Raw genomic sequence first — 57,073 nt, 5'->3', positions numbered from 1 at the left:
TGTGCTGATGTCCGTCAGCTCGGTTCTTATTCATTTAAGCATATTGGTTTAATTTTTCAAGTCGGTTTTTCATGGTCATATTGCAGCCATTTTTCAATGACAACTATCCTGAGTTTTGGCCTAATCAATTGGCATACAAATTAACTCCGAGGTTCTGTTATGGCTAAAGCACCGGTACAAACCGTAAAACAAGCTAAAAAGAGTGGGGCTCAGGATAACCGAACCCCTAACTCTCGTGTCGAATATTCCAATCCTGAAGCTGTCGTGAAATTTACTCTTCACACCCAGGAAGGTATTCGGGTACAGTCCCGTAATTTTAACATTATCTCCCAGGCTCTCTTCAATCTGACCAATAACAGCCGAGCCCTTGAACGGCTTGGCACTAAATACAGTGGTGCGATTGAACGTACACTGAAGGCGGTTAACGAAGTAATCGACATGCCTGAGAAAGAACTGGAAAATAACATTGCTATTCTGAACCGTGCGGTAAAAGAAGAAGAAGAACGCAGCAGCCTCAATGAAGTCGGGTATACCCATCCAAAAGAACATGAGGTTCGCATCAGAACGCCGCAAGCGCTGCGGGTTATCCGCATTATTCAGAACTTTGATAAATTGCACCAGATCATCGATACCCTCTGGTTAAATAACTGTTTTAATCAGGATGAGGTCGAGGAGTTTAAGTCTCGTCTTCATAATCTCATTCGTGATCTGGCAGCATCACTCAAACGTCACGCGCAGGCATCTGCTGATGAGCTTAATCAGGCCAATGGCCGGGCCGCTGAAAAAGAATTGGCTGGAAGCACTGAGACAGAACCTACCCAGGTAGACCAGGAAACAAAGGTGTTGCAGGATGCCAGTAATGAAGCGAATGATGATCAGAATGAGGCCATTAAACGGCAGGCTTAATTCAACGAAAAACAGAAATTAAAAACCCTGCATTGCAGGGTTTTTTTATTACATTGTGCGGCAACAATCTACCCACTGGAAAATCATGTAGGTGCTGTCCTGGCCTTTACCGGTTGGATAACGGAAAGGCCCACCTTGCCATTGGTATGGGGACTCACCGACCTCATGACTGTTTTTTGTCTCCGGGGTAGGGTAGAACATATTCAATTTGTACTGTTGCTTTGGCAACGTTGGGTAAATCTTGGAGCGACAAACAGTATCGTTTCCCATCGAACGGTAGGCCAGTCCACGACGATGTTCTGCGGCCAGCATACGGATCCCGACCAGGCTGGTTGTTCTGGGGGCATCCATACTCCGTACCGATCCAGTTAAAGGATACTGCCCACCCCAGGAACCGGCACACCACCAAAGTGAGTCTATTGGCTGTTTACCTGCAAATTGTGCCGCTGCTTCACCGGCGCAAGCCTGCATTGCTATCACGTTAGCCACAGCTGCTGATTCCGGGTTCTGGAAGAATGCCAGCATCGTATTATTCCAGGTCGGGTCAATCTCCGTGAAATTAATGATATCAAAATCGCTGTATGGGTCGGCATTACATTGACCGGGTAGATACATATCCAACATTCTTAATAACGGCATAGCATACATATGTGCGTTGTAGAAACTTATTGAGAAACGCTCCCGCTGTTCCTCGGCTGCTCCATCGGTCTGCGGGCCAAACTGCAAATCATTACCAAGGTCGAGTGTTACCCCTCCTAGGGATGACATGCACCCGGGTGTTCTCGTTAACTCGATGAGCTTTCTCGGTTCCCACATCGCGGTCAATACACCCGGGTGATAGACGTTCAATCCATCCTTACAGGCACATACTGTCCCTGATGCTGCATTGTCAGGTGCAGTACCTGTCATCGACAGATTAATACCGGCAAGCTTTATCGGGAAAATACAGTTCCAGCAAACATCCGTAATGAGTTTCGCTGATAAGACTTGGTTATCATGACAGACCTTGTTCTGTACGGGTGATGAAACGTCAGCCGCAAAAACCGGCATAGTAAAAGCCAGACATGCGAGCACCAGGGTCTTGGGTGATTTCAGAACTGAGAGAATTTTTTTCATTTCAGCTCCTCAAAATCTTTGCGTGAATATTCATCATTAATGAATCGCTTACTGTCGGCTGTCACAACGCTGGGCACGTTTATCAAACCATAATGTTCGGCCATGCCTGGCTGAATCATGTATAGCCTTGCGAAGTCACCGTATTCTTTCTTGGTGTCACGGAAGGTCTGCCAGCCATCACCATACACGTTTGTCGTGACCAGTATTGGCGTGAGGGAGGCTGGTGTATGTTCAAACTGATACCTGGCGAACTGGCGTTGCCATTCTTCACGTGCATCGAAAAAGATTAGCTTGATGGTAAATGGCATCACAGTTAGCGGGTTAAATCGCCCCCGTTTTGCAACGATATCGCCGTTAGGTGAAGTAATGTTTTGAGGGATAATGACCGTCGGATCGATGGTTCTGGTAGCTCGCTTTGTCGCTTCCGGGAATTCCTGGAAAACCTGGCGGGGCCAGTAGTTATCAATGGCCTTTTTCTTCATGCCATCAAAATCGAGTTTAGCGACACTCTCCTGTAGTTCATCAATAAGGTTCTTCTCTACGACCCCAACAGCGGGCCCGGCCACACCAAGGTCGCCGGTCTTGTCTTTCAGGTACGCGATGTCATAGATGCCTGTCACCCTGGCCACCAGCTCACCATCTTTTTCATGGATAATGGTCGGTACAGAACTAACGTTGTAGTTTTTGAATACAGTTGGATCGAGGTTTACGGCCAGAGAAGACTTGGAGTCGAAGGAAAGTTTCTGCCAGTGGGTAAGTTCATCAAGCAGGTTCTTTTTATCTTTTGCCCCCTGGACAACCAGAGCGATATCCGTGCGTCCATCGTATAACTTGAGAATGTCGGTGATTTCAGCATCGCTGAGAGACGCGGAGACGAGAATATAAATAAAATCACCGGCTGGCTTATTTTGTTTCTCGTTAGTCATATCAGACTTTGCTAACGCTCCTCTTACCGCATCATCGACTAGTTCATCTGTATTTTTATACTCGGGCATTTCACCCATCATTTTTCGATTATCTTTAACCGTGTCAGTAGCGCGGTCGGCAGTGGCATTTTGATTATCACGAGCCGCTTTTATGAGACTGTCAATATCTTTCATTTCAGTTGCAGATAATTGACGCTTAGCTTTTTGAATGTCAGTGACTGAGTAGTTATTAGCCGGTCTTGTCGGAATATTATCTAAGTTGGATACCGGTCTTGACGGCAGATCACTTAAATAGATACCAGTGTTTTCGGCCCAGACTGGAGTGAAAACAACAGCGGTTACAAATGCCAATATCGAAAGTCGAAAAGGTGTTTTTTTTACCATAATGGATACGCTCGGCCTATAATTTGTGACTCGTCTAATGATCCCCAGTACCTGGAATCAAAACTGTATCTGGTGCGCCCCATCATCCACAGGCGACCATTCGGTACGACACCACTACGCGTTAGCTCCTGTTCGGTATGGCCAGATTCTGCTGCTAATGCCAGTCCCTCACCGACCATAGAGCCGTTAATTGCAGTCTCTTCGGGATCAACGGAGACTGTGTCTCCCGCAATGCCATCAACAATTTTCAGCCCTTTGCCATATGGTTGCATTAGCTCAGAATGAAAGGCGTAAATTTTCCCTTTGACGATTGATTTGTCCATTTTATCGACGAGATATATTCGGTACGGAGGAAGACATTGGTTATTTTGTGGATCGATACCAATCTCATACCGGTTAAGCACGTATAGCGTCAGCGGTGCGGTTAAGAAAATAACAACGATGCTGAAAACAATATGTTGCCTCCAGCTTCGCTTTTTACGAAATATTAAGCTCCATACTGATTTGGGTGTATTCATTCGCCCACCGCTATTGCTGAGTGTTGATGGTCTGGGGGATCTTGAGCCCCGTAGGGTAGCTATAAAGGGCTGAGGCATTGAGCACAAGATACCCCGCCTCTGACAGTTTCTCAGCGCGGGCTAATACCAGCCTTGACTGGGCTTCACCTAACGGTTGACCTTTATCGTCCATAAAGTTGATGACTGCAACATAGTCATAGGGCGAGGCTGGTGGGAATAACCGCCCAAAAAGGGCGGCTCCGATGAAACCAAAAAGCAGCGCAATTGCAGCGGTTTTAATCATGCGGCTAACCCCCGCTCAACCAGAATTTCGTTGATAGCCTCTTCGGTATTGATCCCCCGGGACTTTCTGTCTTTGATCGCGGCAACGTCTTTCGGGTCAGTCGAATAGAGAAGTAAGCTGAATGGGTCAACCACAAGTCTGCAAATACCCTGGCCCGCTTTAGAAATGACAAAGATTTCTGAGTAGACACCTTTCGTGGAACGAACGGTTTTAAGGAACCGGTAACCAGCCTCGTCCAGCGCCAGACGTTTATTTGCTTCAGCTTCGTTCACTGCGGATTCACTTTGCCCCAGCAAGAGCATAAAGGCTGAGTTATCTGCGATCGATTTCCCGATACTATCTTTGTAAATATCGTTGATAGACTGGGTGATGGTAATTGCAGCTCCGTTATATTTACGGAACCGGCGATAACCTTTCTCGATGAACGCCCCGATATTTCCTGATAACAATGCCCAGGCCTCATCGATAATGACCAGCTTCATCTGGCTACGGTCGCCCATGAACATGTCCTGCTGGATTTGATAAATCAGCTGAAGGAGGACAACCTGTTTAAGGTGTTCTGAACTTTCCAGTCGGGAAAGTTCAAGTACAGTGAACGGATTTTTGAAGTCGATATTGTTCTTACCAACAAAGTACTTCCCGTACTGGCCCGCACTCGTGAACGGATAGAGCTGATGGCCAATACGTTTAATGTCTTTATCTTCATCTTTCAGCAGTGAATCAGCAACCATATCAACGGTGGTCAGCTTCTTGTGTACACGGACAAGATCAGCTACATGTTGTTTAAGTCGAGACTCTTCGAATGAATTCAGACCTTCTTTAGGAGCTGCCATCACCGATAACAATCCGATGATCAGATCTTCTTCACCGCCACTGGAGTCATCATCTTCAGACTCACCGAAATAGTCTTCGATCAGTTCGAAGAAGTTAAGACATGGCCTGGTTTTGGGATTGAAGTCGAGATAATCGCCCTGGTAGGTCTCACAGATATTTTTGTACGAGTCACCTACATCAATACACCAGACTTTAGCCCCGAGGCTTCTGTAGGCGGTGATAATGTAGTTTGTCAGGAATGACTTACCCGACCCCGACTCAGCTGCGATACAGGCGTTATAGTTAGTATCAGAATCAAACAAGTCCAGTGATTGGATCTGGCCAGAGCGCGATGTCAGCATTAAGGCGGGTTTGTCTGTACCTTGCCAATCTGCATAGAGAGGTGAAAGTACCATCGCTTCACTGAGTGCCATTGTTCGATATCGGCCAATGGACTTTTCTGCTGATGCTTCGTTAAACATTGGCAGAGCTGACAGGAAAATTGGCGCAACATAGTAGGTATCTGGGATCATCTTAAACTGATAGGTGTTCAGATAACTTGCAGCTTCCTGAGCAGCGCGTAACACGCCATCTTTTGAGTTAGAGAAGATTGATACCGTAAATTTGGCTTTGCAAATTGGGTCGTTGTTATCAACTTTTTCGCTAAGAAGATCGAAGCCCTCACGCAAGTTTATGAGTGATGGAACCCACTTAATTAATGGGCCACTGGTTTGCTGAACAACCCAGTTACGTTTCGAGGTGAATTTAGTTTTTTCACTTTGCTGATCAAAGAAAATCAGGCTCATTGAGATGATGCAGGATGATTTAATTCCAGTAACACCACTCATCATATCGCCGAGAAAGTATTGCGCTTGCCCGGGAAAGAATCTTTTCGGGAATTTTCGCGCACTCAATGTTTTCACAAACGTTGTCGGTGTAGGTGCTTCTCCACGAAGCTCGGAATCTGTCGGATCACCAAAACCGCAATAGTCTTTCTTAATGAAAAACATGCGATCGTGGTCGACTAACTGTTCTGAAATGTACTTGTCTTCTTGTGGCTGTACCGGCGTCCGGTCTCTCCAGGAGGCGCTTTCACCCTGGTTGCAAATGGAGCTCAGAACATCGATGTAACTTTCACGCGTCAATGCACCGGGACACAAACCAGTGATGCTCAGCGTCGTTTCGAACACATTCCGCAGCTCGTTAACGTGATTGAATTCTTCTTCACGCATTTCATAGTTATATTTGATCGGAATTTTTACTGTAATGAGAAGCACACAATTTCGGACGCGAGTCCCGGTTCGCTTCATCGGCGTTTCGGTGCTTTTCAAAAGGAATTTAGAGCGGTTATAAATTGCGTTACGCAGGATTGCGTCCCGGCAATCCATACGCAATACGTCCATCCGGTTAATTTTCTGTACGATGTTTGGGCTTGCAACCAGGTCAAACTGAACGATAGTTTTGGCGGGGAAGTTGGAAGACAGCAACGTTTGAAGGTTAGTCATCTCCTTGCCGGTTGTCCCGCTTAAGGGACGACAAACAAATCCGAAACCAACATATTTGTTGTCGCACATAAACAAATGATTGGATTCGTCATATGCACGTACAGGACACAAGTCAGAAAAACGCTTCAGGTTTTTGAGTCGCTGAAAAATTAAAGATTCACTCATAATGCCTCCAGGATTCCCAAGAAAGTGTTACTTGTTCTCGATAAAGTTTTTGAGGCCTTGTTTTGGTGAGCCGAGTACGTAGGAGCCGTCATCACGCACAATGAAAGGGATCATGCTGACACCTAGTATCTGAGCCGTAACTTCACGTCGAGCCAGAGCCTGCATATCGCAGTTCTTTACCTGGTCGAATTTCTGAGTGGAATTTCCGCTGATAATTGCGCGGTCTGCGCGGTAGCGGTCGGATGCACAATACAATTCAATATTTCGCTGCTGGCTTGCCGGGCCCAGAGCTCCGAGCGACAGAACGCTAACGGTGAATTCTTTCGGGTCGAGGTCAGCAAGTGCTGAAAGTGGGGCTGCACAGGCTTCACAACCAGGTGCGGTAAATATCATGACCTTTTTAGGCCCATCGCCCCATACGGCTGGGCGCAAGTCCGCGATATTTAGGTTCAGCTCTTTCATCGGAATGATGCTGGCGTTCTTGGTTATTTCGCTCATGGTGGTCAGAGGCTTTTTAGCCCATGTGTCATAGAGCGTTCCCTGTATAACGAAGCGGCCATTAGAAGACAGCAAATTAACTTTCCCATCAATCTCTAGTGCGATGATGCCGTTAGTAGGGACGACAAAACGTTTTACTTCCTGCGAATTCTGAGGAATGTTCTTGAACGCTTTTTCATTGAAAATCGTATCGATATTCCCGGTGTTTGTTTTTACTGTATCGGCGAATACAGAAGCTGATGCAGAAAGTGCCACCAAAAGTGCCGCAGTCGCGACATGTTTGATAAAGTTCATAGTAACCGCTCCAAATGAGAGAGGTTTCATTTTCACATATTGATTTATTTTGCCGCAGGGAAAAGGGCTGCAAACTGTCCCCAAAAAAAGGAAGTGATGAAATGTTAATATCGGTTTTAATTACTCAATTAGTCCAAATAAAAAGCCACAAAAAAGTGGCTTTTTATTTATGCTTTATTATTACTGGAAGCCAACCGCAAATCCTGCACCAGCTCCAACACCACCGGCTGTATCAGCCGACATGCTAAAGCGGACGTTTACTTTTTCATTGATAGCGTAATTCGCTCCTCCCGAAATTGCCCCCTGGTCTCGGTACGCGCCCATCGCCATGCCAAAACCCGACACGTTATTGAGGAAGGGAATTGAAGCGATAGCAATTGCGCTTGCTGAGCCTGCTTTTGCTCTTTTATCATTACGGTCAACCGTCTTTTTAAGGTCAGAGAACTTCTGGTTTGTGTAGCTATTAGCTGAAGCCAAGGTCTGTCGGTCACCATCAATCCGTGACTGGCGCTCAGTATCGACAAGGAAATCAGTCCTTGAGTTGATGACAGATTCACGGGCATCCGTATGACTGTTTGCACTTACAAGAGTTTGAGCATCGCCAGCAACTCGGGATGCGCTTTCAGTTGCAATTAGACTGTCGGTACGAGCGTTGATCGACACTTCACGCTCGTCGGTATAAGTATTAGTATCCGTGGCAGTCTGGCTATTGTCGTTACTGCTACCAGACCCTGTACCACTTCCTGTCCCGCTGCCGTCCGTACCGTTATTGTTATTTCCGCCTGTAGTAGGTGGCGTTGTGTTAGAGCCAGAGCCAATGGATGAAAGGTACGAACTGATGGCACTATCAGTGTACGCCTGAAGTGAACTAACGGAATTCATGAGCTGACCATAGTTCACCGCATCATACCGGCTGGAACCATCAGCAACATTAGTCAGTGTTCTTTGTACCGTAGCTGAACCAAACGATACGGTATCAGCACTATTGGAGAATGAACCGTTCCCAATGGAAATACCTCCATTTGAAGCAGAAGCATAATTACCAATAACAATTGCGTTATCATCGGATACAGTATTGTAGTTGCCAAGCACGATCGATTCGTCGGAATCAATGGTATTAATTGTGCCGATTGTGATGTTGCCAAATTTAAAAACAGCAGAGGGGTCATTAATCGGTGCAGCTGTAATATTGTTTAAGGAACCGATAGTCAAAGCGTAGGAACCACCACTCACCGTATTGAATGTACCCATTATAGAACCAGCGTAATTAGTAGCAGTGTTTCTGGAACCAAGAATTGCTCCCATACCTACCATATCCAGTTCGTTATAAGAGCCTATTACTTGCAATGCACTTCCTGAAACGTTATTGCTATAACCCATAACGGCAAGGTTTTGTCCTAGAACTTTATTGTCACTCCCAACCAGATTCAAATCAAAAAGACCAGTGCCAGTATTATTATTCCCGTAAACATTGAAACTATTGGCGTAGTCATTCCAGAATTGGCTTGGGTCGTAACTAAATGATAAGTCATTATTGCTTCCGGTAATAATATAGTTTGTTAACGAAGTAATTGTGTTGTTATTCCCTGAAACACTTGAGTTGCCGAGTGGTGATTTACAGTTTGATGGGGTTGCACAGGGTGTTAGCCCTGAAATGTTATTGCCATCACCATTTACAGTAACTTCGTCAATTTGGGTGCTATCGATTGAGTTATCTGCCACGGCTACAGCACAATGAAGTGCCAGAACAATAGCAATATATAATGACTTTTGTTTCATGTGCTTACCTTTTCAGTGATGGGTATTAAAAAGACGACCAAGGAATACAGCACATGAAAAAAGTAGTACCGGTATACCGGTACTACTGGACAATTATTTAATGTAACTCCCTTTCTGAGGAGGTTGTGATGTCTCACCCTGGGATTGTGCTGGAGCAGCGGCAACCGGTGCAGACATTGGTCTGATAACAGCAGTTGATGTGGCACTATTTCTTGCACCGACTTCCCAACGACGCGGCTCAATCTCGGTATAGACGTAGCCAGGGACGTTAAGGTCTCCATCTGCGGTCTCATAGGGGTCAACCAGCACCCGCATGACGATAGATTGCGTTCGGATGGGTTGAGGATCAGCAGCAGTAGCAGGCACAGGGACGTATCGACCACCATCGGCAGTATTCCGTCCACCGTTCCCGGCTGTAGTGCGCAGCCGCTTAACCTCCACAGGCTTTCCCGAAAGTTGGTTTTCAGATGCGGTGTCAATCTGCTCCTGGTAATCATCTCCATCGGTCAGGGCATACACATCTCGGACATTCATACATGTGACCGAATTGGGCATTCCCTTGCATCCATATTCATCGTTCTGGCCCAGTAGTGAGCAACCCGACATCGCAAAACCGGCACTAACTAAAAACAATGCCGATACAATTTTCTTCGTCATCATTTCTTGCCCCCAACGGTTTGAGTTTTTGAAGTAACACGTGTGAATTTCAGCATGACCCCTTTTTGCACAATAAAATCAACACTACGGCCTGGATCAATTTCAATTACAGGGAAAAGGTCACCGGCCATTTGCATATAGAAATCGGCAAGACGATTCAATGCGCCACCTACGCCAGAAACTGCTGCGCCCTGGAGTGCGTCAGAGCTCATAACCTGCTGGTAAGGAGTAGCGTCACTACTATCTCCATCGCGTTTAATACTGATTGTCGGAATACTCTGTACGTTAAAGAGCTGAGATGCAGCCTGTAGGAAGCCAGCGGTCAGGGCTCGTGCCAGGTATTGCCCTTGTTTGGTAACCAGTCGACCACGAACACCTGATTTACCATCTTCACCAACAGCGTAGGCTACGAGTGGGGCTTCAAAAACTGCACCGTCATCCCGAATGCACGTTATGACTTCCGATCTGAAATAAGCTCTTTCGGAGGACAAATCACCGAACCCAGCTGCAAGCATTCCGCATTCACGTATATCTGCACGGAAACGGTTTGGGAGAATTGCATCCTTTTTCACCCTGGCCAGCGCCGGATAAGGGTCTTTTCGTGCATCACGAGATGTTGGTGCATCCATCCCCGCAATCAAAACAGTACTTATGATCGACGTTGCAGGAAGGTAGGTCTGGTTCTCGGGGTTATCATCTTCGTCAGCAACGGGTGCGGCTTCAATATCTTCCTGTACAGTGATGATTTCAGGAGTTGCCTGGCTTGGTACTGCTTTGCCATCCTTCCCTTTCTGCTGACGCTGGTTTGCTGCGGGTTCCGGTACGACAGGGGGGGCCGCATCTTCGTATACGCGCTGTAATGTTTTCCCGTTATTGAAACTTCCTGAGTTTCTTGGCGCAACTGAAGGGGCAGATATCTCTTCAGGTTTATACAGAGTAGGGACGTTACGTTGGCCGTTTCCAGCCAGTGGTGTCGCTCCGCGAGACTGTTGTGAGTAAGGCACAGGGTTAGAGACGGTATCAACGCGTTTCTTAATAGCTGCAACCTCAGCGCCTGATTTTTTCTGGTTGTTCTCCAGATTGCTAAGACGCTGAGCTGTCTGATCAGCACCATATTTCTCGGTTAACGTTTTAATCAGTTGACCTTGCTCTTTAATGGTCTTGTCGAGTGCGCGAATTCGCGCCGCAATAGCATTCTGGCTAACTCCATTGGTATCACCATCGGTAAGGACGCTGGCAATCACTTTTTCTTGTGGCGCTCGATTTCGGGGGCCAGCTGAGTCGGGTATAACCAAGAGCAAAAAAAGAACGGCGAAAGTAAATACGCCAGCCCATAAAACCCATTTTTTATGCTTTGCTGAAATTGAGGCCCATTTCTCTTTTAAGGGGATAAGCATGATTTTACTCCGCGAGTTTAGGGCGCATGGAATCGTTAGCTTGTTCGTTTGGCTGGATGTTGCGGATAACGAAGTAAGCTTCAGTTCGCTGGCCAGGCTGGAGAGTGTTGCGACTCCATAGTGCTCTTGCTGCAAGCTGAGGATGGGTGCAGAGTGATTCATCAACCATTACTGTTGATGAACCAGTGTTTTGTGCAACGCCGATGATGACACTGAATTGACTACCCTGAAGATACTGGCCATTTGCAAAGGAGTAGCGAATCTGATCCTGGTCAGTACCCGTGCGGAAATTACAGTTCGGGATACCAACTCCTGAAGAGAGATTTCCCAGAGAGTATCCGGGTGGAATGTCCCCAAGCGCGATGGTTCGCATTATGTTGCGAATCGTCTCGATGTAATTATCTTTCTGTTCCCATCGCCTGGCTTTGACTTCGCTTCCACCATAGTTGTTATATGCCGCAGGCATAACACCAGAAGTACTCGTGTTGTTCAGCTTTCGTGAAAGCATGAGAGTGGCTTGCACCGGTGCAATTTTCTGAGGTACTAACGACACGGAGATCGCTACACTTTCGTCACCTTTCTCACTGATATAGAGACTTGCCGGGTTACTGTCTGAGGTGGAAACGTAGAGAGCGTTATCTTTTACATTTACAGTTACACCCTCCTGTTTAACTTTCTGCACTACAGGGTGTTCAAACGGTGTAACAAGCCGGTTGATCTGGTTAATCGAAATCGGTACGAGGGTGTTCACGCCAGGCGCAACGATATATTCCAGCCGAGAAGGAATGACTTCTTTTGTGAGTGGAACGGGACTGGCAATTGCAGCAGGTACTGGTTGAATATTACGGCCATCAATAGCTGGTTCACTCCCGCCATTGATAGAGTTACTTGCTGGTGGTGTATAGTTGTCAGGATATGGGCGTGTTTCTGTGCTGAGCATTGCCTGAGTTGAGGATGCTGGTCGAGAGGCGAGTTTTGCAGTGACTTTGGGTTGCGACTGCGCATCAGGCTGCTCAAATACCATGCCTTGATCAACAGACATTTCGCCCGCCGTTACGCTATGGGTCGCTAATGTGGACGACGCGGTAAGCAACAGGATAATTATGCGTTTACTATTCAACATTTAGCCCCCCGATAAGTGGCAACACTACGTTCATTTTTAAATTGGCTATTACCAATCAGAAAATTCATTTCGGCACATCCGTTTTGTTTACTGATTGCTGATTTATTAATCTCTCGCTTAAAGATTTATATCTCGGTTAAATCAACTAACGAAATTCTGTCAGGAAGTTCGAGCTGCCGAAGATTTCTGCCTTTGACCTTTGTGTTTATCTTCTTCACTTGGCAGCAACGGTTTGCCACTCTTTATCTCAATGAACGTAATAATGGGCCGGTAGCCTTTTACGTTAACAGTAATCTCGTAATAGACTGGCGTGGTCGATGGTTTGCCGGTGATACCTTCGAGAGTTTGGTTACCGGTGACATAAAAAGTACCAACTGCTAACGGGTCGGTGATAACCCCGACCGGATTAAAAGAAAGCGAGATTCGGTCGCGCTTAATTTGGTCAATCTGGTCGTCCATTGCTTTCATAACTTTTGTGTAAATTGAAGCGTCAAGAAACGGGCCGATAGAATTCTTGAGTAGATCTAAAGTGGCTGGGTTAGCATTTCCAAAACTGTCGGCTATATATAACGCCCATGCCTTCATATAAGAGCTGCTGGCGGCTTTTTCATCCAGCCAGGCTGTTTCTGTAAGGTTTGGCGGAATAATAGTGATGGGTTGTGTTTTGGCTAACAGAGCATAACCAAGTACAAGGTTTGCCAGAATCATTGAGGCAGAGATTAACTTGAAACTTTTGTTTTCTAACTGAAGTCCAACTAACCCTTTTTTGAAATTATGGATATTCATACAATAAACTCCCGGTCGAAGGATTCAGGTACAAAAGTGCCACCACCGAATGTGACTCCGAATTTCCAGTAACAGAGGTGCATAAAATATTTCTCAGAAGCTCGCGCCAGAAAACCGCCATAAACACGTGAAACTACAACACCCAGAATTATCATCGGTAATAATCGTCCAGTGATAATCCCAACCGCGAGAGCAACGAAAAATGGCATGGCTTCATCAATCGACCAAAAAAATAACTTTGGTGGTTCGTCAATCGAGTGAGAAATATAAACAGGTTCCATGATGACCTCTCATATGAATTTTTTCAGATTTATTGACGACAAAATGCGCCTATTTCTGACCAGAGCCTGCAAGCTGAGCCATCATTTGCATAAGGCCTGCTCCATCTACTGCGCCCTGAACAATGGCTGACTTATCACCGTAGACAACAATGTTTGTAGGGGTCTTTTGGATACCAAGCTGACCTGCTTCACGAACGTCGTCGGCTATCTTGCTGGACGGCCTGGCCGCATTGATACATTCAAGTAAGCGGTTCGGGTCTAAACCAGTTTCGCGGGCGATTTGGTCTAGCGGTGCGCTAAGACCGTGCCCGTCAGATTGGCTGTAGCGGAATAACGCTTTAGATAACTGGAAGAAAGATGGATTTCCTCCCTGCTCAACAGCACACTCCGCTGCTAAAGCTTCAGTACGGGAAGCCTGCCCGTGAACAGGAACATGTTTGAAAACCATCGCAATATTCCCTTGTGATGAATCCACGAGATCCATAACGATTGGGAAATGTTGTTTGCAGTACTGACATTCAAAATCGGAATACTCAATGATATAGAACTGAGCATCCGGGTTCCCATAAATACGTTCGTTGTCCGTAGAAGGCGCATAGGCGGTATCGGGTTTGTTTCCAGTCCGGTAACCGACATTGGATTGTTTCTGCGATTCAGGTTTTAGGCCCGCTGCATTAATGTATTTTGCAAATGCGTCCAGTAGTTCGCTTTTGTTGTTTACTACGGGCTTGTGAGTCTCAGCAACGATCGCTAGGTCATTAAGAAGTTGGGACTGTCTATCGATTTGGTAAGTAAAAAATGCAGCCGTGCTTACCATAACCATGAGCGGAATTCCAAATATAAGAGAGTTCAAAATGTTCTTTTTCATTTGTAGCCTCTTGATTGCTGCAATTGTTCCGGCGTATAGATTTCGTTTGGCTTTTGGACTTTGACCTGAGACGCCTCAGCAGCTTTTTGCTTTTTAAGATAGGGCAGTATGATTTCAGCCATGTCTTTGTTCAGGACATCCCGTGACTGAGGGTAAGTTGATGCCGTGATCTTCTGATTGAGGATACGGATTTTTTCTGGGACATCAGAAATTAGCAAATAGCTAATCATCCCTACGGTAAACGTCAGGCAGAGCAGGGCAGAAAGAATAAATGGTTTCGAATTAGTCATGCATCACCTCGCACAGCTAATTTAACAAACATGAAATATTGAGGAAAAAGAAAAGCACCGCAAATTGAGGTGCTTTTCTTAAGGTTAAATACGTTTTGGTAGGTTTGAAATAAGTAGAGATGAACCAATAGGAATCATTACTATCATTATGAGTGCCCCGATCATTGGAGGCACAGGTAACGGTATAAAAAGCGACAGGAGAACGCTATATACACCCCAGCCAATCAATACCATGCTACGACGGTTAAGAAACGGACTGGCATATCCAAAGTTATATCTTTTTGCCATCCACCGCATTACCCCTGCAAACAGAGACGGGATGATGACCACGGCCATGTACGGTAACCAATACATATCAAGTGTTAAACGATACATAATCATGTAGAGCCAATAATTCAGGTTCTCGGCAATGTTCTGGAAAAGCCCAACAAAGTATTTCAGTGGCCCGCCGTGGTTGGCCATGTCGCTGGGAGGAAGCTGGTAAAAATCCTTTAACGCCTTATCAATCCCCGTATTTACAAATGCTTCAGTATAATTGTCGCGAGCCTTTTGCAATACCATGACGAAATCTTTTTCGCCTATCATTTTATGACCCCATGCGATTTCTTTCAGAGCATTAGACTTAAAATACTCAACCGGAAAGAAGACAGAGATAAAAAGGAGAATCGTCGAACTCCAGATGATCAGTGTCTTTATCGTCTTAGGCCACTTTTCCTCATTCAACTTATCAGACATTCGATATCCCCAATCTTCGCCTTCCTCCCAGCCTGGATAATCAGTTCGTTGGTTAGCTTTCTCGGGAGATTTATCCGTGAAGTAATTTCACAGAAATTCAACGTGTGTTGAAGTTCCCGGCAAACGAACAAGCCAAGCTCAATGATATAGATCGCAAGCCGCTCCCAGTCATTCAGCTCCTGCTCGTTGTCCTGATGATAAGCTTTGATAGCGGAGCTCACTGCTGCACCAACGCGTTCATCAGGAGTAAGGGTTTTCAGTAGAGCTAACATTTGCCCAGTGATGCCATCAACACATGGCCAGATCATGGTCAAACCGTCATATGAGGCTTGATCATCTTTACGCTTTAATAGAGTTTTGGTTTTAATCATATTTACCCCTCGGCGCTGATACGTGATTTTTCACCACGAACCTTTTGTTGACGTTCGTAGATTGAAAGGTACTTTTTAGCGATAGTTCGGACATCGCTTAACTCGGACTCATTCCTCGGCATTAATATGACGGGGACTTTACCTTTTACTATTTTATTAGCCTGATTTATGGCCATGCATTCGAGGTTGGGTAACCAACCTAGCAGTTGAGATTGAAATAACTCGCCTTCTTCCTCCATCAATCGTTCCCCGACACTGCCGGTGATTTGTTCAGGATCTGCACCTGCGCTGGAGCCATGACCACGCATAATATATTTGAACTTTGTCGGTGGTACTCGTTTCATGACTGCTTCCTGGGCATCAGGATCTGGTGTGCGTAGCGCCGTAAAGTGGTTCGTATTGGTTATAACCTGCTTCATTTTGGCTTCTGAACCGAGACGGGCTTCGAAGTCGGAAGTCGATTGCGACGAAATAAATAAGCGGAACCCAGCACCACGGGTTTTATTCAACATTTTAATAACTTGGTCATTAATAACTTCAGCTGCTTCATCGATTAACACCATTACAGAAGCCAAGTCCTGACCACCAGGTTTTAAAAAATTGTACACAGTCGAGCTAACAGATGTTATATCAGACAGGAAAATAGAACCGACCGCAGATCCAGTCTCAGCATCTGCAAGGGAATTTAACCCCAAATACAACATTCCCCCGGTAGTGATGATATCCTGAATATTCGAAATTGGACGAGTATCATTCAGTTCATCTTCATCAGCACTGTCAGGGGATAACAACTCTGACATAAACCCTTGAGTTAGTTGACTAAGAATTGGCATCACGTTCAGAATCATTTTCTGGAAGTGTTCGCGCTGATGACCGAACATATCAATACCGGCTTCAATTGAAGTATCGCCTTTCCCTTTATTACCTTTAATGTCATTTCGGTAAATGTCTGCACATATTTCTGCTATTTCTTTTGGGCCTTTAATTTTAGACGAGTAACGGTCAATTTTCGCCTGTAAAATAATGTCGAAATCGGACTCTCCTAAAGTCTTGTGGCCGAATTTAGTGATGGCCATAATCAATAGAGATGCTAATGAAGAGATGTCAGCACTCAGTTGTGATTTAATATTGCGTAAAGTCGGTTTGATTTCACAGATTTTCATCAGCTCAACAACCGTAGTTAATGACATAATACCAAATGAAACAAACGGATCGCTCGTACTATCAGCACGTTGAATAACCGATGTAATTCTGTTAGCTACCTCGCCAGCCTGAGTGTAGTTAGTAATTGGAGATATTCGAGCTGATTTTTCAGGATGCGCCAATGAAACGTAATTATATTTCGTTGAGCGATCCACCAATTCCAGACAGAACTTCATCCATTCAGCCAGTTCTTCATCATTTTTGGGGTCAATGAGGATTAGTGGTTGTTTTTTTAGTGCGGCTTGAAGAATAAGTAGTTTAAAATATGTTGTTTTGCCTGAGCCGGTTGTGCCAGTTATAAGCGTATGCAACGATAAAAGTTCTTCAGAAATTCCGATCCATTCGTTTTTTTTACCTAGCGCATGAATCCAGCCGAGGCCCATAAAATTTTTGGATGGTTTGGCTACAAATTTCTTTATGTCACGCTTTATCAACTCAGATGCCAGTTGACCCTCATTCTGGCCCCACTCAAAGCCTCTGCAAATAAGATAGCTGTCAGGCTCACGAATCATCTGTTCGATAAATGATTTCATGTCCATTACGAGTGGTTTTGGTTTTCGCTTCAGGCGGCGTTTGTGCGTATAAATATCCCATGCTGCCGGGAGACTACGAATACCATAAGCAGCCTGGACTGCAACTGAGAGGTAACAGGGTAGAGATGGCATGTTAAACAGTGTATTAACCCCGATAGTTGCGGCTATACCTGCTGTCCAACCAAGAGTCTCAAGGCCTTCAAAATTTGTGCGCCAACGTAAGTTATATTTCCACTCACTCATCTTTATCCACCATTTGATTATGCATTCGTTCACTATTAGGAAGAATGTAGTCAACACCGGTCTTTGAATAGAAATCAAAGTGCATCAGCATAATCTTCTGCAATTGAGTAATATCAATGCCGAGTTCATCCGCAATACGTCGCTTTAAGGCAACGCTTACGGCAATGACAGGCTCTCCAGAATAGGTTCGCTTCAGCATACCTTTTGAAATCATTTCATTGCATAAATCTGTAATGTTGTAATCTTTATCAGAAACATCAGTTAAAGCAGAGTAAAGCAGATCGTTAAACTTCCCATCCATCAGCAAGTCGATATCATTATTAAGTTCTTTTCTGAGATATAAGCACTTCTGAGTACGATGGAAATAATACTGGGCTGGGGCTTCCATAAACCTTTGCCATAACCAGTTGGAGTCCTGAAGCAGAGCATAATTACGCTCATCAAAATCTTTATCAATAGCAATGATTAAGTGGCCTGATTCAATGAAAAGATCGTCTGAGTGGTCGGTAACATATTTAACGAGAAATTCTTTGGCCGCTTCAAGACCAGATACGTATAGCTGACTAAATTTATCGTAAAATTTTACGTTAGCCGGTATGTTGGCCGAAGTATCCGCATGAGCCGAGTAACCAAAATCGTTATCAGCTTTCACGTCATCCTGCCACATGGAATCATAATCTTCGTAAATTGAATAATCATCAATTACCTCACCAGACTGAATGCCGGTATCGACAGCATCCTGGTGCAGCTGAATTTCCTTTAATGCCTGACGGGTAGGTGAGGGCTGGGTCTGATCCAATGCATCGCTTGAAGTTGGTTCGTTGCTATTATACGAGTTGATGATTGAATGAAACTCAAGGGTTTCGTTCAGAGTTTTATGGTTTGGTTCTTTTATAAGTGAACTGGGTACAGAGAACTCAATCTCTGTTTGTGCCGATGCCAGGGTTTCTTTGAGGGAAAGACGGCGCTTGGGTTCATTATTCTCCGACACTGGCTTTGGTTGATTATCTTTGAGCCCTTTTGATTCCCCGCTGCCCGCCAGCTCAGTTGTTGGTGAATTAGTGTCATCCAGACAATCTTTTTGATTTTTGGTACTGGTATTTCTTTCCTTTACACGATTGTAGTCCTCATCAGAAAGCAGATTGAGCTTATGCAGCAGTTCGTGGGCGTTTTCCGGCGTAACCTGTCGGTTTCCAAAAATACTCTCCAGTGGAGATTCCTGTTCATCAGCAATGATTGTTCCGCCCTGTAAAACTGAGCGGTCGACCTCATTCGGTATTCCGGTTGACGGAACCGGCTTCTGACCAATGTAGGGTTCGCTTTCGACGAGTTTTGGCTGGTTTGGCCTCCCGGTCAGGTATTCCACCCATTTACCTTCAATACGGATGCGGCTGCTGCATGGTAGAGGGTCAACAGTATCGACAAATAGTACTTCTGGAGATATCAGAAGGATGCAGCTCAACGCAACTTTAGGGTCTTTGCTTTCTCTTGAACTTTTATCATTCAAGATATGAGGGGCAATACGCCAGTATGCAGTGTCATCGTCCTGGTGAACGTTTGGTCGACAGAGATGATAACTTAGCATCAGGTCAGCCAGACTATTCTGGGTTTGTGGAATAACAGCGCCGGAGTTCCTAACGGTCTCAATAATATCCTTGACCGCAACACCCCAGACGATGAATACGCCATAGGTAGTCACCCATACAGGGCTTCCTGGCTTGTTGGGAATCCAATCTCCTTTTTTCAATCTATGGCGCATGGCATCAACTACACGCTGAACCGCAGGTACACCTGACTGGCTTGCACGAATCGCATCACCGGCGTATTGCCGCATATCATAGTTAACGGATGCTGAGTCGGCGGCCTTAATGGTAGTGAGGATCTTGTTTTTAACGTCCTGACCACTGATTTTTTCTGCATTGAGCTGCGCACTGGCATTCAGTGCCCGGGTCAATTCATTGAAAATATCATTCCCGCCGTTAAGAAGGTAAACATGCATTTCTTTTGGCATGATCATCAACAACATATTGCTCGTGCTGGAGGTATGCTGGCGGTGACGGCCTGGTTTCCATACAAGATAGTATCTTTTTACATTGTTCTCTTTTGCCCAGACATGGATTGGTTCATGGCCTGGAGGCCAGTGAATTTTCCCGTCTTCGTTCCATACTTCAAAATCGGTAAATGGTTTCCCGAGGTCATGAAGTAGCCCACCAGCTGCGACTGCAAGTCGCCATGCTAATGCACGATTTGATTTATGTACGGGAACCGCCATTGAATCAAACTCGATGTTTTTAGAACGCCGGATACACTGGAAACACACTTCCAATGAATGACGCAACAATCCGGTTGCAGCACGGTGATGATGGTTTTCGGATGCCGGGAAGAGGTGAACAAAGTTAGCGAAATTTATCAGCATAGGAAGAATAAGCTGATTAAACTCAGAGTCCCTAATATCCAGTTCTCGTTTAATCGCCATCACAAGTGGTTTCTGGTAATGACGTAATACGTACTCACCCGGTACTTGAGCCGGGAATCCGATTTCGCTTGCCGGATAGCGCATATTATCTCGTGATGAAATGAGTTTCCCGATTTCTTCATCTACTGACATATCGATTTCGTCACCGAATAGATCAGTGGTAGCCTTTTTGTTATCAGGCAAAAAAGTATTCAGAATATTTTTAATGTGTCTCAGCATTAAAAGATTTCTCCGGTTAAGTACCTTGTAAGTTAACCGATTGAGAAAAAAATCGTGCTGGAAAATGACGACGTTTTGTCTTCATAAAACATAACGTCAAGGGTGAGAAATTAAGATAATGACGTTGCTATCCAATTGGAGACTAAGCAATGAAATTGGCGAATAAAATTGTTTTGCCCCTGCTGGTGGTTATTACCGGCGTAATCACCAGCGGTTGCAGTGGGACAGGTAAGCCACAACGTACTTACCTCGACGAAACGCGCAATCTCCCCGCCAGGGCCGAGTACCCCTACCAGTATCAGTACTCCGAATCCTGGCGTGGTACAGAACGCGGTGGCGCGGCTATACGTTACCCTGGGTATGAGCATACGCTCGTGAGTCCGTATGCCATCAATGATCCATCCGGGAAGCGATATGTGGCACATGACAATTACACCCAGGTCTTGCTCACTTCAGTGGCAAACACAAAGTATGCCAATGGGCCGCGTGGCACGTTCACACAGACCCCAGCATTTTGCGGGGAAAATACCTTTCTCCTTCCTAATAACACACAGAACGCCAGTAGGGCTGAATACCTCCGTATCAAAGATAAATACTGCTCAACACCTGGCTATCGGTTAAGTGCCCACGAATTAAATGTGCTTTCCAGTGGTGAACCGGAAGAGCTGCGGAAATATCGAATTCAGATGCAGATCGATAACCAACAACCTAAGTCCTAATCCATCAAAATGCGAGGGTACAATGGATAAGCAAAGAAATGAAAAGTGCAGTTCTGGAAATAAAACAATTTTTGCCTGGGCCGGGGGAATCGTTGTTGTAATCGGAATGGTTTGGTTGATGGTAATTAGTTTTATCTCGTACAAAACCCAGGTGATGACCAATCAACTGCTGGATAAAATTAGTACATCGCTGGCCAAGAACCCCGCAGCTCAACAGGGAGTGAACGGAAATATTCAGGACGAAGTAAAGGGTGCTCTTAAGTCTATCGCCGACCAAAAGCTCGCGGAAGAACGAAAGGCACTCTATAAAGGCTGGGACAAAGCAAATAAAAATACTGATAGCCGTTATATCTATGGCGAGCCTGGCGCTCGGTTTTCGTTGATCAACTATGAAGATCTGGAGTGTCCATTCTGCAAACGCTTCAAAGAAACGCCGAAGTATATCGTTGATACCGCGACAGCCGGGGCTGTTAACTGGGAATGGCGTCATTACCCTATGTCATTCCATGAGCCGGTCGCATCGAAGGGCGCAGCTGTTGCTGAGTGTATTGCGGAGCAGAAAGGGCCGAGTGCTTTCTGGGCCGTTACTGATTATTGGTTTAACCATACTGAAACAAACGGTAAAGGTTTTAAGGATGCGGACAGCATCCCAGCACTGTTTGAGGTAGACCAGGCGAAATTTGATACCTGTATGGGCAGTACTGAAGTGATTAAGCGCATTAAGCAGGATATGGAGGCCGGTTCAGCTGCCGGTGTTGATGGTACACCAACCACGATTGTGCGTGATAATGTCACCGGTAAAGAAGTCTCTGTTGTAGGCGCACAGCCCTTCTCAAAATTCGTTGAAGTGATCCAGTCTATGGTTGTCGATTCTCAGAGAGACACATCAGGCGAAGCCTCACCAGCTCAACAAGATAAATAGAAATAAAAAAGAGCCCTGAATTAACCAGGGCTTTTTTTGTCAGATTATCACTACTGAAACATTTCGCTCAATACGACTTCGGTATTCTTCTAATAGCTCCATTAACGAAGTATTGATGTTTACAGATTTCTTGGTTCTGGTAATAGTTACGTACAGCAGATTAAGTTCGTCAATAATTACTTCCCGTGGCTTCTTCATCACAACGGCTTCTATAATGGATGGGAAGTCGTCATTGATGATGACATGGTCAAATTCCTTTCCCTTCGAGGTATGGGCTGTGGTAACAATTAAATCAGCTTCCTTTTCTGTTCTGGCTTCATTCATCCTCATGGTCTCAACCATCCCGGGGATATCAGCATAGACTTCCATTAACTTAATCGCCCGCACCATGTCCACGTCCTTGGTGGTTTCTGCGATCTCTAAAAAATTTGCCCAGTTCCCGTATTCCGTAGTGATACGGTTATTTTTAATAGCAGCAATGTTACCTGTTTTTAGCGCATGTAAATCAAGGAGCTCGTCGAGACGGTATTTTGAAATACCTCCATTCCACATCACCCGTTTGCCCCACATAATCGACTCGTAGGCAGATTGTATGACTCCCATGTAGGTGCGGCTGATGATGGCGTAAAAGTTTTGATCCTGTATCGCCGATGGCTCAACGATAGCATCAAGACTACCCAGGCCTACCAAGGGGAACGTTTCACCCTTCATTGACAGCACAACGTTGGCCAGTGCTGCAACAAGAGGCCCAAACCGGAATGACTTAGTCAGGCGCATAACCTGAGCCCCGTGGTCTTCAACAATCTCAAGGGCGTTTTCCGCACCGCGCCAGCGGTTTATCACTTGGTGCTGGTCGCCGACAAAAACTTTGCAGCAGTTGTTTCTAAGAACGATATCGATCGTTACCGGATTTGCGTCCTGCGATTCGTCGAAGAGAATGACATTGTAGAACTGGTCTAGGGCTGGGTTCGATAACTGGAACAACTTGAGGATGGTATTCGGTGAGCAATAGGCATCGTTGAGTGGGTCAGATTGCATTTGCCATGTACGTTTTGCTGCACGTAGCGCTTGATCCAACCTGCTTTGAGATATTTTATCGGTTTTACTTAAGTCTTTAAGTACGTGTTCAGTAGTAATTTCGTGTTCATCTGAATTCATGAAATGGGTAAGCCCATTTATTGCAAGCTTAACCACTCTCCAGTCATCTTCACCCATCATTGCGCGGTATTCGCTCACGGATATAAACTGTCTGTATTTATGAGCAAAGTGTTTGTACCGGGTCACGGCCAAACCATGAGATGTTTTACACTCGACGTTTTTTGGGAATTTCTTTTTTGCATCATCTTTAATAGCTTTATTAAAAACGATATAGAGAATTTTGAGTGAGGGGTTTGCATCCGCGAATTCTTTTAGTGTAAAGGTCTTACCAGACCCCGCGTATGCCTGTACTGAAACAATACTGCCAGGTGTAGGTTTGAAACCTATGATCACGTTCTGTTCATCAGTTACCGGCATCAGAATTACCTTTATGTTAGATATCGTTTCATAGTACCTTTTGACACGGCGCGAATGATTTAAAAATGGGGGCAAATTGTACCCATTTTTAAGAATACAAATTTATCTGTTCATGAGTAATACAATAAGATAGTACCATCAAACTATTACTGCGGCCCTCAACAGGAGGTAATCTATGTTTTATTTATCGTCCTTTGTCTGGATGTCAATCTGGAGTCTGATTTCGATTTACATCTATTACAAAGATAAAAAGGCCGCGACTGCTGGCGAGTACCGTGTGGATGAACTGACGCTGGATGCGCTCATTGTGCTGGGCGGGTGGCCAGGTTGTTTCATTGCTCAACGAATGTTTAAACACAAAACACGCAGTGCTTACCAACGTCGGTTCCGGGTTATCGTTGCGGTCTGGATAGTTCTTTACATCGGATTATGGAATTTTCTATGGGCGGGAAATAAAATATGAAGATGTAAAAAAACCGGCCAGAGCCGGTTTTTTTTACATCCATGATGGTTACATGAATGCCGGTAAAGTGGTTTGCACTGCGTGGGATGCGGCCATCATGCCATTGATAATGTCCGGTGAGTAGTACAGGGAGATCGCACCACCAACAGCAACCGCCAGTGACATCAGACTCTGACGTACAACAGCAGCTGCGAGACCAACCAGAACGATAAGACCGATCAGCACCTTACCCAGAGAACCCTGCATGTAATCAGAGATTTTGAGCCATACATCGTCAAAACCTGCCTGGGTTGAACCAGAAGCGTGAGCGGTAACAATGGCAAGAATCAGAATGCCGGTGATCACCAGCGGGGTTTTAAACTTCTCAAATTTGATAGCGTTCATTTAAACATCCTTAATAACGAGTTTTAATAATTTCGATCTTTGGATGTTCTCCAGCTATTTAACGAGTTTGAGCCGGGAACTTTATTAATATAAAATTTGTTTTGTTTGATTTCATTGTTAAAGCAGGGCGTTATACAATAGCAATGTGTGATATAAGGTGACATTTATCCGTGTCTATTAACATATATGAAAATCTGGATGAAAACTTCTTTTTGAGTATGAAAGCCAACTTTACTAGTGTCACATTTAAACGAGGTGGATATGTTGAAATCAGAGGTGTTGGTCAGTACGTTGACATCGTTGGGATTATTATTTTTTTCTACTTTTGCACAGGCTGATAATCCAACAGAAGTAATGCTACCGGCTGGTGGCGTTAGAGTCGTTGTCGGATTTTCACCTGAAGGGTCTGCACAGAAAGCAATACTGGATCTGATCAATTCAGCTCAGCAGGAAATCCGTATGGCGGCATACTCTTTTACGTCACCCGTAATTGCGAAAGCATTAATTAATGCTCACCGAAGGGGAGTAGATGTCAGGATCGTAGTTGACAAAGGGCAAAATAATAACCGATATGCAGTCTCGACTATGAATACAGTAGTTAACGCGGGCATTCCGTTACGGACGAATGATCAATTTCTTCTGCACCATGATAAGTATTTGTGTGTTGATAGGATATCTGTTGAAACCGGTAGTTATAATTACTCAAGTTCGGCTTTCAATAAAAATAGTGAAAATAGCCTTGTACTTTATAACGCACCAGATGTTACAGCGCTGTATCTGGCCCACTGGGAATCTCGTTGGACTGGTGGTGTGGATTACATACCTAATTATTGAATTTTAATCAGGGTTCGGGATGAACCCTGATTTTATCATTTAAGAAACGCTTCAAGTTCGTCCATATCCAGGTCGTTATAAAATGAACGCCAACCTTTACGGGCTAAATTCGGATGCAGCATTTTGATGTTGCTTAATGGCATAATGCTGCTTAGTCCCATTTTAATAAAGTATTCATATACCAGGCGGCTGTACCGGTCAAAATCGGTAAGCGGTCTCGACAGAAGGTATGCTGCCTCTGACATAGTCAATCCCTGTATATGCAACCTGTAACCCAGCAGACGGCTGCATGTATCGCGCATAACACCGCGTGTTAGCGGGAATAACTCATCACTTACAAGATGTTCAGGTAAGTGAGTTCTCGGGCACTGAACAGGATTTATACCCCTGATATAGCACTCATCATTCTCAAGGATACAAAACTGGGGTTCCGGGCCGGAAAAAGAGTTACCAAGAAAGCCGCAGGGATCGATCACGCCACCACCCTTAAGTGCTATCCATCCGTACTGAGTTTCAGTGACTTGGTATAACCCACGATCTCCTGGATTGATGCGTTCTTTGACCTTTTTTCGACGTGTTCCTATAGTAGCAGTTCCGGCAATTACTCCCTGATCTACCAGTGCTCGGCATACGATGTAGGATCTCGCCTCTGACCATTCAATCCAGGGTAAACCAATGTGGTAACTGGTCGAAACCAGCCTTAAGCCGTCGATGCATGAATCTGTCATGTAACTTCTCCCGAAAAAAAAGCGCACCAAAGATGCGCTCGTATTTTCAATTCAACAGTCAGGCTTTGGATTTTTTGGCCAACTTGTCCGTTTGCTTAGAAAGTTCCTTTTTTGTGAATTTGAGGGAATCGGTTCGTTTATCAGGATCGCCAACAGCCTGAAGAATCAACGAGTAGGAGTTTTCGCCATTGAGTACAAAGAGGTCGGTTGCCTGCGACCATGCCCCCTTGTTTTCAGAACGCTGTACCCGCAGGATATTTCCTGGGAGGAGTGAGACTGACCAACCTTTTTCATCAGAAAGGTATACGTTGACCTTACCTTTCGATGGTAACAAGAATACTTTTGATGAAAAGGTTGAATAAACGAATACCGTATTTTGTCCCTGCGAATTGTATTCAACAGTTTTAAAGTGCCCACTATAGTCCAGGTCAGCGCCAGTAAGCGCATTCTTCTCCTGAACAACAAACTGTTGGGCTGTATAGCCTTCTGATGCTGCTTTATAGTCTGACGTAGCAGTAGTTTTAGTGGGTTCCGTATAACCGAACTCAGCTGGGTCAATTTGATGGCCAGAGGTATCTTTAGTGATGTTTTCAACACCTGCAATATCACGTGTGGTAGGTGATGGCGGTGTTTGAACCGGGTTGGTCTGCGCCGCAGCGTGTTGATTTGGTTCTGCTGTAACTGGAGCTGAAGCCGGGGCTTCACTAGTGGCCCCAGATAGTGCTTTTTTAGCGATTTCCTGTGCAGGAGTTATCTCAACCGTTCCAGGTTGCTCTGCGTTTTGTGAAACCTCGCTACCGTCAGTAAACCCAGGTTCAGCCTTAATTGAGTCAACCAATGACTGCGTAGCAGGATCTGACTTAGATACAACTGGTGAATTTGCATCCGGGTTAGCTGGTGGCGTGGTTGTGGCCATTTTTAGCATCTGATCGCCAAGATTATCAGACGATGCAGGGGAAACACCGGCGCTATCTTGCTTTGTGACAGTAGGTTCACTTTTATCATCATCAGGGGGCGCTGATGCGGGTTCCTGTTCATTATTTGTGATAGGAAGTGTCAGTGTTGGCTGAGGCCCAGCCTCATCGGTATCAAGGTCATCGTCATCCACATCGATACCATGTTGTTTTGCAATATCCGGGTTAACGCTGATCCCACTCTTTGCAACTTCGACGATAGATAGGTTCGGTTCTTTGTCTGGTTTACCATTCATTAAAATAAATGCGCCTAATGTGCTTACCGCAAAGATACCGGCAACCAGGATACTCAAGGTTTTTTTAGAAAATCGCGCCTTAACACTGGGGGTTTCATCTCCAGCATTCTGCGCTGCGCGTTCGCGTAATTTCTCCTGGCCGTATTCAGCACTTGTGCCACGTTTTTCACTCGTCATTGAAAACCTCGTTGATCACTATTCGTTCTGGCCGAAGCCCCAACTCACGGTGTATATGAAAGTGAGCATGATATGGAAAGCCCCATAATCGCGTGAGATGGTTGCCCCGGAATTGATTAGGAAAATATGCTCTCGCGATAATAAACGGATTATATCTTGAGGGAGGTAGCTCTCGAAATTTTGCGGCCTGAAAACGACCGCAAAATGAGATGGTTTTCTTGAAAATAGATTTCTAGAGGTTACGGGTTCCTTTACAAATTGGGTAAGCCGAGCAACCATAGAAATAATTTCCATCCGACATTCTTCTAACCATTTTGCTATGGCAACGGGGACAGCTAGGTATGACATTAAGATCGTATATTTGATTCTCACCTGGACCAACATTTATTATCTCAGTGGCAGGCGGGGGGATTTCTTTATCCTTGATTATTTTCAGAAGTCTGGAACCATCGATAAGCGATAATGTTCCTTTAACATTTGCGCTAAGAGCGAATTCCCATGCATCCTGAGTAAAGAACCCAGAGGTGATGATATAACCCCGCTCATATGCATTGGCTTGCACTACACCGTAAATTTCGCGGACTACCGAGACTCCTACTTTGCTGGTTTTCCATAATTTGCACTGTACCATTTCGCGGCGACCATCTTTTTGCAGCAGAATGTCGACTCCGCCGTCAGCTCCTGTATTAGTCAGAGTTGCTTTGTAGCCATTGAGTTCGAAATGCAGTCTTATAATCTTTTCGAATTGCTCCCATGTCATATTCGAGAGAATTTTCTGGGAATCATTTCCATCCTGAATGGAGGAGTAAATTCGACGTACTTCAGCAAGTTGTACATTTTTTAGCAATGTTGCGACAAACATCATCATCGAAAGGGTTAGAGATGCGCCTCGAAGGATTTCAGGGAGTATGTTACTCACGCCTACAGCAAAACGATTCATTACGAGTGCTAGGTCATCAGTACTGCTTGCAATAAACTGATAATACAAATCGCCTGGAACGTACACATAATTAGTAAGAGAAAGAATATATAGCAAGCAGGAAATCGGGAAGCCGATATACCACCGGAAAAAATAGGTTTGCTGGCTAGCACCACTGTTTCTCCATGACTGGATATTAAAAATAACGCCGAAGACTTCCTTTCCTGTACGGGTCATCGACATCTGGAGAGACAATTGTGTAATAAAGAGGCCCGCAATGACCAACGGGCCATCATGTAGAAAGAATAAAGCTAATGACGCTAGCAGGAAAAAGCACCACTGGAATTTGGCGCATCGGGACATTCCTTTTGCTGCCAATTTTCTAAAAACCATATGGTCACCATTCATTCAGAATTAATTCTAAGAAAGGTGCGCCTCAGTATCCCATTACAGTTATCAATGAATACATCGTAAAACATGACTGATAAACAAATCAGGGCAAATGTATAAACGATGATTTCTTCAACATATGGAAAATCAGGGTAAATCGCACCTAAATAAATTGCTGACAGTACAAGATACCCACCCCACAATTGGAACAACCGTGGTCTTACTAACAACCATGTGAGTAACGCCAGTACCACTAAGTTTGCAATGCCTATGGCGTTGATCGTCTTTATGGAAGTGAGCGGCACAAAGTACAGAACGCAATAAACGCTACATATCAGAATCACAATGGCGTAAATCACAACACGCTGGAGTAGAGAGTTCATGGTTTCCTCATACACTTTACAGGCCTGTATAACAGAATACCACCGTGTAGCGATTGACGAAGCATATCAGTGTATCTAGTTAATCATTCTCATCTCCCTCACAAGCAATTTGGCTCGGCATCCAATAAGGATGATTTGAAGTCTTGACGTAACTGAACACCATTCTGCATGGAACGCTCGTTAAGTTCGCAACTATCATACTTCTGTCACTGTTTTCAAGGAATTCAGCGCCAGAAAGTTCATTTTCATTCCAGAGACCAGCATTAGAAAGGGTTGCCATCGCATCTGGAAGCGCGTTTATTGCCTTGGTTGCGGGAATTGGTAATTTATCCCGACTTCCACAACCCAGGATAAGGAAGCATAAAAGAACAGTCGTGATAGATTTCATTCTCTCTTCCTCATTTTGGTGTTGTGGGTATTAAAGAGGTCGATGGCTTCAGTTCCCGTGATGGGTATCCAGTAAGGAGGGATGGCTGGAGCCTCATAAAATGGAATTCTCCCGCAGCCTGCTACGGGTAGAGAACAAACAAACAGGATTTCGTCGAACTGGTTTTCAAGTGCCCACAACTGGCTGTACCCAACTAATCCATTTAATTTTGCTTCATGGTGAATTTTCAGAATCGAAAATACAGCCTTCGCAAAACCAAATGGTGGGTTACCAAAGCGTATTGGATCGATACCCAGCGATGTCAGTGCAGACTTCGATATATCATTAAACCTATTGAATAGCGCAGAGCCATGTTCATGGTCTGTTCTTAGGGCAAAAGGAATAGTATTGTCGGGGCTAATTAAGCATTGCTCTTTGAATTGACGGAAACCAGACACACGTTGGATATGGCATTCGACTGATCGCAGAAACAAATCAGGCACACAAAAATCATGAGCAGTAAAACCTTCGAATCCTTCATCGTTACAGAGCTGGTTTGTTAACCTGAACCACAATTGGTAGGCAGATAGTACCTCCTCGTAAGTGCTTCTGACCTCCACATTATTGGTTTTGTAAAAGGTTTCGATCATCATGACTGATTACCTTTGATGCGGCTGCTGTCGTTGTTTAATGGAACGGTCACCTGAATCCCCACGCGCCAGAAAGCCTAAATTGACGATCCTGAAATTTACTCGCCCTACGAGACTATCATGGGGAATGAGACCTCTGAGGTTCCTAGGTGTGCCAGGGGGATTGTCCCAGTAACGGGAATCAAGCGAATGGTCTCGGTTATCACCGGCCATAAAGTAGTATCCTTCGGGAATGATCCATTTCTTACCCGTTTTCACGTAGCCGATACGGTTATCTGTCTGGAAGATATAACTTTGACCGGCAGTGTCGGTATCTGCCTGGTATTGAGTAGTAAAACCATCTTTTTTAATCTGGTTTCCGTTTTGTTTACCGTTTATCGAGAAGATTTTCTCTTCGTTGTATGTGACGGTATCGCCAGGAATACCTAATACGCGTTTGACATAGTAAACGCCGGGAACAGAAGGGGCGTTAAAAACGAGTACGTCCCCACGCCTAATAGCGCGATGATCGAATAAACCACCTACACGCTGAGCGATAACCAAGTCTCCAGGTTTTATAGTTGGGTACATGGATTCTGTCGGGATCAGGAATACACCGCCGAGAAACTGAAAGGACACAATAACCGCAAGCGACAATGAGGAGGAAACTATCAACCAATGTTTTGGACGACGAGACCTTATCAGCTGATAAGAGAGGTAAAGTGCAGAGATGATAAAAACAATAATTAACGGTTTCATGGAGTTATATACCACGCTTAATATTTTTTGCGTAATTAGAGAGCGATTTACCCAAAAACAGGTATACGAGACAGGTGAAAAGGTAAACAAAATGGATGCTGGTGGTTTTTTGGGCTAAAGTGAAAAATTGGTTCGCCTGCCCACCAGCTAATGTGTAATTGAGTTGAACTGTTGGTTTTTCAGCATCGACATAAAAACTTCTAGTTTTCATGAAGGTTAACGGCTTGAAAAATACTTTATAACCAACTCGTGCATAAATTGTGCATGTTGTAATGGTTATTACCAACGGCACATAGAATGGAATAATTGTATTGAGCCAGCACAATAATGACCACACCAGCACTGAATCCAGTAGAAACCTGGCAATAGAGTTGGCCTGCGTTCTGCCCGCTACCACCATAATGGGTATAAATTTAACCATGAAATCCACCATAGTTATACTTGTTTACACCATCTTATAGACAGACAAATTTTCTCCGACTTTTTTTGAACGCAAAACGACCCCGAAAAACGGACATTATATGGTCAGGAATTTCGATAGTTTAAGAGAACATGGTAAATTTTTTCTATCGAAATTTGTGGAGAATTGAAATGAGCAGTGATGCCACTAAGATGGTTGAAGCCTTTGTTAAAGACCCATTAAGTTACGATAGATTTGGGCCAGAGCTTATTTCAAATCAAAAATGTGTCCTCAACATCAATGGGCATGAAATGTCAATTGATGAAGCAGTTAAGATGAGTGATATTGAAAAGTCGCTCTTAGATGAAATTTACCATCTCATAGACGCAATGACAAAAGCGGAAGTCAATTTCTCAAAGGGAAAAAAGAATCTTTTTCGTCGGATGTTCGATCATTTAACAGGTTCCGAAATCTTACGGAAAGCCCAGCTAGATATTTATAACAAAGTAGTTATGAAACTATGCGAACGGATACCTGATCATTTCAAAATGCTAACCGCTCATGCTGAAATCACGAAGGGTTTGGAGGCAATCTATGCGCAAGATATTCATCAGCTAGAGGTTTTCATAGATGTTGTTGAGTCATATCTGAAAAATAAGAACGAGTGTGACTATAGTGTCACAAGCAATGAATATATGGCAATTAACAGGCTACGGATAAGAGTTAATAACTTTCAGGGAGTTCTTGTTGGTTTAAAACTAAGTCAGGTTCAAGCACAAATGAGCTATGAAACAGCTGTCGATGTAAAAGATAGCCTTCGAGATATTAAAGATAATTTATTACCTATGTGGGAAGGGCAGGCTAAGAACATCAACGCCAGTGGTGTTTGTAGTGGTATTGATGAAGTGGCTCATGAAAAATTCAAGAAGCTGGTCAATAAATTAAATAAGAACATAAGGTGAGATAACATGAAGATCATAAATAGTATTGATATATTAGATGTCAAAGTGGCTAAGGAATTTGATAAATATGCTGTTGATGTAAGTATGGAATCATCAATAAAAGATGCAGTCAGATCTTTCCAGATTGGTGATATTGATGCCGCGCATAACTTTGGACGATTGGAGGACACTACTGATATTAATTATCTTGATAACCTCCTTCTCAGCGTCAGCTCATCATCTCAGGGCAAGAAGGGAGAGACTCTGAATGAGATTGTTGCACTGGCTCGTGAAGTCAGTAATGCAGTCGAACCAAGTTATCTTCAAAAGAAACTGTCACGGATACCGTATGTTGGGCCTTTCATAATGAAAGCCATCGGTCTTCATTTTAGTGCAATGTCAAGATTTGATTCAGTTAAAGGACAAATCGATATTTTAACCTCGGATATCGAAAGCATATCGGAGGGGTTGTTTGAAATGAATAAAAATATTGATGGAATGTATGACCAAGCTTTAACTAGTGTAAAAAATACAGGGGTTAACATTGTAGCTGCCTATTACATTCTGGAGAAGTTACAAACAGTTCAGGCTTCTATTCGTAAGGAACTAAAAAATCAGCCTGATAATACCATGCTGAGCATGGAAGCAATGAATATTGAACATCAAATCGCCCTCATAACAAAACGTCGAAATGACATGATCACGGAACAACAAAAGGCATTTGAAGACCTAAAGATGATGAAAATGATGAAGTTCAATAACCTCTCGATGGTAGACCAGTTTGAAACTATTATTAAAGTAACGATACCATCTTCTAAACGCAGCCATCTTATTATTGACCAGGCCGAAAGGAGTGATAAAAGCTCATTACTGATTCAGGCAATTGGTGATTCTGTAAATCAACAAGCCAGACGTCAAGCTTTGTTAGTAAAAGAGAGCAGTATTCGTGTAGCCAAAACAGCTAATCGTACTGTATATGATGTTGAGACAATTGATTACATATCAAACCAGATCAATGAGGCCGGTCGAGAAATTAAAAAAATCCACGACCGAGCCAAGACGCAACATACCCAGCTTGAAGCTCGCGCAGCGCAATGGAAGGAGAAGCGTTTTATGGTAGCAAAAGAACTGTCTTCCAAATAATAGTTAAATTTAGAGGATGTGCTATGGCTAGAATCAGACAAAGTAATCCATATGATGATGTTGAGAATGCTATTAGACGGAAGCGTGATAGAGCTATATATTTTACCTTAGCTATATCTCTAATCTTCGCTATTATATTTCTAATATTATGGTTTTGTATTCCATCAGACATGCCAGTAGATGAGCAAGTCAAACAGGTTTCTGACGATATATTCAACATTCTACGCTCCAATGAGTTAGTTCCTGAAAATGCTTTTGATACGATAGGATCATTTATTTCCATATATGGAAGAGTTGGTGTGGGTGTATGTATATTGATTGTAATACTAGGGGCAATTATTAATGGGAATGGTTTACAACTTGAGATAATGACAAGTTGCATAGTATTGTTTGTAGGGTTTAATTTATTTATTGCTGCATTTGGTGATGAGCCTCATAATTATAAATACAATACCGACAAAATAAGTACTGCTATGAAAACTGGAGACTTGGACTCTTTGTATGAAATCTATGGAGACAGAGGGAGTTTACTAAGAAAGTCAGTTGAAAAAGCACTTGCAGATCCTAAACCAGCTACTGCAAAAAAACTGGGAGATATCGATGGCCTGTTACTCAGAGGTGTAATAATTACTGCTGAAAAAGTATCTGATAGCAATTATAAAAATCATCTTGGAAACTTGGTTTTGTTAATGCCTGAATATAAAGAGGATAGTGTCAAAGACAAAAACACACTGTTTGATTCACAACTTTATAAAGCTATTGATTACCATATTTATGACATTGGTTACAAGTCTGGTGCGCTTGCTTCAAATCCTCTTTCTGCTTGGAAGTCGGGAAATGATCTTAAATCCAATTATATTAAATATATTATAAAAAGTACTGCTCTAATATTTTTTATACTTGCCGTAATTTTTGTGGTGATTATACTGCTGACGGTTAGAAATGGCCGTAGGCTTACTTATTTGATAGAGTCTAATATTAAATATCTGTCGAAATAAAATAAAACGCCCTTAAGGGCGTTTTATTTTTGTGTGCTTATTTACCATCCGTTTCATCATCTACTTTCTGAGTCATGATTGGAGGCGGCGCTTCATTATCAATTTTCCTACGGCCTTCATCGCTGAAGAAGATTTTCCAGATAAAGTGCCCGACAAAAAGGATTCCGCATCCTATAATCAGCGCCCAGTCGAAAGTGTCAAATGGTCTGTTAAAATAATCAAACATATAGTTCTCCAGGGTAGAGTTCGTGACTAAGCCCGTTAAACGTTGTGTGGATAATTGCTCCACCAGACCGGGCAATGCAATTCATTGTTTTTTTCAGACCATCCGGCATCTATGAGTAATCTCTTCACAAAAAATGGCTGGTTTCTGAAGATATCTGTAGAAATTGATGTAGCTTTAATGACACTTCCTTTTTCACCAGGTTTTGTTGGTTTCTCGTAACGCGTTATACCGATATGCTGTAGACGTGACCTAATCGCGCCATCTGTCCTATTCATTTTCTTGGCAATCACTTCTATTGAACGATGCTCAGATAGAAGTGTAATTAAAAACTTATAGTTTCCACATACCCATTTGGCTGGTTTTTGTGGTTCTCTTTGGTTCCGTTCAGGCACTGATCTTTCCTTAATTTGTTGTGGTTTTTCACTATCACAATCAATGTCAGTTCTGGCCGGGTAATTTGAAATGGTTTTATCTGGTACGGTTTCATAGATAATTTCATTAAGCACTATATGCTTGCTCCACCAATCTGGGGCGGTAAGGTCGAATCCATCAATGTGCCAGCCGAATTCGATTAGTGGCAGGACATCAAGAAAACGTTTTTTTGATAATTTCGCAGAACTTATTTTTTTATTTAACCATATAACCGTACTAGATGAATCGTCTTCAGCGCCCACGGTAATCATTCCAAGCTCTATAAGTTGCTGAAGAGTGGATTGATGGCTTCTTAAGGTAAGCTCGGCAAGTGCCGTTTTACTGATACCATGTTGTATCGCCTTAAGTAAGACCCGAGTATCGTCAGGAGTCCACGGTTTACCGGTAATGAGGTGTGAAGATGTTTTCTTATGTAGCTGATCAGTATCCTCATCTTCGGGTACTAACAGGCTTGTGTTTCTTGTTCGCCACCATTCTGGAGAGTACAGAACATTTTCACCATTTATGCAGTGTGCTACCCATCCATTATCTAGCAGGGTTTTAAGAGTTATACCTGAAGCTGGTTCAGCCGGTGGCACTCTGATTGAAGAGTTAGGCTTGAGGGTAATTTCGTTAGGCTCGGAGAGATTTTCTCTTATGAGAAGGTATAAATCCAACTCGATACATCTTAACTGGATTATCCTTTCATTGTATCCAAGAATGGACGTAAGCGCTGCAAATGAGTAACCATCCTTAAGCCCTTTTATAAGCTTCAGATCTTCAGCTGGTGACCATGACGGTAATTTCTTCTTCATTCACTTGCCTTAGAGTGAACTAAATATTTCTGATATTACTTGTAAATCAATAATTCTTGAATCGAGAATGGGGGCGTTTTGAGGTGTATAAATCGCACTTAGACTCGACCATTTAGTATCCGTGGTTGAAGAGCTCCTCAACTCCAGCATTTACGACATCCTGGTTTCCAGGGATGTAACGTGGCCAGCCTTCTACCTCTTTGATGTTCTTAACGATAACTCCTTCGAAGCCAAATTGATCTGCCGATATATCAACAATATGGAATTCATCGTTGTTGGAGATCTCACACCAGTAATGACCGAACCCGCCATACATAGTGAATAACCCGCCGTCAGATTTCCCATCGCCACCTCTAATCACAGCTGATAACCCTTTGCTATGTGCCAGACGAGCTAATAGCAGACTGGCAAATAGGCATGTGCCCGTTGTGTCATCGGTATCACAGTCAGCGAGGATACCGTTCAGTAATGCCCGTGCTTCAGTCGCAACATCATTAATGAGGTTTTTCATCAGGGTTACTTATCGCAAATCGGTTTCAGGGGATTCTGCCAGACAGGCCGTAGCGTGACAATTTTTTATGACCCCAATAGGGGGCGAAATTAACGGGTCTTAGAATTTCGTCACCGATGAATGTTGCGTTAATCTTTTTTTATATAAAGAGGAGCTAACCATGAATAAAATGAAGTACAGTGCAGTATTGAATGAATGGAATTTTAAGTATGATTCTGCTGAAAGATTCGGTGACTCACACTTTCTTTATATCCATAATTTCATGAACGATCAGAGCCAGTTACTTGGTATTATCATAGCTGATTTTTTGAAGGTTCCTCAGATAGAACTTCTTCCTATTCAGACCGCCATAGATAACCTTGTAAGGTTATTAAAGGTTCAGACATCCAGGTCGTTAACGTCTGATGAGGGTGTTGATCTTGCTCAATTCCTCACTCAGTACCTCAGACAGACACAATCTTATGCTGCGGTTTCAAGTATGTGTCCGGTTGGTCAAAAGTTGAATTTTTTCCTGAACATCTACCCAAGAAAAGGTAATAAAGAGTTTTCTTTTCGATTATTCGCAATCACCACACTCAATGAAATTACAAGCGTGTCTGAATTTGTTGAAATGGCACATAGTACTCAACAAAGTGATCTGATTAATAATCCTGGTTATTTTGTTTGATTACTAAATAATTCCATATTGAAATCATTAACCATCACTTAACAGTGATGGTTTTTTGTTTTATTTCAATTATCTTTTTGTTCGATATGACTATCTGCTTTTTATAATCTGATTTCACTTACTATCATGCTGATACTACTAGGTAAAATGGTCGTGATGACTTTAATTCATGCTATTCCATTGAGATTTGTGTTTACAATCAATAAAAATATTGTTAATAAAATGTAATCCTTAACATAAATCAACATGGATATGGAACCTACACTACAATGGCAAAGAAAAACATACATCAGGAAGAGATTGTATTCGCGAAGAAACAGCTTGTTCTCCTTGCAACATTAAAAGGGAAGGTAAGTGAATTGATTCTAAAGTGGGAAGGGAACATTGGAGCTGAGACTCCTGACTTGAATCGCCACGGGTTTAACAGACACCTCAGAGTCATTTAAGATGGCTTAAAGAGAGGTGCCCATGAGCAGTAAGCGTTATCCCGAAGAGTTTAAAATTGAAGCAGTCAAACAGGTTGTTGATCGCGGTTATTCTGTTGCCAGCGTTGCAACACGTCTCGATATCACCACCCACAGCCTTTACGCCTGGATAAAGAAGTACGGTCCGGATTCTTCCACTAATAAAGAACAGTCAGATGTTCAGGCCGAGATCCGCCGTCTCCAGAAAGAGCTGAAACGGGTTACCGACGAACGGGACATATTAAAAAAAGCCGCGGCGTACTTCGCAAAGCTGTCCGACTGAGGTACGCCTTTATCCGTGACAACACCTGTTGCTGGCCTGTTCGCCTGCTCTGTCGGGTGCTGGATGTTCATCCCAGTGGTTTTTACGCCTGGCTTCAGCAGCCGCATTCACAACGCCATCAGGCAGACCTGAGACTGACAGGACAGATTAAACAGTTCTGGCTGGAATCGGGATGCGTCTATGGTTATCGTAAAATCCATCTGGATCTGCGGGACAGCGGGCAACAGTGCGGAGTGAACAGAGTCTGGCGACTGATGAAACGTGTCGGGATAAAGGCTCAGGTCGGATACCGGAGCCCGCGGGCACGTAAAGGCGAGGCCAGTATCGTGTCGCCCAACAGGCTCCAGCGACAGTTCAATCCGGATGCTCCGAATGAGCGTTGGGTAACGGATATAACCTACATCAGAACCCACGAAGGCTGGCTGTATCTTGCCGTGGTTGTTGATCTGTTCTCACGCAAAATTATCGGCTGGTCCATGCAATCCCGGATGGCAAAGGACATTGTCCTGAACGCACTGCTGATGGCTGTATGGCGGCGTAATCCCCAAAAACAGGTGCTGGTTCATTCGGATCAGGGCAGTCAGTACACAAGCCATGAGTGGCAGTCGTTCCTGAAATCACACGGCCTGGAGGGCAGCATGAGCCGTCGCGGTAACTGCCATGATAATGCGGTTGCAGAAAGCTTTTTCCAATTGTTGAAACGCGAACGGATAAAGAAAAAGATCTACGGAACGCGGGAAGAAGCCCGCAGCGATATTTTTGATTACATCGAAATGTTTTATAACAGTAAGCGTCGGCATGGTTCTAGCGATCAGATTTCACCGACAGAATATGAAAACCAGTATTATCAACGGCTCGGAAGTGTCTAGATTATCCGTGGCGATTCAACTATCATCTTTTAATGAACCAACTTGAGTCAGTAGAAAAGCAAATATTTTCTAAGATTGGTGCTTGGAAAAAGACATCTTTGCTTTGAGTGTCAGTGAAGAAAAACTTTATGAACAAACTTAATCCTCCTGCTTTATGTAATTCTTTTTTTACCAGGGATTTCTAGGAGAATCTTAGTCCATAACCCATCTGTCATAAAATCAATTATCGAGTCTGATATCATGGCTTTATTTGCAATTCTTTGAGCAGTGTAAATTGCCTGACTTTTATCTTCGATAAAGATGCCATGAGGCACTAGACTAACATTATCTTCGGTTTTCCTTGCCCACATGCGGAGGCGGTAATCTATTATGTATTCGTCATACTCTATCCACAGATGAGGTCGAATTATCTGGCCAGTTCCAGCCAACGTTACTTCTCCAACGATGCGCTGGTGCGGTATACAGAATCTATCTAGCAGGCAACTTACAACCATAGTATGACCATCACATTCGAGTGGAAGTACATCATATTTATGTAACAGCTCGCAGACATAAGCAACTTCAGGGGTTATGAACATTTACGGCCTCATATTAGACGGGGAGGGTGCTTAATTGGTCATTAAGCCTAAGTGATGATGGAGCCCAGTAGCCGGAACCGCACATCCACCGTTCACCAGGAAATGAAAAACCCTCTCTGATAAGAAACTCCCTAAGTTCGGTGCTGATGACATTCTCAACCTTTAAGATGTAGTTATTTGTCTCAGCTGCTTCTTTTAATTTCGAGAGTAACTGTCTGAAAAATCCTTTGCCTGGGGTCTTCACTGAAATGGTTGCGACTACCAGTACCGACGAACCGAGGTATGACATTTTTCCCGTCCGGGCACGGATGTATAACTCATCTACTAACTGAAGACCTTGAACCTTCATTGATTTTGAATGAAAGATGCTTTTTTTTGCTTCAACCATTAAGTGAGTGAATGATTGAAGGATCTTATTGATGTCTCTGTCATGACAACTCATATAATCACCAAATTAAATCAGCATAATAAATTGCACAGTGTATAGCGTAACTTTTCAATAAAGTTGATGCTTTGAAATAAAAGCAACAATACATAATCTTTGTGTCTTATTGGCTAAGGTTGTTATGTAATTATCAGAGGTTTTTAATCCTTTCTAAAGATGCTAGATATGCTTCATAGTTATCTCCAAATTTTTTCTTTGCCCGTCTTACTCTCATCTTTTCTGCCAGTTCACTCTTATGCTCGGTCTGGTATTTTTTATTGTTTTGGAGTTTTACACCTGCACCGGAACCGGCAGCATAATTTCTGTTTTTATCGCTAATGCACAACTTGCATTTACTTTTAAGGCCAAACTTACCCTTAAGTTCCTTACCGAATTCTTCGAAGGGTTTAACCTGATTGCATCCTTTACAGCGTTTGCACCCAGAGGGGAGATCTTCATTAGCCATGTCTAGTTCCAGTGGTTAAAGGTAATGAACTGCATTTTACTGCAAACAGGCACTTCCAACCATAAAATCGACTACTTAACCATAATTCAACATAAGGTTCATTAAGCGCACCAAGGTAAGGTGTTGATTGTTAAGGGTTTATCAGGGGGTTCTCTTGACTTGTTGGTATCCTCGGACTCAGGCTGTTACGTATCCTGTGACTAACTGAGCCCCGTCCGTGGTGACCAGTTAACAGATTCTCCAAGGAACCTTGTTAACGCTGCTTTAGCATACTGAGGCTTTGAGTAGTATCTGGGAAACCAGCCATCATAAGTTTGTGTGCCATTGCGCCGGTATTCTGGCCTGACTGACAGCTTACATCCATTACCATCAGTAGAAATACAAAAAGTGTACCCATCAACAGAATCAGAAGTAAGCAGAATGGATGTCATTGGGGATACCTCATTATTGAACTAACCAGAAACTACAATGGTGATCCGACATGGTTTCCTCGATTTTACCGACTGAGCTGTCATATAGCGATACCTTTTATTCTTAGGTTCTCTTGCAGTATTGGCTATCGATTGTCACAATTTAGTCTGGTGGCACTGGTTCATTTTTCGGGTGGTTTGTTACTTTTTCCGTTGGTGTTCCAGGGCTACCGACCTCTGCATGTACGTATACATCCCTCTTTCTCGTTTACCCCGCCAGATTTCAATCCGATAGAATCGTTCCTGTTTTACTCACTCGTAATTCACTTTTCATAGTCATTTTGTGGACATTAAACGTGCGCTACAGGTGCGCATTCCTTGCTTCAGGATGGCTTACTATCTAAAATGGCAGAGATTTTTGATACTTTTGAACATTTTAATGAGGTATATACCATGATGAACATCGCTTGTGATGACGGCTCAACGAACGTAAAACTTGCCTGGATTGAGAATGGTGAAATCAAAACTCATGTTTCGCAGAACGCCTTCCGCGAAGGCTGGGCTACTCCACTCGCATTTGGTGGTAAAACTATCTACAACTATCTCATTGATGGGCGGAAATTTACTCACGACATTGGTTCAACATCTGCAATTACAACAACGCATACCTCTTTCCAGTTCGACGCTGTAAGTCGCGTAGCAATTCATCATGCCCTTTTGACTTCCGGTCTTGAGCCACAGGATGTTGAACTTACAGTGACACTGCCGGTGGCCATGTTCTTCACGAGCGATGCGCAGTTGAACGAAGCTAATATTGAAAAGAAAAAGGCCAACGTTATGGGCCCAATAACCCTGAATAATGGCGAAACTTTTCATGTTGTAAAAGTTAACGTAATGCCTGAATCAGTACCTGCGGCTGAATATCTGATTGATCCTAAAACAACCACGCAGCTTACACGAACCCTGGTTGTCGATCTGGGGGGAACAACCCTAGACCTGGCCATCATTCAGGGGGCAATGGAGGGCATATCTGATATCTTTGGCAACAGCGATGTTGGCGTTTCACGAGTGACAAAAGCTGTTATGGCTGCGCTCCAGGATGCCCAGTCTCCAAGTAGTTATGCCATTGCGGATATCATCATTAAAAACCGTCATGATAGAGCGTTGATTGCTTCTGCGGTCAATGATCACTCTAAAATTGATGCCATCATTGACGTTATCGATTCTGAGTCGAAAAATCTGGCCGAAGCTGTTGCAGCTGATATACGTCGTCAGAACAGCGTCCACAAAATCATACTGGCCGGGGGCGGTGCTGAGCTCATCCATTCTCATATTGTCGAACTATTCCCTAAGCTGGATGTCATCAAAGCGCCTGACGCGCAGCTCGCGCTCGTCAAAGCAATGGCAAGCGTCTAAACGAGGTTATGTGATGGAAGAAGATAAACGTTTACTCGTCTGGCTCCGCCCCGGCAATAATCCAGAAGACGGTAAAGCTCTTGATATTATGGAGCGCTTACCCCGCCGATCCCGGGGGGAATTTTACCGTAAGGCACTGGTAATTGCGTCTGCCTTGCATGAGCTCGACCCTCGGTTAATAAATTTGCTGGCCGCACAAACCACGACATCGTTTAATGCCGAAACGCTGAGCAACATTCTGTCGCAAACGCTGGGCATTGCCGTTGAACGGAATTCTTCACCAGTGGAAACCCAGGCCACAGGTATCCGAGCAACAACCATCATTGATTCGGATAAGCCTGCTGAGCAGAAAGAACCAATTCCTAAACCCTCCCTGATGATGCAAACCCTCAAACGTTGAATCCGAACCGGCTACTAGTAGCCGGTTTACTCACCTTGCTCGGTTAACAAGCTGAGATAGATCCGCAACCCCTTATCCAGTGACTCTCTAATGGCATCTGCTGCTGCCCCTGCATCCCTGTTTGAAAGAGCGAGTTCAAGCGACGAGAAAAATATTGGCCATTTATCCTCCGAGTCAGATTCGAACGTGTAACTCAGAGTTGGCCACAGGTTAATCCACAGTTGGGTTACAATTTTGAAAAACTCAGGCAGACCGGCGTATATGTAAAGCTTCAGCCGCAGAGTGAGGTTTAGCTGGTGCGCCAGATAAACATCCCTACGTTCATATGCGGAACGCAGCTTTTGGCACAAAGACAGGCATTCTTCAAAGCCATTGGCATCCATTTTCAGTACGGCCTTTTCTGCCAGTTCTGGCTCAATCAATCGCCTCATAATGAACCCTGTTCCATGGCTCCAGATGACAAACATGATCTCATATCAGGGACTTGTTCGCACCTTCCCTAAAGCACTCGTATTGACCGTGGCGGCTACCACATTCTGTCTGATGACCAGCCCGGCGTTCGCGGTTGAGGAAACCACGCCGCAGAATATGACCTGTCAGGAATTTATGGATATGAACCCAAAAAGCATGACCCCGGTGGCCTTCTGGGTAGTGAATCGCAACACCGACTTTAGCGGCGGCGACTATGTTGACTGGCATGAAGTCGAGACCGTTTCGGTACCGAAAATGCTGCAGGAGTGCCACAAGAACCCCGCCGCTAAACTTGGCGATCTCAGCGCGGTCATCAAAAAATAACCCCCCCGGCATCAGGCCGGGGAAACCCGCCGCGCTGCGGCGGGTCCCGCTTTACTCATCGATACCGCATTCGCACGGCAGAAAGCGGCCGATAAGCTTGCGATACAAAAACGCCCCGATAATCGCCCCCACCACCGGCGCCAGCAGCGGCACCAGAAAGTAAGGGATCGCCAGCACACCGGTAAAGGCGATCGAGCCCCACCCGGCCAGACTGGTAAACAGTTTTGGGCCGAAGTCGCGCGCCGGATTCAGCGCAAAGCCGGTTAGCGGCCCCATCGACGCGCCGATCACGGCGATCAGCAAGCCAATCAGCAACGGCGCCAGCGGCCCGCGCGGAATTCCGTTGCCGTCGTCGGTCAGGGCCATGATCATCGCCATCAGGATTGCCGTGATGGTGGTCTCAACGGCAAACGCTTGTATAAAAGTGATATGTGGATGCGGGTACGTGGAAAAGACCCCGGCCAGGTTAAGGCTGGCGGCAGTGCCGCGCACGATATGCTGACTCTGTTCAAGATCGAGAAACAGCTGGCGATAGAGCCCATACACCAGCGCGGCGGCGCAGAAGGCCCCGGCCGTCTGGGCAACAATAAACGGCAGCACCTTGCGGCGTTCAAAACAGGCGAACAGCCACAGGGCAATGGTCACCGCCGGATTAAGGTGCGCGCCGGAGACACCGGCCGTCAGGTAGATGGCCATGGCGACGCCAAGGCCCCAGATAATACTGATCTCCCACTGACCAAAGCTGGCCCCGGCGACCCGCAGCGCAGCGACGCAGCCCGCGCCGAAGAAAATGAGCAATCCGGTGCCAAGAAACTCGGCCACGCACTGCCCGGTTAAGGTAGAAGTCTGGTTCATTATCGGCATCCTGAAATAGCACGTTAAAGAGAGAGGCTGGCGCGAGCGCCCGTTTAATTCGCCTGACCGGCCAGTAGCAGCCCGGTGGCGACCGCATTGCGCGGCCCTTCTGTTCCCCGAATATTGCCCTGCCCGGCGACTACGCCATAGTGCGACAAGGCTTCCGTGATAAGCTGCGGGATCTCAAAGTCCAGCGATGAGCCGCCCACCAGCACCACAAAGGCGATATCGCGAATGGAACCGCCGGGTGAGACCTGGCGCAGCGCGCGCAGGCAGTTGGTGACAAACACTTTCTCTTTCGCCTGCCGGCGCACGAGACGAATTTTTTCCAGCGGGCTGGCGTTATCGATCGGCACCAGTTCGCCCTCCTTGATGTACACCACTTTGGCGAACACCGCCGGGCTGAGGGCTTCCCGAAAGAACTCCACCGCGCCATTCTCGTGACGAATACTGAACAGGCTTTCCACTTTGGCCAGCGGGTATTTTTTTATCGCTTCCGCCAGCGAAAGATCCTCGAGGCCCAGCTCGGTTTTAATCAACAGGCTGACCATATTCCCCGCCCCGGCGAGATGGACCGCCGTTATCTGCCCCTCCGCGTTGACGATCGCCGCATCCGTCGAGCCGGCGCCGAGATCGAGGATCGCCAGCGGCGCCGCACAGCCGGGAGTGGTTAACGCCCCGGCGATGGCCATGTTGGCCTCCACGCCGCCCACCACCACCTCGGTCTGCAGTCGGGCGCTCAGTTCGCGGGCGATAACCTGCATTTGCAGACGGTCCGCTTTCACCATCGCCGCCATCCCGACGGCATTTTCCATGGCGCACTCGCCGGCCATCCCGCCCTGCACCTTGCGCGGAATAAACGTATCCACCGCCAGCAGATCCTGGATGTATATCGCGCTCATCTCATGGCCGGTCAGGGACGCCATTACCTTTCGCACCCGCTCCAGCATGCCGCCTGCGTGCGTGCCTGCTTCACCACGAATATCACACACGGGCGCGCAGGCGCTCATCGCCTGCATAATGGCCTGCGCGCCTTGCGCTACGTCGGCTTCACCGCCACGCTTTTCACCACGGATAAAGATCTTACCCGCCGGGATCACTCTTGATCGCACATCTCCCTGCGGGGTTTTCAGCACCACAGCGGAACGGTTGCCAATCAGCGCTCTGGCGATGGGGACAATAGTTTGTGTTTCCTCAGGGGTCAGGGCAAAGAAGGTTGCGATACCGTAAGGATTCGACAGCACCCGCACCACCTGTCCCGGGGCCGCCACTTCCACCGCCGCCAGCACGCCTTCCGGCACCTTCTCCAGTAGAGTGACTTCATCAACCACCGGTATTGGCCGATGCAGGCGATTATTCACCAGCACGCCATCATCTTTTTTCAGGATGGCCGCCACCACGTTGACGCCGCGATCCAGCGCTTCATTGATAAACCAAACCGCCTCAAGGAAATCCATCTCCTCACCCACCAACGGTATCCAGCCCTGGGCAAATCGATCCTCGCTCAACGCCGCCAACTTCTCCACGGCGATGGTGGTTCCCATGCCCACGCCAACGCCGCCGGGCGTTTGCGGGTTATGACCAATCATCGTTGATTCGGTAATGATGGTTTCAGTGATGGTTTCCATCGCCACATCGCCAATCACCGGTGCGGCCTCGTTGATGCAGATTTTTGCCACGTCCTGCAGCGACCACGGCGTTTTATCCAGCGCCTGCTGCAGGGACGCGACCACCCCGGCGATATTCTCCCGCGTGCCTTTCATCCCGGTCGTGGCGACAATCCCGCTGCCGATAAACCGGCCATCCTGCGCCAACGCCACTTCAGTGGTGGCGTTGCCGATATCGATCCCTGCAATTAACGGCATGCTGCCTCCGTCACTGACTGCCTTTACGCAGCTTATTTCTCTGCTGGTATACCTCTGCCGACTCGCGGACAAACCCGGCGTTCACCGTGGCGTGCCAGGTGTGTTCCAGTTCATCGGCAATGGCCTGCAACTCGGCGAACGAAGAACGAAACGGCCTCAGTGCGTTGTAGATCTCCAGAATGCGGGCATCCGGGATCGCAATCAGTTCTGCCGCACGACGAAAATTGCGCGCCACGGCATGACGCTGCATCTGCTCGGCAATCTGCGCCTGGTACTCCAGCGTTTGCTGAGAAATACGCACATCCTGCGGCCCTACGCGGCCCGCCAGCACATTCTCAAGGGTAATGTCGGTTAGCGGCTTGCCGCCAGGCGTCCGGATTTTCTCCGGGCAGCGGGTGGCTAATGGGTAATCCTGCGCGGTCATGATGTTGTCGTTCATGGTCATTCCCTTACCAGTGCAATATGCAACGTGACAGGCGCAGCATCCTGCACCACGTGTTTGGTTTCTTTGATGTGAAACAGCGCGGCCTTGGCCATAAATTTAGGGCGCACCATCTGGTCATTGACCACTGGCACCGGCGAAGGCGACTCTTTGCGTGCATAGCGTGCGGCGTTTTTACCAATCTGACGATAGGTTTCCAGCGTCAGCAGCGGAGCCTGAGAAAACAGTTCCAGGTTACTTAGCGGCAGCAGATCGCGCTGATGAATCACCGTGGTTCCTTTCGACTGGATACCAATCCCAATGCCTGAGCCGCTGAGATTTGCCGCATCCCATGCCATAAAAGAAACATCTGAGGTGCGCAGGATCCTCACTACTCGCGCATGCAGCCCCTCTTCTTCGATGCCAGCAACCAGCTCTTTCAAAATCGCGTTGTGCGGCATATCAATCAAGGTTTTATGCTGATACTTATCAAAGGCCGGGCCGACGCCTATCACGACTTCATCCACGCGTTCGTCCGCTTTAGCCGCCTCGCCTTCGCTCACCTGTAAGATGAAAACCGGCTTACGTTCAGTTGTGCATTCCACTGTGTACCGCCTTATTCGATCGAGCCGGGCTGAACCACGCCCGCAATATTTTTAATTTCCGCCCAGCGTTCGGCACTGATGCGATAGCCGGTACCAGGTCCCTGATAATCATTGATGTCGTTGACGGCGCTGACGACGTCGAACTGGCGATCCAGAATAGCCGACGTTTGCAGGTAATCACCGGTAACACGCTGTCTCAGCATATTGAGGATGTTACTGGCGATATCTTCGAAACCGCTACGGCTTAGTGCGCCGACGATATCCAGCCCGGTGATATTGCGCTTCATCATCTCTTCCACGGCGGCCAGATCTTCCACCACATTGCGCGCGGGCATATCTTTGCTGCCGTGAGCATAAGTAGCAGCTTCGACTTCTTCATCGCTAATCAGCGGCAGGCCCAGTTCGCGGAACACTGCCTGAATGGCGCGTGCCGCCTTGTTGCGGATGGCGATGGTTTCTTCTTCGGTTACAGGACGCAGACCACCATCAACCATCAGATCGCGTTGCAGAATGTTGTAATCATCGAAGTCTTCCGCGTCGAAGTTCGACCCGGCAAACATGTTGTCGTAGTTCGGTACGGCGCTATAGCCGGAGAAGATAAAGTCGGTGCCGGGAAGCATTTGCATCAGGGTACGGGCGGTACGGCGAATATCAGAGTGGGAAAAGGTCTGGTCATTGGCGGAGGCCACTTCAAGGTCGAGCATTGAGGCAATCAGGTTTTCCGCCAGCACCGCGCGGATCCCCGACGGCACCGCGCCGGTCATGCCAATACAGCTGACCGCACCGTTTTGCAGCCCCTGTACGCCCGCGCCTTTGGTGATAAAGATGCAGCGCGACTCCAGATAGAGCATCGATTTACTCTCGGAATAGCCCATCAGCGCTTCCGAACCGGTGCCAGAGGTGTAACGCATTTTCAGTCCGCGAGACGCATAGGCCGAGGCGAGAAACGCTTTGGACCACGGCGTATCATCGCCGTCGGTAAACACAGACTCTGTACCGTATACCGACACGGTTTCGGCGTAGCTGGTTAACCCGCGCATCCCCAGCTCCAGCTCAGTCGCCTCCTCAACGGAACATTGCGTCAGCACGCCGGGGCGACCGCACTGGGAACCGACCAGCAGCGCCAGGGCGTTAAACGGCGCATAGCGGGCGATCCCGACCGTCGTTTCCTGTTCTGAAAAACCACGGATCCCCGCTTCAGCCGCATCGGCGGCAATCTGTACCGGGTTGTCTTTCAGGTTGGTGACATGGCACTGGTTGGACGGCGTGCGTCTGGCGCGCATTTTTTGCAGCGCCATCATCATTTCCACCACGTTCATTTGCGCCATCACCTCCACCGCTTTCGCCGGGGTGATAGCGGTGGTAATAGCAACAATCTCTTCCCGGCTGACGTGGATATCCACCAGCATTCTGGCGATCTCCAGCGCGTCGAGCCGCATTGCCCGTTCAGTTTCAGCCACGTTAATCGCGTAGTCGGCAATAAAACGGTCAATCATGTCGAACTCGGCGCGGCTCTTGCCGTCCAGCTCAACAATACGACCATTCTCTACCTTCACCGACGAAGCCGGATCGTAGGGGCTTTCCATGGCGATCAGTCCCTCTTCAGGCCATTCGCCAATCAGCCCATCCTGATTTACAGGGCGCTTCGCAAGCACTTCGAATCGTTTTGATCTTCTCATAGTTTATGGACTCAAAAGATAAAAAATAGGGACGCCGGGCCGTATTGCCGGGGACACACCTCCCGGCATTCGCCTTTCATCAGCAATGGCCGAACTCTAAATGAGCACAGCAATAAAAAAATAAAATTAATTTCGTTCCAATTTGGCACGTAATAAAAATTCATCGTTCCATATTGAAACGGTTCTCAGGAATATTCGTAGCGAATTGTGACGAAGTTAAATGATCATTATCAATAAACACTAATACACAAAATTAAATTAATACTTTTTAAATTTTCACCCTATTGACTTAATAACGCGCGGCGAGAAAATAAAGCCAAACCCAATGATAAAAAATAGCTGTATCGCGATATTTTCGTGACATCAGCCCTACAACATTTTCAGGAGAGACTGTGAATAAGAGCCAACCAATCGCCACCATTACGCTGGCGGCGGCGAAAAAAATGGCGCAGGCCGTCGAGGCTAAAGCGCTTGAGATCAACGTGCCGGTGGTCTTTTCCGTGGTGGATCGCGGCGGCAACACGCTGCTGATGCAACGCATGGACGACGCGTTCGTCACCAGCTGTGATATTTCTCTTAATAAAGCGTATACCGCCTGCTGTCTGCGGCAGGGGACCCATGAAATTACCGACGCGGTACAACCGGGTGCGTCACTATATGGTTTACAGCTAACGAATCAACAGCGGATCGTTATTTTTGGTGGCGGCTTACCTGTCATGTTAAACGATAAATTAATCGGTGCTGTCGGCGTAAGTGGCGGTACTGTCGAACAAGACATGTTATTAGCGCAAACCGCACTGAATTGTTTCTCTGAATTATAATTTAAATCTAAGAAGGTAAATTATGAGCTATCGTATGTTTGATTACCTGGTGCCAAATGTGAACTTTTTTGGCCCGAATGCTATTTCCGTCGTGGGCGAACGCTGCAAACTGTTGGGCGGTAAAAAAGCGCTGCTGGTGACTGATAAAGGTCTGCGAGCCATTAAGGACGGCGCGGTTGATAAAACCCTCGAACATCTGCGTGAAGCCGGTATTGACGTGGTGGTGTTTGACGGCGTCGAGCCAAACCCTAAAGACACCAACGTGCGCGACGGCCTGGACGTTTTTCGTAAAGAGCAATGCGATATCATCGTTACCGTCGGCGGTGGTAGCCCGCATGACTGCGGTAAAGGCATCGGTATCGCGGCGACGCACGAAGGCGATCTCTATAGCTATGCCGGGATTGAAACCCTGACCAATCCGCTGCCGCCGATCGTCGCGGTGAATACCACCGCCGGTACCGCCAGCGAAGTCACCCGTCACTGCGTGCTGACCAATACCAAAACCAAAGTGAAGTTTGTGATTGTCAGTTGGCGCAACCTGCCGTCGGTTTCCATTAATGACCCACTGCTGATGCTCGGCAAACCTGCGCCACTGACTGCGGCAACAGGAATGGACGCCCTGACCCACGCCGTTGAGGCCTATATTTCAAAAGATGCCAACCCGGTTACCGACGCCGCCGCTATCCAGGCAATTCGTCTGATCGCCCGCAACTTACGCCAGGCCGTAGCACTGGGCAGCAACCTGAAAGCTCGCGAGAATATGGCCTATGCCTCTTTGCTGGCGGGTATGGCCTTCAACAACGCCAACCTTGGCTACGTTCACGCGATGGCGCATCAGCTTGGCGGTCTGTACGACATGCCGCACGGCGTAGCAAATGCCGTCCTGCTGCCGCACGTGGCGCGCTATAACCTGATCGCTAATCCGGAGAAATTTGCCGACATCGCGGAGTTTATGGGTGAGAACACTGACGGTCTGTCCACCATGGATGCTGCCGAGCTGGCGATTCGCGCCATCGCTCGCCTGTCAGCCGATATCGGTATTCCGCAGCATCTGCGCGAGCTGGGCGTCAAAGAAGCCGATTTCCCGTATATGGCGGAAATGGCGCTGAAAGACGGCAATGCCTTCTCCAACCCGCGTAAAGGTAACGAGAAAGAAATTGCCGGGATCTTCCGTCAGGCATTCTGATCAATAAGGGGGCGCAATGTCACTTTCATCACCGGGCGTACATCTGTTTTATCACTCACGCTGGCAGGATACGCGCGTGCTTGATGAACTATGCTGGGGGCTGGAAGAGCAAGGCGTCCCTTGCCGGACAATCTGTTGCGACGAGCATGACTGCGCGCTGGCCCTCAGCAAGCTGGCGGCTAAAAGCTCAACGCTACGCGTGGGTCTCGGCCTCAGCGCCAGTGGTGATATTGCCCTAACCCACGCCCAGCTACCCGAGGATCGGGCGCTGGTCTGCGGGCATATCGCCGCTGGGATAGCCAGCATCCGCACGCTCGGCGCCAATGCGGGCCAACTGGTCAAAGTGCTTCCCTTCAGCGAGATAAAATAAATGTATCGCATCTATACCCGAACCGGTGATAAAGGCACGACCGCGCTGTTTGGCGGCAGCCGTATCGACAAAGACGACATCCGCGTTAACGCCTATGGTACGGTGGATGAACTGATTTCCCAGCTTGGCGTCTGCTATGCCAGCTCGCGCCAGGCAGAATTACGCCAGGATCTGCATGCCATCCAGAAGATGCTGTTTGTGCTGGGGGCGGAACTCGCCAGCGATGAGAAAGGTCTCGCCCGCTTAACGCAGACGATTAACGCCGAGGATATTCAGGCGCTGGAGCAACTTATTGATCGCAATATGGCGCAGAGCGGCCCCCTGAAAGAATTTGTCATTCCGGGGAAAAATCTGGCATCGGCACAACTACACGTGGCGCGCACCCTGGCACGGCGGCTGGAGCGGATCCTCATCGCGATGGACAAAAAGCTGACGTTACGCGATGAACCCAGGCGTTATATCAACCGGCTGTCGGATGCGCTGTTCTCCATGGCCAGAATCGAAGAAACTACTCCAGATGTTTGCGCTTAAACTGGCTGGCGTCGATGTCGTACTGCTTCATCTTACGCCACAAGGTGGTGCGACCAATATTCAGCAGTTGCGACATCTCCTGTACTCGCCCACTGGTGACACGGGCGGCATGGATAATCGCCTCTTTTTCGATAGCGGTAAACGTCAGGCTGGCTGGCAGCAGGGAAGACGCGGTCTCCAGACCGGGACGCTCGGCAAACAGATAATCAGGTAAATTACTCAGCCGGATATGCCCGTTATCGCTACTGATAGCGATGTTTTCGATAATGCTGTTCAGCTCGAAATCATTGCCCGGCCACGAATAAGCCACCAGTTGTGCCAGCGCGTCGTCGTCGATCTTCAGGCTGGATGAGAAGCGTTTTTTCAGGCTATTCAGTCGCGTATAAATCAGCGAGGGAATACTGTTACGCCGCGCCCGTAGCGGCGGGATAACAATCTCAAAAGAGTGCAGCGCGTAATACAGTTGGCGGCTAAAGCGGTTTTGCTCCACCAGATTAGCGAGATCAACCGTAGTGGTGGCGATCACTTTCACATCCACCGGAATCAGCCGACGGGCATCAAGACGGGTTAATACTCCCTGCTTAATCACCTGTAACAGCGCGGATTGCAGCTCCGGTGCCAGATATTCAATTTTCTCCAGAAACAGCGTGCCGCCGTTCGCCAGCTCAAGGCGGCTCAACCGACCATTTTCATCATCGGTAGGCGCACTGCCCATAAAATCCTGCCCCAGCACGCTGTTGGCATACAGCTGACAGTTCACGGCAATATACGGTCCGCTGGCGCGTTCGCTTTCATTGTGAATGGCCTGGCTCAGCAGCTCTTTCCCTACGCCCTCTTCCCCACACAGCAGGATCGGGAAACTCCCCCTTGCCGCCTGGCGACCAAAATGGATCAAGCGTCGGGTTTCCGGATCGTCCGTCGACATCTGCTCAAAGGTGTGGCTCACCTTACCAAGCTGGCTGGTCATCAGCTGACGCATTTGCTCCACCGGGTGCAGCAGCAGGATAAAGCTGTTGCCCTGCTCCTCAACAATCGGCTTCAGGGTGATAACAGCATCAACAAACTGGTGCTGGCTTTCAAAAGTGACTTCGACGTGATTCAGACCGCGGGCATGTTTAATTGCCCGACGCAGCAGCATGGGCATATTGAGCAGGTCGTGAATGTTTTTGCCCTGGCTGGCCTGCGCGTCGAGATGCAAAAGCAGCGCCGCGCGCGCATTGAGGAACTGCAACACCCCCTGCTCATTCCAGGCCATCACGCCATCATCCATGCTCTCCAGCAGCCCGTACATCTGGTTCAGATGGCGGTTGGATTCTGCCAGCAGGCTGTCGGTCAGCAATGAATTGCCGACTTCTCTGGCAATCGCCAGCGTCAGGGATAAATCAGAAACGGACTCATGTTCTACCAGACAGCACAATGAGATGGAGCCAAACAGATGCCCATGGTTATCGAACACCGGCGTCGAGCAGAACGACCACGGATGCAACGCCTGTTTAAAGTGCTGAGCGCCAGAGGTTTTTGTCGGCTGCCCCGGCATCGTCGCCAGCGACAGCGCACAACTGCCGATAATGCTTTCCGCGCAATAGCTGCCGTCGCGAAATCCAAGCTCCGCCAGCTGTTCTATCGTCTGCGGATCGCCGCAACGGCTGAGAATACAGGCTGATTCATCCAGAATCAGCAGTGCGCACGGACGACCGTCCATAAACTCCCAGGCATCTTCCAGCGCGGCCTGCGCAATCGTCAGCAGCGCCGTCTTGCGACGACAAATCGACTCAAAGGTCAGCCCTTGCGCCTGATGCGGCGCCTGCCAGGTTTCCCGCTGCATAAACTTGCTGCAACGATGCCAGGACTGGGCGAGAACCGAAGAGACTTCCTGCCCGATGCTATGCGTGTGCGCCGTCATATCCCTTTCCGCTGTTTTGCCATAGACAACCCCTCCGGCAGAGACTGTCAGAGGGGGAGAAGATGCTGGGTAAATTTACCTGTGCCCGATTAACGCGCCAGCCACTGCTGTCCCAGCAGGTCTGCCGTCAAAATAGCGGCATGTACGCTTTCAGGCGTCACCGGGAACGGCATATTGTGAATAGTTTCACCTTCTGCGCAGGTGGCTTTAGCCACGGCCATAATCTTGCCGTCAATGTCGTCTTTCACACCCATTTCCGCTAACGTTACCGGCAGGCCCACTTTCTGACAGAAATTCAGCACGGTTTCGATCTCTTCCATCGGGCTGTTCTGCAGCACCAGCTGCGCCAGCGTACCAAAGGCGACTTTTTCACCGTGGTACAGATGGTGGCACTCTTCCAGAATCGTAAAGCCGTTATGGATGGCATGTGCCCCCGCAAGGCCGCTGCTTTCAAAGCCGATACCGCTGAGGTAGGTGTTGGCTTCGACAATACGTTCCAGCGCATCGGTCACCACGCCAGCCTGGGCGGCTAAGCGTGCCTTTTCGCCTTCCGCCAGCAGGGTATCATAGCACAGGCGCGCCAGGCTCAGCGCCGCCACGGTGGACTGCCCGCCCGCCATGCTGGTCGCCCGAGCGTCATAACAGGCTTTCGCTTCAAACCAGGTCGAGAGCGCATCGCCCATCCCGGCCACCAGCAGACGTACCGGCGCTTTGGCAATAATTGCGGTATCCATCACCACCATATCCGGGTTTTTCGGGTAGATCAGATACTCTTCAAACTCACCCGCTTCGGTATAGATAACGGACAGCGCGCTGGTTGGCGCATCGGTTGAGGCGATGGTCGGGATCACCACTACCGGCAGCTTCTGGTAATAACCAATTGCTTTGGCGGTATCTAACGTTTTCCCACCGCCAATCCCAACCACGCCGCGGCAACCGTGTTTTTTCAGAATGGCAATCAGGCGATTAATTTCAACATGGCTGCATTCACCGTTGAAGCGTTCCGCGTGGCAGCTAATGTCATGGCTGTGCAGGCCATTGAGTACCTTTTCTCCCGCCAGCTTCATGACGAAGTCGTCCGCAATCACGAAAAAGCTGTCCGCCAGATTTTTAGCGTATTGACCAAATAAGGTAGAAGCGTCAGGACCCTGGAGATATTTGGCTGGAGATTGAATAACTTTTAGCATTCCTTTCATCCTCAAATAAGTACATGTTTTTACATGGTGAGCCCTGGCGTTAACCCGTTTAGCCTGATGTTGACGGCGAAAGCGGACGTACCGGAGCGATGTAATAACTGTATGGCGAGGCGTGTACAAAAAAATCTTTCGTCATTTTGTTCTGATATGGAACAGATAAAAATGACATGCGTTTCATATTGGAACGCTTAACCACAAAAATAATGAGATTTGCGATCTCGATCCGTTCCGTTACCGCGAAATTACCGACAAACACGATGATAAATTTCCCCAATTACGCGCCATCCTGGGTAAAGCCCCGCAAAAAAGACTGACTGCGCCGTGTGGCCTGCTCTGATCGCAGGAGGAAAAAGTCGAGCGAGTTCGCATTGTGATGATTTCTCGCCTAATTAAGTTTCATTTCGGAACAAAAAACAGCAATCACGTTTCGTAATGAAACTCATTTTCGTGTTGTTTTTTTCCATGCTGACTTCGCCAGAATCTCTCTATCGCCTCCGCACCATGAACATGCATTCGGGGGTTTGTCTTACACTCAACCTCGAGGAGCCGTTATGTCTCAATTCTTTTTTAATCAACGCCCCCATCTCGTTAGCGACGTGATCGACGGTACAATTATCACCAGCCCGTGGAATAACCTGGCGCGTCTGGAGAGCGATCCGGCCATTCGCATCGTGGTTCGCCGCGACCTTAACAAAAATAACGTGGCGGTGATCTCCGGCGGCGGTTCAGGACACGAACCCGCGCACGTTGGGTTTATTTGCGACGGCAGATCGATTCAAAGGTCAGCCCCTGCGCCTGATGCGGCGCCTGCCAGGTTTCACGCTGCATAAATTTGCTGCAGCGATGCCACGACTGGCTGATAACGGCTGAAACTTCATTTTCCGCACCCTGAGTCTGAGCTGTCATATCCCTTTTCCGCTGGAGTTAACACAGTTAAAACGACAAAACCCTCCGGCAGCGGCTGCCGGAGGGAGGAGTTGATGCCGCAATGCGCCGCGGCATAGAACCTTGTGAAAGACTTAACGCGCCAGCCACTGCTGCCCAAGCAGGTCCGCGGTAAGGATGGCGGCGTAGACGCTATCCGCGGTGACCGGGAACGGCATATTGTGGATGGTTTCGCCTTCCGCGCAGGTGGCTTTCGCCACCGCGTGGATTTTGCTTTCGATACCCTCTTTCACGCCCATCTGGGCAAGGGTGATCGGCAGGCCGACTTTTTCACAGAAGCCCATCACGGTTTCGATCTCTTCCAGCGGGCTATTTTGCAGTACCAGCTGCGCCAGGGTGCCGAAAGCGACTTTTTCGCCGTGATACAGATGGTGGCACTCTTCAAGGATGGTGAAACCGTTGTGAATCGCGTGCGCGCCGGCCAGGCCGCTGCTCTCAAAACCGATACCGCTCAGATAGGTGTTGGCTTCGACAATACGCTCCAGCGCATCGGTCACCACTCCAGCCTGAGCCGCCAGGCGTGCTTTTTCGCCTTCCGCCAGCAGCGTATCATAGCACAGGCGCGCCAGGCTCAAGGCCGCCGCCGTGGACTGCCCGCCCGCCATGCTGGTGGCTCGCGCATCGAAGCAGGCCTTGGCTTCAAACCAGGTGGAGAGCGCATCGCCCATCCCGGCCACCAGCAAGCGTACCGGCGCTTTGGCGATAATCGCCGTGTCCATCACCACCATATCCGGGTTTTTCGGGTAGATCAGATACTCTTCAAACTCGCCCGCCTCGGTGTAGATAACCGACAGCGCGCTGGTCGGCGCATCGGTTGAGGCAATTGTCGGGATCACCACCACCGGCAGCTTCTGGTAATAGCCGATCGCCTTCGCTGTATCGAGGGTTTTCCCGCCGCCGATACCCACCACGCCGCGGCAGCCGTGCTGCTTAAGAATGGCGATCAGGCGGTTGATTTCCGCATGGCTGCACTCGCCGTTAAACCGTTCCGCATGGCAGCTAATATTGTGGCTATGCAGGCCGTTCAATACTTTGTCGCCCGCCAACTTCATCACGAAGTCATCGGCGATAACAAAAAAGCTGTCGGCCAGGTTTTTAGCGTATTCGCCAAACAGCATGGCGGCATCAGGTCCCTGGAGATATTTGGCTGGAGATTGAATAACTTTTAGCATTCCTTTCACCCTCAAATAAGTGCGTATGTTGACACGTGAGCCCAGGCCGTCATGCCGCGGCGCCTGATATCAATGGCGCTTACAGCCACGCTGCCGGAGCGATGCATCCACTGTAGGGCGAGCCGCGGCGAAAAAAATTTTTCCCTTTTTTGTTCTGTTCTGAAACAGATAAAAAAATAATGCGTTTCACATTGAAACAATGTGACTGAGAAAGCGATGGGATTGCGATCGCGATCGGATCATTTTGGCAAAAAAGCCGCTATCGTCTCCCCTCTTTAACGCAGAAAATCGCCTCAATGCGGCACAATGGCGAAAAAAATCATCCTTGCCCCATTTCTGATAGCAGAAAAAAACGGACAAATTATTAGCGCTGGCTCGCATTTCTCCTGTTTATCGGCAATTAATGTTCCATAAAGGAACAAAAATTCTTTTCTACGTTCCGTTATGGAACCAATTTTGACGGCATTTTATTTTGCGCCCGCTCAGCCAGAATCACTACATCGCCGGGCTACCCTTATAGACAGGCGACCTCCCCCTAC

59 protein-coding genes and 1 pseudogene are annotated in these 57,073 nt (G+C 46.8%); 18 read left to right on the top strand and 42 right to left on the bottom strand.

All coding sequences use genetic code 11. The annotated features are described in order from the left end of the window. The first annotated feature begins 159 nt into the window (after window positions 1-159). Complete coding sequence (locus tag GFB57_RS23940) at window positions 160-906, top strand: AcaB family transcriptional regulator (RefSeq protein WP_009653890.1); 747 nt, start codon at window positions 160-162, stop codon at window positions 904-906. Between the two features lie 48 nt (window positions 907-954). On the opposite strand, the gene GFB57_RS23935 is transcribed toward GFB57_RS23940, so the two are convergent. The 18 genes from GFB57_RS23935 to mobH form a co-directional block, all read right to left on the bottom strand. After that, window positions 955-2,022 carry a TraU family protein gene (locus GFB57_RS23935; RefSeq protein WP_007372234.1) on the bottom strand — a complete coding sequence of 356 codons (1,068 nt, stop codon included), beginning with the start codon at window positions 2,020-2,022 and terminating at the stop codon, window positions 955-957. Beyond that, complete coding sequence (locus tag GFB57_RS23930) at window positions 2,019-3,332, bottom strand: TrbC family F-type conjugative pilus assembly protein (RefSeq protein ID WP_016241583.1); 1,314 nt, start codon at window positions 3,330-3,332, stop codon at window positions 2,019-2,021. Before GFB57_RS23930 ends, GFB57_RS23935 begins: the two co-directional genes overlap by 4 nt. Further along, the gene (lepB, locus tag GFB57_RS23925; protein ID WP_007372232.1) at window positions 3,326-3,850 is read right to left on the bottom strand and encodes a signal peptidase I; all 525 of its coding nucleotides are present in this window, start codon (window positions 3,848-3,850) and stop codon (window positions 3,326-3,328) included. The genes GFB57_RS23930 and lepB (GFB57_RS23925) overlap by 7 nt, the downstream gene beginning before the upstream one ends. 10 nt (window positions 3,851-3,860) lie before the next feature. Next, entirely contained in the window at window positions 3,861-4,133 is a 273-nt protein-coding gene (locus tag GFB57_RS23920; protein WP_007372231.1) for a hypothetical protein, read from the bottom strand. Beyond that, window positions 4,130-6,616, bottom strand: coding sequence for a type IV secretion system protein TraC (gene traC / locus GFB57_RS23915; protein WP_007372230.1), 2,487 nt, complete (start codon window positions 6,614-6,616; stop codon window positions 4,130-4,132). The genes GFB57_RS23920 and traC overlap by 4 nt, the downstream gene beginning before the upstream one ends. Before the next feature lie 27 nt (window positions 6,617-6,643). Beyond that, window positions 6,644-7,408: a DsbC family protein gene (locus GFB57_RS23910; protein WP_007372229.1), complete on the bottom strand. Its 765-nt coding sequence runs from the start codon at window positions 7,406-7,408 to the stop codon at window positions 6,644-6,646. 180 nt (window positions 7,409-7,588) lie between these two features. Continuing rightward, window positions 7,589-9,187: a YadA-like family protein gene (locus GFB57_RS23905; protein ID WP_007372228.1), complete on the bottom strand. Its 1,599-nt coding sequence runs from the start codon at window positions 9,185-9,187 to the stop codon at window positions 7,589-7,591. Between the two features lie 93 nt (window positions 9,188-9,280). Beyond that, the gene (gene traV / locus GFB57_RS23900; RefSeq protein ID WP_016241587.1) at window positions 9,281-9,847 is read right to left on the bottom strand and encodes a type IV conjugative transfer system lipoprotein TraV; all 567 of its coding nucleotides are present in this window, start codon (window positions 9,845-9,847) and stop codon (window positions 9,281-9,283) included. Further along, complete coding sequence (locus tag GFB57_RS23895) at window positions 9,844-11,241, bottom strand: TraB/VirB10 family protein (protein WP_007372227.1); 1,398 nt, start codon at window positions 11,239-11,241, stop codon at window positions 9,844-9,846. The genes traV and GFB57_RS23895 overlap by 4 nt, the downstream gene beginning before the upstream one ends. A gap of 4 nt (window positions 11,242-11,245) precedes the next feature. After that, on the bottom strand, window positions 11,246-12,364 hold the full coding sequence (locus GFB57_RS23890) for a type-F conjugative transfer system secretin TraK (protein WP_016241588.1): 1,119 nt from the start codon (window positions 12,362-12,364) through the stop codon (window positions 11,246-11,248). A 159-nt stretch (window positions 12,365-12,523) separates the two neighbouring features. Beyond that, complete coding sequence (locus GFB57_RS23885; RefSeq protein WP_007372225.1) at window positions 12,524-13,150, bottom strand: TraE/TraK family type IV conjugative transfer system protein; 627 nt, start codon at window positions 13,148-13,150, stop codon at window positions 12,524-12,526. Next, complete coding sequence (traL, locus tag GFB57_RS23880) at window positions 13,147-13,431, bottom strand: type IV conjugative transfer system protein TraL (RefSeq protein ID WP_007372224.1); 285 nt, start codon at window positions 13,429-13,431, stop codon at window positions 13,147-13,149. Before traL ends, GFB57_RS23885 begins: the two co-directional genes overlap by 4 nt. Window positions 13,432-13,480: 49 nt before the next feature. Continuing rightward, window positions 13,481-14,299, bottom strand: coding sequence for a thioredoxin domain-containing protein (locus GFB57_RS23875; protein ID WP_007372223.1), 819 nt, complete (start codon window positions 14,297-14,299; stop codon window positions 13,481-13,483). Further along, on the bottom strand, window positions 14,296-14,589 hold the full coding sequence (locus GFB57_RS23870; protein ID WP_007372222.1) for a hypothetical protein: 294 nt from the start codon (window positions 14,587-14,589) through the stop codon (window positions 14,296-14,298). The genes GFB57_RS23875 and GFB57_RS23870 overlap by 4 nt, the downstream gene beginning before the upstream one ends. Window positions 14,590-14,673: 84 nt before the next feature. Continuing rightward, entirely contained in the window at window positions 14,674-15,324 is a 651-nt protein-coding gene (locus GFB57_RS23865; protein ID WP_007372221.1) for a DUF4400 domain-containing protein, read from the bottom strand. Then, window positions 15,309-15,695: a hypothetical protein gene (locus GFB57_RS23860; RefSeq protein ID WP_009654243.1), complete on the bottom strand. Its 387-nt coding sequence runs from the start codon at window positions 15,693-15,695 to the stop codon at window positions 15,309-15,311. The genes GFB57_RS23865 and GFB57_RS23860 overlap by 16 nt, the downstream gene beginning before the upstream one ends. A 2-nt stretch (window positions 15,696-15,697) precedes the next feature. Next, window positions 15,698-17,674, bottom strand: a complete 1,977-nt coding sequence (gene traD, locus GFB57_RS23855; RefSeq protein WP_007372220.1) for a conjugative transfer system coupling protein TraD — start codon at window positions 17,672-17,674, stop codon at window positions 15,698-15,700. Beyond that, complete coding sequence (gene mobH, locus GFB57_RS23850) at window positions 17,667-20,369, bottom strand: MobH family relaxase (protein ID WP_007372219.1); 2,703 nt, start codon at window positions 20,367-20,369, stop codon at window positions 17,667-17,669. The genes traD and mobH overlap by 8 nt, the downstream gene beginning before the upstream one ends. Before the next feature lie 149 nt (window positions 20,370-20,518). Here mobH and GFB57_RS23845 point away from each other — a divergent pair, with 149 nt between their 5' ends. After that, on the top strand, window positions 20,519-21,088 hold the full coding sequence (locus tag GFB57_RS23845; RefSeq protein ID WP_016241589.1) for a hypothetical protein: 570 nt from the start codon (window positions 20,519-20,521) through the stop codon (window positions 21,086-21,088). Between the two features lie 22 nt (window positions 21,089-21,110). After that, complete coding sequence (locus GFB57_RS23840) at window positions 21,111-22,010, top strand: DsbA family protein (protein WP_290366980.1); 900 nt, start codon at window positions 21,111-21,113, stop codon at window positions 22,008-22,010. 39 nt (window positions 22,011-22,049) lie between these two features. Here the strand turns inward: GFB57_RS23840 and GFB57_RS23835 are convergent, their stop codons facing one another. Further along, window positions 22,050-23,525 carry a UvrD-helicase domain-containing protein gene (locus GFB57_RS23835; RefSeq protein ID WP_007372217.1) on the bottom strand — a complete coding sequence of 492 codons (1,476 nt, stop codon included), beginning with the start codon at window positions 23,523-23,525 and terminating at the stop codon, window positions 22,050-22,052. A 175-nt stretch (window positions 23,526-23,700) separates the two neighbouring features. Between GFB57_RS23835 and GFB57_RS23830 the strand changes: the two genes are divergently transcribed. Continuing rightward, on the top strand, window positions 23,701-23,988 hold the full coding sequence (locus tag GFB57_RS23830) for a DUF1294 domain-containing protein (protein ID WP_007372216.1): 288 nt from the start codon (window positions 23,701-23,703) through the stop codon (window positions 23,986-23,988). A 48-nt stretch (window positions 23,989-24,036) separates the two neighbouring features. Here the strand turns inward: GFB57_RS23830 and traA are convergent, their stop codons facing one another. Then, window positions 24,037-24,372 carry a TraA family conjugative transfer protein gene (gene traA, locus GFB57_RS23825; RefSeq protein WP_007372215.1) on the bottom strand — a complete coding sequence of 112 codons (336 nt, stop codon included), beginning with the start codon at window positions 24,370-24,372 and terminating at the stop codon, window positions 24,037-24,039. 261 nt (window positions 24,373-24,633) lie between these two features. Between traA and GFB57_RS23820 the strand changes: the two genes are divergently transcribed. Then, the gene (locus GFB57_RS23820) at window positions 24,634-25,206 is read left to right on the top strand and encodes a phospholipase D family protein (protein ID WP_016241591.1); all 573 of its coding nucleotides are present in this window, start codon (window positions 24,634-24,636) and stop codon (window positions 25,204-25,206) included. Window positions 25,207-25,241: 35 nt separating this feature from the next. Here the strand turns inward: GFB57_RS23820 and GFB57_RS23815 are convergent, their stop codons facing one another. The 7 genes from GFB57_RS23815 to GFB57_RS23785 all read right to left on the bottom strand — a co-directional run bounded on the left by GFB57_RS23815 (window position 25,242) and on the right by GFB57_RS23785 (window position 31,189). After that, complete coding sequence (locus GFB57_RS23815) at window positions 25,242-25,934, bottom strand: hypothetical protein (protein WP_016241592.1); 693 nt, start codon at window positions 25,932-25,934, stop codon at window positions 25,242-25,244. 58 nt (window positions 25,935-25,992) lie between these two features. Further along, window positions 25,993-27,321 carry a hypothetical protein gene (locus tag GFB57_RS23810; RefSeq protein ID WP_007372213.1) on the bottom strand — a complete coding sequence of 443 codons (1,329 nt, stop codon included), beginning with the start codon at window positions 27,319-27,321 and terminating at the stop codon, window positions 25,993-25,995. 232 nt (window positions 27,322-27,553) lie between these two features. Then, window positions 27,554-28,633 carry a restriction endonuclease gene (locus GFB57_RS23805; RefSeq protein ID WP_047715723.1) on the bottom strand — a complete coding sequence of 360 codons (1,080 nt, stop codon included), beginning with the start codon at window positions 28,631-28,633 and terminating at the stop codon, window positions 27,554-27,556. Window positions 28,634-29,092: 459 nt separating this feature from the next. Then, window positions 29,093-29,401: a hypothetical protein gene (locus GFB57_RS23800; RefSeq protein ID WP_016241595.1), complete on the bottom strand. Its 309-nt coding sequence runs from the start codon at window positions 29,399-29,401 to the stop codon at window positions 29,093-29,095. After that, the gene (locus GFB57_RS23795) at window positions 29,398-30,033 is read right to left on the bottom strand and encodes a hypothetical protein (RefSeq protein ID WP_016241596.1); all 636 of its coding nucleotides are present in this window, start codon (window positions 30,031-30,033) and stop codon (window positions 29,398-29,400) included. The genes GFB57_RS23800 and GFB57_RS23795 overlap by 4 nt, the downstream gene beginning before the upstream one ends. 6 nt (window positions 30,034-30,039) lie before the next feature. Then, complete coding sequence (gene lepB, locus GFB57_RS23790) at window positions 30,040-30,768, bottom strand: signal peptidase I (protein WP_007372211.1); 729 nt, start codon at window positions 30,766-30,768, stop codon at window positions 30,040-30,042. Between the two features lie 4 nt (window positions 30,769-30,772). Then, the gene (locus GFB57_RS23785; protein WP_016241597.1) at window positions 30,773-31,189 is read right to left on the bottom strand and encodes a hypothetical protein; all 417 of its coding nucleotides are present in this window, start codon (window positions 31,187-31,189) and stop codon (window positions 30,773-30,775) included. A 170-nt stretch (window positions 31,190-31,359) separates the two neighbouring features. On the opposite strand from GFB57_RS23785, the gene GFB57_RS23780 reads away from it, so the two are divergent. Genes GFB57_RS23780 through GFB57_RS23770 form a run of 3 tightly spaced genes read left to right on the top strand, consistent with a single transcriptional unit; the run spans window position 31,360 to window position 34,250 of the window. Beyond that, the gene (locus GFB57_RS23780) at window positions 31,360-32,130 is read left to right on the top strand and encodes a hypothetical protein (RefSeq protein ID WP_016241598.1); all 771 of its coding nucleotides are present in this window, start codon (window positions 31,360-31,362) and stop codon (window positions 32,128-32,130) included. 6 nt (window positions 32,131-32,136) lie between these two features. Next, window positions 32,137-33,252 (top strand): toxic anion resistance protein, encoded by a 1,116-nt coding sequence (locus tag GFB57_RS23775; RefSeq protein ID WP_007372209.1) that lies wholly within the window; start codon window positions 32,137-32,139, stop codon window positions 33,250-33,252. Between the two features lie 23 nt (window positions 33,253-33,275). Further along, the gene (locus GFB57_RS23770) at window positions 33,276-34,250 is read left to right on the top strand and encodes a hypothetical protein (protein WP_016241600.1); all 975 of its coding nucleotides are present in this window, start codon (window positions 33,276-33,278) and stop codon (window positions 34,248-34,250) included. Window positions 34,251-34,287: 37 nt separating this feature from the next. On the opposite strand, the gene GFB57_RS23765 is transcribed toward GFB57_RS23770, so the two are convergent. The 3 genes from GFB57_RS23765 to GFB57_RS23755 all read right to left on the bottom strand — a co-directional run bounded on the left by GFB57_RS23765 (window position 34,288) and on the right by GFB57_RS23755 (window position 36,213). Further along, on the bottom strand, window positions 34,288-34,476 hold the full coding sequence (locus GFB57_RS23765) for a hypothetical protein (RefSeq protein ID WP_007372207.1): 189 nt from the start codon (window positions 34,474-34,476) through the stop codon (window positions 34,288-34,290). A 35-nt stretch (window positions 34,477-34,511) separates the two neighbouring features. Beyond that, complete coding sequence (locus GFB57_RS23760; RefSeq protein ID WP_009652915.1) at window positions 34,512-35,702, bottom strand: hypothetical protein; 1,191 nt, start codon at window positions 35,700-35,702, stop codon at window positions 34,512-34,514. Between the two features lie 112 nt (window positions 35,703-35,814). Beyond that, entirely contained in the window at window positions 35,815-36,213 is a 399-nt protein-coding gene (locus GFB57_RS23755; RefSeq protein ID WP_016241897.1) for a hypothetical protein, read from the bottom strand. Window positions 36,214-36,373: 160 nt separating this feature from the next. On the opposite strand from GFB57_RS23755, the gene GFB57_RS23750 reads away from it, so the two are divergent. Both GFB57_RS23750 and GFB57_RS23745 read left to right on the top strand, forming a co-directional pair. After that, entirely contained in the window at window positions 36,374-36,880 is a 507-nt protein-coding gene (locus GFB57_RS23750) for a hypothetical protein (protein WP_007372203.1), read from the top strand. A 468-nt stretch (window positions 36,881-37,348) separates the two neighbouring features. Next, window positions 37,349-38,496, top strand: a protein-coding gene (locus GFB57_RS23745; RefSeq protein ID WP_087121881.1) for an IS3 family transposase whose coding sequence is annotated in 2 segments (ribosomal slippage) — window positions 37,349-37,586 and window positions 37,586-38,496 — 1,149 coding nt in all. Because the reading frame shifts where the segments join, the coding sequence is not laid out codon by codon here. Window positions 38,497-38,648: 152 nt separating this feature from the next. Here GFB57_RS23745 and GFB57_RS23740 read toward each other — a convergent pair. From GFB57_RS23740 to GFB57_RS23730, 3 genes are all read right to left on the bottom strand, one after another. Next, on the bottom strand, window positions 38,649-39,074 hold the full coding sequence (locus GFB57_RS23740; RefSeq protein ID WP_016241518.1) for a hypothetical protein: 426 nt from the start codon (window positions 39,072-39,074) through the stop codon (window positions 38,649-38,651). A 13-nt stretch (window positions 39,075-39,087) separates the two neighbouring features. Further along, window positions 39,088-39,516: a hypothetical protein gene (locus tag GFB57_RS23735; RefSeq protein WP_032155219.1), complete on the bottom strand. Its 429-nt coding sequence runs from the start codon at window positions 39,514-39,516 to the stop codon at window positions 39,088-39,090. A 133-nt stretch (window positions 39,517-39,649) separates the two neighbouring features. Next, window positions 39,650-39,964: a hypothetical protein gene (locus tag GFB57_RS23730; protein WP_009652923.1), complete on the bottom strand. Its 315-nt coding sequence runs from the start codon at window positions 39,962-39,964 to the stop codon at window positions 39,650-39,652. Between the two features lie 815 nt (window positions 39,965-40,779). Here GFB57_RS23730 and parM point away from each other — a divergent pair. Both parM and GFB57_RS23720 read left to right on the top strand, forming a co-directional pair. Next, complete coding sequence (parM, locus tag GFB57_RS23725) at window positions 40,780-41,790, top strand: plasmid segregation protein ParM domain-containing protein (RefSeq protein ID WP_223883253.1); 1,011 nt, start codon at window positions 40,780-40,782, stop codon at window positions 41,788-41,790. Window positions 41,791-41,803: 13 nt separating this feature from the next. Then, on the top strand, window positions 41,804-42,190 hold the full coding sequence (locus GFB57_RS23720) for a plasmid partitioning/stability family protein (RefSeq protein WP_009652914.1): 387 nt from the start codon (window positions 41,804-41,806) through the stop codon (window positions 42,188-42,190). Window positions 42,191-42,216: 26 nt separating this feature from the next. Here GFB57_RS23720 and GFB57_RS23715 read toward each other — a convergent pair whose 3' ends face one another. Then, window positions 42,217-42,573, bottom strand: a complete 357-nt coding sequence (locus GFB57_RS23715) for a GntR family transcriptional regulator (RefSeq protein WP_242529909.1) — start codon at window positions 42,571-42,573, stop codon at window positions 42,217-42,219. Window positions 42,574-42,733: 160 nt separating this feature from the next. Between GFB57_RS23715 and hdeB the strand changes: the two genes are divergently transcribed. Beyond that, window positions 42,734-42,985 carry an acid-activated periplasmic chaperone HdeB gene (gene hdeB, locus GFB57_RS23710; RefSeq protein WP_007372196.1) on the top strand — a complete coding sequence of 84 codons (252 nt, stop codon included), beginning with the start codon at window positions 42,734-42,736 and terminating at the stop codon, window positions 42,983-42,985. A gap of 51 nt (window positions 42,986-43,036) precedes the next feature. On the opposite strand, the gene GFB57_RS23705 is transcribed toward hdeB, so the two are convergent. From GFB57_RS23705 to GFB57_RS23685, 5 genes are read right to left on the bottom strand one after another with little or no spacing between them, the layout of a single operon-like run. After that, window positions 43,037-43,840 carry an MIP/aquaporin family protein gene (locus GFB57_RS23705; protein WP_007372195.1) on the bottom strand — a complete coding sequence of 268 codons (804 nt, stop codon included), beginning with the start codon at window positions 43,838-43,840 and terminating at the stop codon, window positions 43,037-43,039. 53 nt (window positions 43,841-43,893) lie between these two features. Further along, window positions 43,894-45,705: a diol dehydratase reactivase subunit alpha gene (locus GFB57_RS23700; RefSeq protein WP_007372194.1), complete on the bottom strand. Its 1,812-nt coding sequence runs from the start codon at window positions 45,703-45,705 to the stop codon at window positions 43,894-43,896. Between the two features lie 10 nt (window positions 45,706-45,715). Continuing rightward, a complete protein-coding gene (locus tag GFB57_RS23695) occupies window positions 45,716-46,144 on the bottom strand; it encodes a diol dehydratase small subunit (RefSeq protein WP_007372193.1) in 429 nt (142 codons plus the stop codon). 2 nt (window positions 46,145-46,146) lie between these two features. Next, complete coding sequence (locus tag GFB57_RS23690; RefSeq protein WP_009652918.1) at window positions 46,147-46,731, bottom strand: propanediol/glycerol family dehydratase medium subunit; 585 nt, start codon at window positions 46,729-46,731, stop codon at window positions 46,147-46,149. An 11-nt stretch (window positions 46,732-46,742) separates the two neighbouring features. Beyond that, window positions 46,743-48,410, bottom strand: coding sequence for a propanediol/glycerol family dehydratase large subunit (locus GFB57_RS23685; RefSeq protein WP_016241522.1), 1,668 nt, complete (start codon window positions 48,408-48,410; stop codon window positions 46,743-46,745). A gap of 392 nt (window positions 48,411-48,802) precedes the next feature. On the opposite strand from GFB57_RS23685, the gene GFB57_RS23680 reads away from it, so the two are divergent. The 4 genes from GFB57_RS23680 to GFB57_RS23665 are packed head-to-tail and all read left to right on the top strand — an operon-like array spanning window position 48,803 to window position 51,318. Beyond that, window positions 48,803-49,231, top strand: coding sequence for a heme-binding protein (locus GFB57_RS23680; RefSeq protein WP_007372190.1), 429 nt, complete (start codon window positions 48,803-48,805; stop codon window positions 49,229-49,231). Window positions 49,232-49,253: 22 nt separating this feature from the next. Further along, window positions 49,254-50,417: a 1,3-propanediol dehydrogenase gene (gene dhaT, locus GFB57_RS23675; RefSeq protein WP_007372189.1), complete on the top strand. Its 1,164-nt coding sequence runs from the start codon at window positions 49,254-49,256 to the stop codon at window positions 50,415-50,417. Between the two features lie 16 nt (window positions 50,418-50,433). Continuing rightward, window positions 50,434-50,787: a glycerol dehydratase reactivase beta/small subunit family protein gene (locus tag GFB57_RS23670; protein ID WP_007372188.1), complete on the top strand. Its 354-nt coding sequence runs from the start codon at window positions 50,434-50,436 to the stop codon at window positions 50,785-50,787. Next, window positions 50,788-51,318 (top strand): cob(I)yrinic acid a,c-diamide adenosyltransferase, encoded by a 531-nt coding sequence (locus tag GFB57_RS23665; RefSeq protein WP_007372187.1) that lies wholly within the window; start codon window positions 50,788-50,790, stop codon window positions 51,316-51,318. On the opposite strand, the gene dhaR is transcribed toward GFB57_RS23665, so the two are convergent. Both dhaR and GFB57_RS23655 read right to left on the bottom strand, forming a co-directional pair. Continuing rightward, window positions 51,296-53,221 carry a dihydroxyacetone kinase operon transcriptional regulator DhaR gene (dhaR, locus tag GFB57_RS23660; protein ID WP_009653098.1) on the bottom strand — a complete coding sequence of 642 codons (1,926 nt, stop codon included), beginning with the start codon at window positions 53,219-53,221 and terminating at the stop codon, window positions 51,296-51,298. The genes GFB57_RS23665 and dhaR overlap by 23 nt on opposite strands. 89 nt (window positions 53,222-53,310) lie before the next feature. Next, entirely contained in the window at window positions 53,311-54,408 is a 1,098-nt protein-coding gene (locus tag GFB57_RS23655) for a glycerol dehydrogenase (RefSeq protein ID WP_007372185.1), read from the bottom strand. 560 nt (window positions 54,409-54,968) lie between these two features. Here GFB57_RS23655 and GFB57_RS23650 point away from each other — a divergent pair. Continuing rightward, window positions 54,969-55,175, top strand: a pseudogene (locus tag GFB57_RS23650) (dihydroxyacetone kinase subunit DhaK); the annotation flags it as partial. Between the two features lie 261 nt (window positions 55,176-55,436). Here GFB57_RS23650 and GFB57_RS23645 read toward each other — a convergent pair. Further along, window positions 55,437-56,534, bottom strand: coding sequence for a glycerol dehydrogenase (locus GFB57_RS23645; protein ID WP_007372182.1), 1,098 nt, complete (start codon window positions 56,532-56,534; stop codon window positions 55,437-55,439). Window positions 56,535-57,073: the final 539 nt, after the last annotated feature.

It is taken from the genome of Citrobacter sp. S39 (assembly GCF_009495675.1).
Classification (GTDB): Bacteria; Pseudomonadota; Gammaproteobacteria; order Enterobacterales; family Enterobacteriaceae; genus Citrobacter; species Citrobacter freundii.
Note: the sequence above shows the minus strand (reverse complement) of the source record. Positions and strands in the feature narration are given on the sequence as shown.

Coding starts and splice junctions, on each gene's coding strand:
- GFB57_RS23780 (WP_016241598.1), top strand. CDS start 31,360: ATGAGCAGTGATGCCACTAAGATGGTTGAAGCCTTTGTTAAAGACCCA.
- GFB57_RS23910 (WP_007372229.1), bottom strand. CDS start 7,408: ATGAACTTTATCAAACATGTCGCGACTGCGGCACTTTTGGTGGCACTT.
- GFB57_RS23895 (WP_007372227.1), bottom strand. CDS start 11,241: ATGCTTATCCCCTTAAAAGAGAAATGGGCCTCAATTTCAGCAAAGCAT.
- GFB57_RS23815 (WP_016241592.1), bottom strand. CDS start 25,934: ATGACAGATTCATGCATCGACGGCTTAAGGCTGGTTTCGACCAGTTAC.
- GFB57_RS23785 (WP_016241597.1), bottom strand. CDS start 31,189: ATGGTTAAATTTATACCCATTATGGTGGTAGCGGGCAGAACGCAGGCC.
- traD (WP_007372220.1), bottom strand. CDS start 17,674: ATGAGTGAGTGGAAATATAACTTACGTTGGCGCACAAATTTTGAAGGC.
- GFB57_RS23830 (WP_007372216.1), top strand. CDS start 23,701: ATGTTTTATTTATCGTCCTTTGTCTGGATGTCAATCTGGAGTCTGATT.
- GFB57_RS23750 (WP_007372203.1), top strand. CDS start 36,374: ATGAATAAAATGAAGTACAGTGCAGTATTGAATGAATGGAATTTTAAG.
- GFB57_RS23820 (WP_016241591.1), top strand. CDS start 24,634: ATGTTGAAATCAGAGGTGTTGGTCAGTACGTTGACATCGTTGGGATTA.
- GFB57_RS23685 (WP_016241522.1), bottom strand. CDS start 48,410: ATGAGAAGATCAAAACGATTCGAAGTGCTTGCGAAGCGCCCTGTAAAT.
- GFB57_RS23705 (WP_007372195.1), bottom strand. CDS start 43,840: ATGAACCAGACTTCTACCTTAACCGGGCAGTGCGTGGCCGAGTTTCTT.
- GFB57_RS23775 (WP_007372209.1), top strand. CDS start 32,137: ATGAAGATCATAAATAGTATTGATATATTAGATGTCAAAGTGGCTAAG.
- GFB57_RS23740 (WP_016241518.1), bottom strand. CDS start 39,074: ATGTTCATAACCCCTGAAGTTGCTTATGTCTGCGAGCTGTTACATAAA.
- lepB (WP_007372211.1), bottom strand. CDS start 30,768: ATGAAACCGTTAATTATTGTTTTTATCATCTCTGCACTTTACCTCTCT.
- GFB57_RS23645 (WP_007372182.1), bottom strand. CDS start 56,534: ATGCTAAAAGTTATTCAATCTCCAGCCAAATATCTCCAGGGACCTGAT.
- GFB57_RS23940 (WP_009653890.1), top strand. CDS start 160: ATGGCTAAAGCACCGGTACAAACCGTAAAACAAGCTAAAAAGAGTGGG.
- GFB57_RS23665 (WP_007372187.1), top strand. CDS start 50,788: ATGTATCGCATCTATACCCGAACCGGTGATAAAGGCACGACCGCGCTG.
- lepB (WP_007372232.1), bottom strand. CDS start 3,850: ATGAATACACCCAAATCAGTATGGAGCTTAATATTTCGTAAAAAGCGA.
- GFB57_RS23795 (WP_016241596.1), bottom strand. CDS start 30,033: ATGATGATCGAAACCTTTTACAAAACCAATAATGTGGAGGTCAGAAGC.
- GFB57_RS23860 (WP_009654243.1), bottom strand. CDS start 15,695: ATGATTAAAACCAAAACTCTATTAAAGCGTAAAGATGATCAAGCCTCA.
- dhaR (WP_009653098.1), bottom strand. CDS start 53,221: ATGACGGCGCACACGCATAGCATCGGGCAGGAAGTCTCTTCGGTTCTC.
- dhaT (WP_007372189.1), top strand. CDS start 49,254: ATGAGCTATCGTATGTTTGATTACCTGGTGCCAAATGTGAACTTTTTT.
- GFB57_RS23700 (WP_007372194.1), bottom strand. CDS start 45,705: ATGCCGTTAATTGCAGGGATCGATATCGGCAACGCCACCACTGAAGTG.
- GFB57_RS23810 (WP_007372213.1), bottom strand. CDS start 27,321: ATGACGAGTGAAAAACGTGGCACAAGTGCTGAATACGGCCAGGAGAAA.
- GFB57_RS23885 (WP_007372225.1), bottom strand. CDS start 13,150: ATGAATATCCATAATTTCAAAAAAGGGTTAGTTGGACTTCAGTTAGAA.
- parM (WP_223883253.1), top strand. CDS start 40,780: ATGGCAGAGATTTTTGATACTTTTGAACATTTTAATGAGGTATATACC.
- GFB57_RS23735 (WP_032155219.1), bottom strand. CDS start 39,516: ATGAGTTGTCATGACAGAGACATCAATAAGATCCTTCAATCATTCACT.
- GFB57_RS23935 (WP_007372234.1), bottom strand. CDS start 2,022: ATGAAAAAAATTCTCTCAGTTCTGAAATCACCCAAGACCCTGGTGCTC.
- traC (WP_007372230.1), bottom strand. CDS start 6,616: ATGAGTGAATCTTTAATTTTTCAGCGACTCAAAAACCTGAAGCGTTTT.
- GFB57_RS23905 (WP_007372228.1), bottom strand. CDS start 9,187: ATGAAACAAAAGTCATTATATATTGCTATTGTTCTGGCACTTCATTGT.
- GFB57_RS23800 (WP_016241595.1), bottom strand. CDS start 29,401: ATGAAATCTATCACGACTGTTCTTTTATGCTTCCTTATCCTGGGTTGT.
- GFB57_RS23760 (WP_009652915.1), bottom strand. CDS start 35,702: ATGAAGAAGAAATTACCGTCATGGTCACCAGCTGAAGATCTGAAGCTT.
- hdeB (WP_007372196.1), top strand. CDS start 42,734: ATGACCAGCCCGGCGTTCGCGGTTGAGGAAACCACGCCGCAGAATATG.
- GFB57_RS23695 (WP_007372193.1), bottom strand. CDS start 46,144: ATGAACGACAACATCATGACCGCGCAGGATTACCCATTAGCCACCCGC.
- GFB57_RS23720 (WP_009652914.1), top strand. CDS start 41,804: ATGGAAGAAGATAAACGTTTACTCGTCTGGCTCCGCCCCGGCAATAAT.
- GFB57_RS23920 (WP_007372231.1), bottom strand. CDS start 4,133: ATGATTAAAACCGCTGCAATTGCGCTGCTTTTTGGTTTCATCGGAGCC.
- GFB57_RS23930 (WP_016241583.1), bottom strand. CDS start 3,332: ATGGTAAAAAAAACACCTTTTCGACTTTCGATATTGGCATTTGTAACC.
- GFB57_RS23840 (WP_290366980.1), top strand. CDS start 21,111: ATGGATAAGCAAAGAAATGAAAAGTGCAGTTCTGGAAATAAAACAATT.
- GFB57_RS23845 (WP_016241589.1), top strand. CDS start 20,519: ATGAAATTGGCGAATAAAATTGTTTTGCCCCTGCTGGTGGTTATTACC.
- GFB57_RS23890 (WP_016241588.1), bottom strand. CDS start 12,364: ATGTTGAATAGTAAACGCATAATTATCCTGTTGCTTACCGCGTCGTCC.
- GFB57_RS23770 (WP_016241600.1), top strand. CDS start 33,276: ATGGCTAGAATCAGACAAAGTAATCCATATGATGATGTTGAGAATGCT.
- GFB57_RS23765 (WP_007372207.1), bottom strand. CDS start 34,476: ATGTTTGATTATTTTAACAGACCATTTGACACTTTCGACTGGGCGCTG.
- GFB57_RS23670 (WP_007372188.1), top strand. CDS start 50,434: ATGTCACTTTCATCACCGGGCGTACATCTGTTTTATCACTCACGCTGG.
- GFB57_RS23730 (WP_009652923.1), bottom strand. CDS start 39,964: ATGGCTAATGAAGATCTCCCCTCTGGGTGCAAACGCTGTAAAGGATGC.
- GFB57_RS23865 (WP_007372221.1), bottom strand. CDS start 15,324: ATGTCTGATAAGTTGAATGAGGAAAAGTGGCCTAAGACGATAAAGACA.
- GFB57_RS23655 (WP_007372185.1), bottom strand. CDS start 54,408: ATGCTAAAAGTTATTCAATCTCCAGCCAAATATCTCCAGGGTCCTGAC.
- GFB57_RS23875 (WP_007372223.1), bottom strand. CDS start 14,299: ATGAAAAAGAACATTTTGAACTCTCTTATATTTGGAATTCCGCTCATG.
- GFB57_RS23870 (WP_007372222.1), bottom strand. CDS start 14,589: ATGACTAATTCGAAACCATTTATTCTTTCTGCCCTGCTCTGCCTGACG.
- GFB57_RS23805 (WP_047715723.1), bottom strand. CDS start 28,633: ATGGTTTTTAGAAAATTGGCAGCAAAAGGAATGTCCCGATGCGCCAAA.
- traA (WP_007372215.1), bottom strand. CDS start 24,372: ATGAACGCTATCAAATTTGAGAAGTTTAAAACCCCGCTGGTGATCACC.
- traL (WP_007372224.1), bottom strand. CDS start 13,431: ATGGAACCTGTTTATATTTCTCACTCGATTGACGAACCACCAAAGTTA.
- traV (WP_016241587.1), bottom strand. CDS start 9,847: ATGATGACGAAGAAAATTGTATCGGCATTGTTTTTAGTTAGTGCCGGT.
- GFB57_RS23715 (WP_242529909.1), bottom strand. CDS start 42,573: ATGGATGCCAATGGCTTTGAAGAATGCCTGTCTTTGTGCCAAAAGCTG.
- mobH (WP_007372219.1), bottom strand. CDS start 20,369: ATGCTGAGACACATTAAAAATATTCTGAATACTTTTTTGCCTGATAAC.
- GFB57_RS23755 (WP_016241897.1), bottom strand. CDS start 36,213: ATGAAAAACCTCATTAATGATGTTGCGACTGAAGCACGGGCATTACTG.
- GFB57_RS23835 (WP_007372217.1), bottom strand. CDS start 23,525: ATGCCGGTAACTGATGAACAGAACGTGATCATAGGTTTCAAACCTACA.